At 59.9% G+C, this 57671-nt stretch carries 53 protein-coding genes, 1 other RNA gene and 1 riboswitch (1 of these 55 running past the window's edge); of the genes, 34 read left to right on the top strand and 20 right to left on the bottom strand.

The features are described 5' to 3' along the window. Positions 1–111: 111 nt before the first annotated feature. From AB6803_RS04155 to phnF, 3 genes are all read left to right on the top strand, one after another. Positions 112–507 (top strand): VOC family protein, encoded by a 396-nt coding sequence (locus tag AB6803_RS04155; protein WP_371107707.1) that lies wholly within the window; start codon positions 112–114, stop codon positions 505–507. A gap of 115 nt (positions 508–622) precedes the next feature. Further along, positions 623–1309, top strand: a complete 687-nt coding sequence (locus tag AB6803_RS04160) for a class I SAM-dependent methyltransferase (protein WP_371107708.1) — start codon at positions 623–625, stop codon at positions 1307–1309. A 1-nt stretch (position 1310) separates the two neighbouring features. Next, positions 1311–2039 carry a phosphonate metabolism transcriptional regulator PhnF gene (phnF, locus tag AB6803_RS04165; RefSeq protein ID WP_371107709.1) on the top strand — a complete coding sequence of 243 codons (729 nt, stop codon included), beginning with the start codon at positions 1311–1313 and terminating at the stop codon, positions 2037–2039. 5 nt (positions 2040–2044) lie between these two features. Here phnF and AB6803_RS04170 read toward each other — a convergent pair whose 3' ends face one another. The 7 genes from AB6803_RS04170 to AB6803_RS04200 form a co-directional block, all read right to left on the bottom strand. Then, positions 2045–2395 carry a VOC family protein gene (locus AB6803_RS04170; RefSeq protein ID WP_371107710.1) on the bottom strand — a complete coding sequence of 117 codons (351 nt, stop codon included), beginning with the start codon at positions 2393–2395 and terminating at the stop codon, positions 2045–2047. Between the two features lie 60 nt (positions 2396–2455). After that, on the bottom strand, positions 2456–2932 hold the full coding sequence (locus AB6803_RS04175; protein WP_153365189.1) for a 6,7-dimethyl-8-ribityllumazine synthase: 477 nt from the start codon (positions 2930–2932) through the stop codon (positions 2456–2458). 89 nt (positions 2933–3021) lie between these two features. After that, positions 3022–3168, bottom strand: a riboswitch (FMN riboswitch). 88 nt (positions 3169–3256) lie between these two features. Then, the gene (locus AB6803_RS04180; RefSeq protein WP_007694060.1) at positions 3257–4318 is read right to left on the bottom strand and encodes an ABC transporter ATP-binding protein; all 1062 of its coding nucleotides are present in this window, start codon (positions 4316–4318) and stop codon (positions 3257–3259) included. Positions 4319–4329: 11 nt separating this feature from the next. Beyond that, positions 4330–5118 carry an iron ABC transporter permease gene (locus tag AB6803_RS04185; protein WP_007694062.1) on the bottom strand — a complete coding sequence of 263 codons (789 nt, stop codon included), beginning with the start codon at positions 5116–5118 and terminating at the stop codon, positions 4330–4332. Then, positions 5115–6008: an ABC transporter permease subunit gene (locus AB6803_RS04190; protein ID WP_007694065.1), complete on the bottom strand. Its 894-nt coding sequence runs from the start codon at positions 6006–6008 to the stop codon at positions 5115–5117. The genes AB6803_RS04185 and AB6803_RS04190 overlap by 4 nt, the downstream gene beginning before the upstream one ends. A 72-nt stretch (positions 6009–6080) precedes the next feature. Continuing rightward, positions 6081–7184 (bottom strand): ABC transporter substrate-binding protein, encoded by a 1104-nt coding sequence (locus tag AB6803_RS04195; RefSeq protein WP_371107711.1) that lies wholly within the window; start codon positions 7182–7184, stop codon positions 6081–6083. A 187-nt stretch (positions 7185–7371) separates the two neighbouring features. Next, positions 7372–8244 carry a MurR/RpiR family transcriptional regulator gene (locus AB6803_RS04200; RefSeq protein WP_371107712.1) on the bottom strand — a complete coding sequence of 291 codons (873 nt, stop codon included), beginning with the start codon at positions 8242–8244 and terminating at the stop codon, positions 7372–7374. Positions 8245–8424: 180 nt separating this feature from the next. Here AB6803_RS04200 and AB6803_RS04205 point away from each other — a divergent pair, with 180 nt between their 5' ends. The 6 genes from AB6803_RS04205 (at position 8425) to AB6803_RS04230 (ending at position 15583) form a co-directional block, all read left to right on the top strand. Then, entirely contained in the window at positions 8425–9192 is a 768-nt protein-coding gene (locus tag AB6803_RS04205) for an N-formylglutamate amidohydrolase (RefSeq protein ID WP_371107713.1), read from the top strand. A 124-nt stretch (positions 9193–9316) separates the two neighbouring features. After that, positions 9317–10888, top strand: a complete 1572-nt coding sequence (locus tag AB6803_RS04210; protein ID WP_371107714.1) for an amino acid permease — start codon at positions 9317–9319, stop codon at positions 10886–10888. 147 nt (positions 10889–11035) lie between these two features. Next, a complete protein-coding gene (locus AB6803_RS04215; protein WP_371107715.1) occupies positions 11036–12406 on the top strand; it encodes a glutamine synthetase family protein in 1371 nt (456 codons plus the stop codon). Positions 12407–12566: 160 nt separating this feature from the next. After that, a complete protein-coding gene (locus AB6803_RS04220; protein WP_371107716.1) occupies positions 12567–13952 on the top strand; it encodes an aldehyde dehydrogenase family protein in 1386 nt (461 codons plus the stop codon). Further along, positions 13949–15097, top strand: a complete 1149-nt coding sequence (locus tag AB6803_RS04225; RefSeq protein WP_371107717.1) for an iron-containing alcohol dehydrogenase — start codon at positions 13949–13951, stop codon at positions 15095–15097. Before AB6803_RS04220 ends, AB6803_RS04225 begins: the two co-directional genes overlap by 4 nt. A gap of 93 nt (positions 15098–15190) precedes the next feature. After that, positions 15191–15583 (top strand): hypothetical protein, encoded by a 393-nt coding sequence (locus tag AB6803_RS04230; protein WP_371107718.1) that lies wholly within the window; start codon positions 15191–15193, stop codon positions 15581–15583. Between the two features lie 142 nt (positions 15584–15725). Here AB6803_RS04230 and AB6803_RS04235 read toward each other — a convergent pair whose 3' ends face one another. Then, entirely contained in the window at positions 15726–17153 is a 1428-nt protein-coding gene (locus AB6803_RS04235) for a L,D-transpeptidase (protein ID WP_371107719.1), read from the bottom strand. A gap of 226 nt (positions 17154–17379) precedes the next feature. On the opposite strand from AB6803_RS04235, the gene AB6803_RS04240 reads away from it, so the two are divergent. The 3 genes from AB6803_RS04240 (at position 17380) to AB6803_RS04250 (ending at position 19069) form a co-directional block, all read left to right on the top strand. Beyond that, positions 17380–18219, top strand: coding sequence for a DUF4432 family protein (locus AB6803_RS04240; protein WP_371107720.1), 840 nt, complete (start codon positions 17380–17382; stop codon positions 18217–18219). A 72-nt stretch (positions 18220–18291) separates the two neighbouring features. Further along, positions 18292–18630 (top strand): TIGR01244 family sulfur transferase, encoded by a 339-nt coding sequence (locus tag AB6803_RS04245; RefSeq protein ID WP_007694084.1) that lies wholly within the window; start codon positions 18292–18294, stop codon positions 18628–18630. Positions 18631–18724: 94 nt separating this feature from the next. After that, positions 18725–19069, top strand: a complete 345-nt coding sequence (locus AB6803_RS04250; RefSeq protein ID WP_047455750.1) for a RidA family protein — start codon at positions 18725–18727, stop codon at positions 19067–19069. 52 nt (positions 19070–19121) lie between these two features. On the opposite strand, the gene AB6803_RS04255 is transcribed toward AB6803_RS04250, so the two are convergent. From AB6803_RS04255 to AB6803_RS04270, 4 genes are read right to left on the bottom strand one after another with little or no spacing between them, the layout of a single operon-like run. Then, entirely contained in the window at positions 19122–20780 is a 1659-nt protein-coding gene (locus tag AB6803_RS04255; RefSeq protein WP_371107721.1) for a thiamine pyrophosphate-binding protein, read from the bottom strand. Next, complete coding sequence (locus AB6803_RS04260; RefSeq protein WP_371107722.1) at positions 20777–21979, bottom strand: CaiB/BaiF CoA transferase family protein; 1203 nt, start codon at positions 21977–21979, stop codon at positions 20777–20779. The genes AB6803_RS04255 and AB6803_RS04260 overlap by 4 nt, the downstream gene beginning before the upstream one ends. A 17-nt stretch (positions 21980–21996) precedes the next feature. After that, positions 21997–22956: a DMT family transporter gene (locus AB6803_RS04265; protein ID WP_371107723.1), complete on the bottom strand. Its 960-nt coding sequence runs from the start codon at positions 22954–22956 to the stop codon at positions 21997–21999. 18 nt (positions 22957–22974) lie between these two features. Then, entirely contained in the window at positions 22975–23907 is a 933-nt protein-coding gene (locus tag AB6803_RS04270; RefSeq protein WP_371107724.1) for an alpha/beta fold hydrolase, read from the bottom strand. Between the two features lie 165 nt (positions 23908–24072). Here AB6803_RS04270 and AB6803_RS04275 point away from each other — a divergent pair, with 165 nt between their 5' ends. The 4 genes from AB6803_RS04275 (at position 24073) to metF (ending at position 28713) form a co-directional block, all read left to right on the top strand. Further along, positions 24073–24819 (top strand): ribonuclease, encoded by a 747-nt coding sequence (locus AB6803_RS04275; protein WP_371107725.1) that lies wholly within the window; start codon positions 24073–24075, stop codon positions 24817–24819. A 127-nt stretch (positions 24820–24946) separates the two neighbouring features. Continuing rightward, positions 24947–26596, top strand: a complete 1650-nt coding sequence (ettA, locus tag AB6803_RS04280; protein ID WP_012651839.1) for an energy-dependent translational throttle protein EttA — start codon at positions 24947–24949, stop codon at positions 26594–26596. Between the two features lie 193 nt (positions 26597–26789). Then, positions 26790–27815 (top strand): ArsR/SmtB family transcription factor, encoded by a 1026-nt coding sequence (locus AB6803_RS04285; protein ID WP_371107726.1) that lies wholly within the window; start codon positions 26790–26792, stop codon positions 27813–27815. Between the two features lies 1 nt (position 27816). After that, the gene (gene metF / locus AB6803_RS04290) at positions 27817–28713 is read left to right on the top strand and encodes a methylenetetrahydrofolate reductase [NAD(P)H] (RefSeq protein ID WP_371107727.1); all 897 of its coding nucleotides are present in this window, start codon (positions 27817–27819) and stop codon (positions 28711–28713) included. A gap of 439 nt (positions 28714–29152) precedes the next feature. Here the strand turns inward: metF and AB6803_RS04295 are convergent, their stop codons facing one another. From AB6803_RS04295 to AB6803_RS04315, 5 genes are all read right to left on the bottom strand, one after another. Continuing rightward, positions 29153–30070: a DMT family transporter gene (locus AB6803_RS04295; protein WP_371107728.1), complete on the bottom strand. Its 918-nt coding sequence runs from the start codon at positions 30068–30070 to the stop codon at positions 29153–29155. A 167-nt stretch (positions 30071–30237) separates the two neighbouring features. Next, positions 30238–31482 carry a lytic murein transglycosylase gene (locus AB6803_RS04300; protein ID WP_371107729.1) on the bottom strand — a complete coding sequence of 415 codons (1245 nt, stop codon included), beginning with the start codon at positions 31480–31482 and terminating at the stop codon, positions 30238–30240. A gap of 79 nt (positions 31483–31561) precedes the next feature. Continuing rightward, positions 31562–32353, bottom strand: coding sequence for a GH25 family lysozyme (locus AB6803_RS04305; protein WP_371107730.1), 792 nt, complete (start codon positions 32351–32353; stop codon positions 31562–31564). A 218-nt stretch (positions 32354–32571) separates the two neighbouring features. Next, complete coding sequence (locus AB6803_RS04310; protein WP_371107731.1) at positions 32572–33246, bottom strand: class I SAM-dependent methyltransferase; 675 nt, start codon at positions 33244–33246, stop codon at positions 32572–32574. Further along, entirely contained in the window at positions 33243–34490 is a 1248-nt protein-coding gene (locus tag AB6803_RS04315) for a DUF3419 family protein (protein WP_371107732.1), read from the bottom strand. Before AB6803_RS04315 ends, AB6803_RS04310 begins: the two co-directional genes overlap by 4 nt. A 188-nt stretch (positions 34491–34678) precedes the next feature. Here AB6803_RS04315 and AB6803_RS04320 point away from each other — a divergent pair, with 188 nt between their 5' ends. Continuing rightward, a complete protein-coding gene (locus AB6803_RS04320; protein ID WP_371107733.1) occupies positions 34679–36067 on the top strand; it encodes a serine hydrolase domain-containing protein in 1389 nt (462 codons plus the stop codon). Positions 36068–36101: 34 nt separating this feature from the next. Here the strand turns inward: AB6803_RS04320 and AB6803_RS04325 are convergent, their stop codons facing one another. The 3 genes from AB6803_RS04325 to AB6803_RS04335 all read right to left on the bottom strand — a co-directional run bounded on the left by AB6803_RS04325 (position 36102) and on the right by AB6803_RS04335 (position 39281). Further along, a complete protein-coding gene (locus AB6803_RS04325; RefSeq protein ID WP_371107734.1) occupies positions 36102–37259 on the bottom strand; it encodes a transglycosylase SLT domain-containing protein in 1158 nt (385 codons plus the stop codon). A gap of 115 nt (positions 37260–37374) precedes the next feature. Continuing rightward, complete coding sequence (locus tag AB6803_RS04330) at positions 37375–38010, bottom strand: LysE family translocator (RefSeq protein WP_371107735.1); 636 nt, start codon at positions 38008–38010, stop codon at positions 37375–37377. 59 nt (positions 38011–38069) lie between these two features. Further along, positions 38070–39281 (bottom strand): pyrophosphate--fructose-6-phosphate 1-phosphotransferase, encoded by a 1212-nt coding sequence (locus tag AB6803_RS04335; protein WP_371107736.1) that lies wholly within the window; start codon positions 39279–39281, stop codon positions 38070–38072. A gap of 287 nt (positions 39282–39568) precedes the next feature. On the opposite strand from AB6803_RS04335, the gene AB6803_RS04340 reads away from it, so the two are divergent. The 17 genes from AB6803_RS04340 to murB all read left to right on the top strand — a co-directional run. Next, positions 39569–40279 carry a TerB family tellurite resistance protein gene (locus tag AB6803_RS04340; protein WP_371107737.1) on the top strand — a complete coding sequence of 237 codons (711 nt, stop codon included), beginning with the start codon at positions 39569–39571 and terminating at the stop codon, positions 40277–40279. Then, positions 40276–41037 carry an N-acetylmuramoyl-L-alanine amidase gene (locus AB6803_RS04345; protein ID WP_371107738.1) on the top strand — a complete coding sequence of 254 codons (762 nt, stop codon included), beginning with the start codon at positions 40276–40278 and terminating at the stop codon, positions 41035–41037. The genes AB6803_RS04340 and AB6803_RS04345 overlap by 4 nt, the downstream gene beginning before the upstream one ends. A gap of 265 nt (positions 41038–41302) precedes the next feature. Next, the gene (locus tag AB6803_RS04350; protein ID WP_371107739.1) at positions 41303–41860 is read left to right on the top strand and encodes a lytic transglycosylase domain-containing protein; all 558 of its coding nucleotides are present in this window, start codon (positions 41303–41305) and stop codon (positions 41858–41860) included. Positions 41861–41942: 82 nt separating this feature from the next. Next, the gene (locus tag AB6803_RS04355; protein WP_371107740.1) at positions 41943–43136 is read left to right on the top strand and encodes an NAD(P)/FAD-dependent oxidoreductase; all 1194 of its coding nucleotides are present in this window, start codon (positions 41943–41945) and stop codon (positions 43134–43136) included. Between the two features lie 67 nt (positions 43137–43203). Next, an RNA gene (rnpB, locus tag AB6803_RS04360) (RNase P RNA component class A) lies at positions 43204–43603 on the top strand. A 429-nt stretch (positions 43604–44032) separates the two neighbouring features. Continuing rightward, complete coding sequence (mraZ, locus tag AB6803_RS04365; RefSeq protein WP_371107741.1) at positions 44033–44473, top strand: division/cell wall cluster transcriptional repressor MraZ; 441 nt, start codon at positions 44033–44035, stop codon at positions 44471–44473. Between the two features lie 14 nt (positions 44474–44487). After that, positions 44488–45513 carry a 16S rRNA (cytosine(1402)-N(4))-methyltransferase RsmH gene (gene rsmH, locus AB6803_RS04370; protein ID WP_371107742.1) on the top strand — a complete coding sequence of 342 codons (1026 nt, stop codon included), beginning with the start codon at positions 44488–44490 and terminating at the stop codon, positions 45511–45513. 1 nt (position 45514) lies between these two features. Next, a complete protein-coding gene (locus AB6803_RS04375; protein ID WP_371107743.1) occupies positions 45515–46066 on the top strand; it encodes a hypothetical protein in 552 nt (183 codons plus the stop codon). Next, positions 46066–47814 carry a peptidoglycan D,D-transpeptidase FtsI family protein gene (locus tag AB6803_RS04380; protein WP_371107744.1) on the top strand — a complete coding sequence of 583 codons (1749 nt, stop codon included), beginning with the start codon at positions 46066–46068 and terminating at the stop codon, positions 47812–47814. The genes AB6803_RS04375 and AB6803_RS04380 overlap by 1 nt, the downstream gene beginning before the upstream one ends. A gap of 65 nt (positions 47815–47879) precedes the next feature. Further along, on the top strand, positions 47880–49343 hold the full coding sequence (locus AB6803_RS04385) for a UDP-N-acetylmuramoyl-L-alanyl-D-glutamate--2,6-diaminopimelate ligase (RefSeq protein WP_371107745.1): 1464 nt from the start codon (positions 47880–47882) through the stop codon (positions 49341–49343). Continuing rightward, the gene (locus tag AB6803_RS04390; RefSeq protein ID WP_371107746.1) at positions 49340–50800 is read left to right on the top strand and encodes a UDP-N-acetylmuramoylalanyl-D-glutamyl-2,6-diaminopimelate--D-alanyl-D-alanine ligase; all 1461 of its coding nucleotides are present in this window, start codon (positions 49340–49342) and stop codon (positions 50798–50800) included. Before AB6803_RS04385 ends, AB6803_RS04390 begins: the two co-directional genes overlap by 4 nt. An 11-nt stretch (positions 50801–50811) precedes the next feature. Next, positions 50812–51933 (top strand): phospho-N-acetylmuramoyl-pentapeptide-transferase, encoded by a 1122-nt coding sequence (mraY, locus tag AB6803_RS04395; RefSeq protein ID WP_371107747.1) that lies wholly within the window; start codon positions 50812–50814, stop codon positions 51931–51933. A 7-nt stretch (positions 51934–51940) separates the two neighbouring features. Further along, on the top strand, positions 51941–53353 hold the full coding sequence (murD, locus tag AB6803_RS04400) for a UDP-N-acetylmuramoyl-L-alanine--D-glutamate ligase (protein WP_371107748.1): 1413 nt from the start codon (positions 51941–51943) through the stop codon (positions 53351–53353). Position 53354: 1 nt separating this feature from the next. Next, positions 53355–54509, top strand: coding sequence for a putative lipid II flippase FtsW (ftsW, locus tag AB6803_RS04405; protein WP_371107749.1), 1155 nt, complete (start codon positions 53355–53357; stop codon positions 54507–54509). 178 nt (positions 54510–54687) lie between these two features. After that, a complete protein-coding gene (gene murG / locus AB6803_RS04410) occupies positions 54688–55812 on the top strand; it encodes an undecaprenyldiphospho-muramoylpentapeptide beta-N-acetylglucosaminyltransferase (RefSeq protein ID WP_371107750.1) in 1125 nt (374 codons plus the stop codon). Beyond that, the gene (murC, locus tag AB6803_RS04415; RefSeq protein WP_371107751.1) at positions 55809–57224 is read left to right on the top strand and encodes a UDP-N-acetylmuramate--L-alanine ligase; all 1416 of its coding nucleotides are present in this window, start codon (positions 55809–55811) and stop codon (positions 57222–57224) included. Before murG ends, murC begins: the two co-directional genes overlap by 4 nt. After that, positions 57221–57671, top strand: the beginning of a protein-coding gene (murB, locus tag AB6803_RS04420; protein ID WP_371107752.1) for a UDP-N-acetylmuramate dehydrogenase. 524 nt of this gene lie beyond the right edge of the window; only the first 451 of its 975 coding nucleotides appear in the window; it begins with the start codon at positions 57221–57223; the stop codon falls past the right edge of the window. The genes murC and murB overlap by 4 nt, the downstream gene beginning before the upstream one ends.

Consider the following 57671-nt stretch of genomic DNA (forward strand, 5'->3'; position numbering starts at 1 on the left):
CATAGCAATCTCCTTTTCTGGAGATTGAATCACATACCAGCACCAACATGAACCCCGTTATGGGGACACGGCCTAAGTTACCGTGGTCCGACGGCAAGAGGGAGGCAGGACATGCAACTCGCCAATTATCTGTTCTTCACGACACATTGCGAGGAGGCGCTTGCCTTCTACTCCGCCTGTGGGCTTGGCCGAGTCACGCTTTTGATCCGCCATGGCGCGGATGGAATACCGCTTGCTGAGGATTCTATGCGGGGCAGGGTGATGCATGCTCGTTTTGAAGGACCAGGCTTGCTGTTTTTTGCATCCGACAATCACGATGCCGAGCCGATGCGCGGCTCCGCCCATATGCTGGTTACAGATGACCGCGATAGCATCGCCAGGGTTTTCTCTCTGTTGGCCGAGGGTGGTAGGGTAACGACACCGCTCGCCGTTCAACCGTGGGGGAGCTATTACGGCAAGCTCACGGATCGGTTTGGCGTTCAGTGGATGGTGGATTGCGTGAAGTAGCGACGTCGAACAGGAAGGAATCTATTGCATATAGTCCGGTCGTCCGGACGAATTCATCCTGCTGTCATGAAGCCGAGCTATCAACAGCTCAGTCCACTCCAACAGAGAGCGCATTATGACAAACGCAGCTTCCACGTACGCGACATGGCACACCGAACCGAATGGCGACATCGCGATGGCGGAATCCCATAGTCCGCTCTGGCGGCATTTTATCGAGACCGTGCCGGAGCGGGATTTTTCGTCGAAGACGGTACTGGATTTCGGCTGCAATCGCGGCGGTTTCCTGCGGCTGCTTTATGCTATGCGGCCGTTCCGCCGTGGTGTCGGAATCGATATTGCCTCGGAATCCGTTGCCGCTGCTGATGCCGCCAAGAGCAATATGCCACTGCAGTTTCACGTCACAACCGATCTCTCTCCCTTTGCCGACAGCTTCGATGTCGCCTTCAGCTATGAGGTTGTCTATCTGCTGCCGGAGCTGAAGCGGCATGCTGAGCAGATGTTTCAGGTCATGCGCAACGGTGGTGTCTATTATGCCGTCACCGGCTGCCACAATGAAATGCCGCTCTGGCCGAAATGGCGGGAGCTGATCGGCGGCAACAGCAATGCGCCGGTGCAGGACCGGTCTCCCCAAGATTATATCGACGCCTTCGTGGCGGCCGGCTTCGACGTCTCGGTCAGGCGTTTCGGTTATGATGGCTTCGTGAGCGGTTCGAAGGACCGCAAATATTATCCGAGCATTCTCGATGCGCTCTCCTATCCTGCCGAATACAAGCTGTTGTTCCGGCTCGAAAAGCGCGTGTGACATGGAGACGATCGATCGCAAGAGCGGTAGCGCTCTCTGGCATCAGATCGGCGAGGTCCTGGCGGCGGATATTGCCGCCGGGACATTTGCCGCAGGCGCCAAATTGCCGACGGAACCGGAGCTGATGGAGCGCTTCGGCGTCAGCCGCTTTACCGTCCGTCAGGCGCTCGGGCATCTGGAGCAGCGGGGATTGGTGCGCGCCGAGCAAGGGCGTGGCACGTTCGTGCACAAGGGTGCCATCGATTATACGCTCTCGAAGAAGACCCGGTTTTCCAAGAACCTTATCGAGCAGGGCTTCGAGCCCGGTGGGGAATTGCTGATCCACGAGATCGTTTCGGCGTCCGAGCGTGTGGCGGCGCGGCTGAAGCTTGTTCCCGGCGCGCCGGTCATCCATCGCCGCGGAGTGATGACAGCCGATGGCGTTCCTATCGAGCTCGGCGACACCTATTATCCGGCGGAACGTTTTCCCGATTTCGACAAGGCGCGGCTGCAATATCCGACGATCACGGCGGCACTGGCAAGCTACGGTGTGCGCGACTACGAGCGCCTGTCGACCGAGATCGAGGCGCGCATGCCGACTGGCGAAGAGGCGCGGCTGTTGCGGCAGCCGAAATCGGCGCCGGTGCTGGTAGTTTTCAAGGTGGATGTCGATATCGACGGTGTACCCGTTACCTATTCGGAAACAGTGTGGTCAGCGGAGCGGGTAACCTTCAAGGTCGACTTGGGTTAGGCGTCTTATCGGTGGGACAGAATGTTCACGATCCTGCCGAGGGGATCGCGGACATAGAAGCGCCGGACACCCCAGGGTTCGTCAGTCAGATCGTAGACGATATCGAACTGCATCGATTGGGCGCGCGCATAAAGCTCATCGACATCATCGACCTCGATGGAGAGATCGGGGACGATAGTTCCGGAGCCGCCTTCGCTGGCAATGCTGATCTGCGGCACGGTTGGTGCGCCGGAGGCGAAGGTGAGAATCCAGCCGTGATCCATGACGATATCGAGACCCAGCAGGTCGCCGTAAAAAAGACGAGCGCTTGCCGGATCGGCGGCGTGGAGATTGGGAATGATGCGCAGAACGGCCATGCGGTGCTCCCCAACGGAAAAATGGAGGCGGGGCTTGGCCCACGCCTCCATCATCTTAGCTCAGACCGTGACCGATGGCAGCAGCTTGGCGCGCTCGGCAAGGATCTGCCGGCAGGAGTTTGCGACCTCGCGGCCCTTAAGGACGAAATGCTCCTTGAAAAACTGGATATGCGCTTCCGATTCCTGGAAATGATGCGGTGTCAGCACGGCCGAGAGGATCGGTACGCCGGTGTCGAGCTGGACGCGCATCATCGCGTCAAGAACGGTATTGGCAACGAACTCGTGGCGATAGATGCCGCCGTCGACAACGAAAGCCGTGGCGACAATGGCCGAATAGCGGCCGTTGCGGGCGAGCGTCTGGGCATGCAGCGGGATTTCCAGAGCGCCCGGCACATCGAAAATGTCGATGGGGGAAGCACCCTCGGTCTTCTGCCACTCGGCAACGAAGGAATCGACGCTTTGATCGACGATGTCGGCGTGCCAACGAGCCCGGATCAGTGCAATGCGGCCCGGTTGTGTGGAAATGGAGATAGTCATGAACTCTGCCTTTCAAGGGTTTAACTCAATATCCCTTGGGCGAACACGCAAGGCCGCCGAACTCCTCGCGCGGAGGAGCCATCGACTCTGCTTGCTCTCTTCCATCCGGACTATACCGTCGGCTCCGGCCTCTCACCGGATCTGCTGACCCTTCCATTGTGTGGAAGGCGCTCGCGGGCTCGGAGACAAGTCTCCATACCGCCGGTGGGGAATCTCACCCCGCCCTGAGAACGGTCGGAATATAAGTGCAGCGCAGCAGAAATCAAAGAAAAACGCCGGGCGATTAACCCGGCGCTTGTAAAAAATTTATCCAACAGACGTCGATCAGTCCTGGATGACCAGCAGATCGGAGGAGGCGAAGCGCAGGGTCACCTTTTCACCGACACTGGGCGGCAACAGGCCGGGGCTGTTGAACATGTCGAAGGAGATGGTGTTGCCGCCGACATTCATGCGCGTGCGGATGACGGAGCCGAGGAAATGCGCCGAGGAGACTTCGCCGGTGAGCGCGGTGTCGCCCTTGGCCGATTCAGCCAGCGATCCTGCTTCGGGACGCAGCGCCAGCGATACGGTGTCGCCCGGCTTGTAGGCGGTGACCGACTGCTTCAGGGTCACGCCCTGATCGCCGATCATGATGCGGTTGCTGTCCGGATCGACGACCTTGCCTTCGATCAGGTTCAGCGTGCCGACGAAGGAGGCGACAAAGCGGGTGGCCGGGGTGTTGTAGATTTCGTAGGGCGTACCGATCTGATCGGCGCGGCCACCGTTCATGACGACGATGCGATCGGAGATCGACAGGGCTTCTTCCTGATCGTGTGTTACGAAGACGGTGGTGATGCCAAGCTGCCGCTGGATGGCGCGGATTTCCTCGCGCAGCGATACGCGGATCTTGGCGTCGAGCGCCGAGAGCGGTTCGTCGAGCAGCAAGACCTGCGGCTTGACGGCGATGGCGCGGGCGAGCGCCACGCGCTGCTGCTGGCCACCAGACATCTGATAAGGGTAGCGGTCGGCCAGATGATCGAGCTTGATCAGGCCGAGCATTTCCTTGACGCGCTTATCGATGTCGGGCTTGGCCATGCCGGCGACCTTGAGGCCGAAGGCGACGTTGTCGTGCACGGTCATATTCGGAAACAGCGCATAGGCCTGGAACACCATGCCGATATTGCGCTGGTTCGGCTTCAGCGGGCGCTGGTCCTTGCCGTTGATCGTCAGGGTCCCGGCGGTCGGGCTTTCGAAGCCGGCGATCATGCGCAGCACGGTCGTCTTGCCGCAGCCCGACGGTCCGAGGAAGGAAATGAATTCTCCCTTCTCGATGTGCATAGTGAAGTCGTGAACGACCTGAACTTCGCCGAAGGATTTCTTGAGATGGGTGAGTTCGAGAAAAGCCATGGTGGGGAGCCTTACGCCTTAATCGGAGCGGATTTTGAGAAACGGGAGACCAGCTGGAGCAAGCCCATGCTGAGCCAGGTTATGGCGAGTGCGATGATCGCCAGCGCGGAGGACTGATAGGCCTGGTTGGCGCCGACGAGCTGCATGTAGGGGCCGAATGCCGGACGATTGAGGAGCGAGGCCATGGTGAACTCGCCCATGACGATCGCGAGCGTGATGAAGGCGCCGGAAAGCACGCCGCTCATGACATTCGGGAAGATGCATTTGAACATGATGGTCGTCCAGCTGGCACCCAGGCTTTCGGCAGCTTCGGTCAACGTGCCGATGTCGATCGTGCGCATCGCCGTATCGACCGAACGATACATGTAGGGCAAGGACAGCACAATGTACGAGCAGACGAGTAGGATATTCGTCGTTTGATTATAGCCCGTCAGCGGCAGGATCGACGACGAGTTATAGAGACGCAAATAGCCGAAGACGATGACGATCGCTGGGATGACCAGCGGCATCAAGGTGATGAATTCCACCAGCGGGCGTATTTGCGGCAAGCGCAGGCGAACCCAATAGGCCGTCGGCACCACAAGCAGCATGCCGAAAATGATGGTCAGTACGGCCATCAGCATGGAATAGCCAAAGGCGTAAAGGAAGTTCGGATCGGAAAAGACCGAGGTATAGGCATCAAAACTGTAGGCGTTGCGACGCATGCGCAACGAGAACTCCAGCGTGCCGATAAGCGGTACAATGAAATAGAAGGCGCCGATGGCAACCGCGATCCAGGCAAAGAATTTTTGCAGTTTCATTTTTGCCACCGTTCAGCGCGCATACGCATGAGAATGTAGATGACGTTCGAGATGCCGGTGATGACGATCATGCCGAGCGCCATGGCATAGCCGAGATTGGCATTATGCAGCACATCGCCGCGGATTTGCGCGTAGAGCTGGATCGGCACGATATTGAGCGAGCTGCCGGTCAGGGCGATGGCTGTCGCGATCGCGCCAAAAGCGTTGGCAAACAACAGCAGCGTCGTGCCGAGCAGGCTCGGCCAGAGGATGGGCAGTGCCACCATCAACCAATATTGTCCGTTCGTCGCACCGAGAATGGAGGCAGCTTCGCGCCATTCCTTCTTCATGCCATCAAGGGCCGGCGTGATGATCAGCACCATCAGCGGGATCTGGAAATACATGTAAGTGATGGTGAGGCCGATGAAGCTGTAGAGATTGAAGCCTGTCGAATACAAATTGAAGCCGAACAACTCTACCATCAGCACGGTAACGAGCCCGAGACGGCCGATCGTTGCGATGAACGCGAAGGCCAGCGGCACACCGGCAAAATTGGAGGCTACGCCCGAAAAGGTAAGAAATGTATGGCGGACCCAGGCCGGAAGGCCGCCCATGACCAGTGCCCAGGCGAGATAGAAACCGATCAGCGCGCCGCCGAGTGCGGAAACGACCGACACTTTGATACTGATCCAGTAGGAATTCATGATGGACGGCGTGAACAGATCGGCGATGTTCTTGAGCGTGAGGCTGCCGTCCGGTGTCAGAAATGCGCCGGCTACCAGGTAGATCGTCGGGAAAATCAGAAACAGCAGCGCGAAGAGCAGGAAGGGTGCAATACCCAGCCAGTCGATGACGGCGCGCTTGCTGATCAGGGGAGCAGAACTGATCGTTGATGTTGTGACGGTGCTCATGAAGTGCCCAATCTACGGCATCGAAAAACGGAAAACCTCCCCGTCGAAACGGGGAGGTCATTTCAAGTCGGATTACTGTACGTTCGAACCGACGACGCTATCCCAATTGGTGGTGATGGCGGTTTTGCCAGCAGCCTGTTCGTCGAGCGTCGGGAAGACAGCCTTTTCATAGGCGGCAGCCGGCGGCAGCTTGTCGAGGAGTTCCTTCGGAACCTTGCCGTTCTTGGCAAGATCGTTGAAGCGGATCGGGTGGCAATAGCCCTTCAGCCAGCCAATCTGGCCTTCGTCGGAATAGAGGAATTCCATCCAGAGCTTGGCGGCGTTCGGGTGCGGAGCGAAAGCCGAGATCGCCTGCACGTAGACGCCGGCGACAACGCCCGAAGCCGGAACGGTGACTTCAACCGGCGGGTTGCCGTTCAGGCTGTCGCGCCATGCGAGGCCGTTATAGTCCCAGGCAACGACGATCGGGGTAGCACCCTGGGCGAGCGAAGCGGACTTGCCGATGACCGGAACGAAGTTGCCAGCCTTGTTGAGCTGAGCGAAATACTTCAGGCCGGCTTCGCCGATCTTGGTCGCATCCTTTTCGCCAGCGGCGAGGCCGGCAGCGTAAGCGGCCTGGACGGCCTGGTTGGACGTACGCGGGTCGCCAGCGAGCGATACTGTGTTGGCATATTCCGGCTTCAGCAGGTCAGCCCAGTCCTTCGGCGGGTTCTTGACGATGTCTTTGTTCACAACGAAGGAGAGAACGCCGTAATAGTCGCCATACCAGTAGCCGTCGGCATCCTTGGCGCTATCGGGAATCGAATCCCAGGTCGACACCTTGTAAGGCTGGATCAGGCCGTCTTTCTTGGCGGAAGGACCGAAGGAGAGACCGACGTCGATGACGTCGGGAGCCTGCGGGCCGGTGTTGCCCTTGTTGGCGCGGATCGCTTCGACTTCGTCGCCCGAACCGGCGTCCGGATTGAGTTCGTTGACCTCGATACCGTACTTTGCTTTGAAAGCGGCAATCAGGTCGCCATAACCGCACCAGTTGTGGGGCAGGGCGATAGTGGTCAGCCTGCCTTCCTTCTTGGCGGCAGCGATGAGATCTGCGCTCGGCTCAGCAGCAGCGATGGCGGTCGAAGCCACGAGCATCGCGGTGGAGATCGTCAGAAGACGATGAACTTTCGAGATCACTGTTATTCCTCCTTCTAGGTTTTGAGTGTCAAGCGTTGCTGTTAATGACGTTACGTGAATGTTGTGTGACGGCTGCAACGGGTTGTATTTCCTGTAAACGTCGGGAATTTACTTTTATTCGCGAACTATGACAGGGGCTATCTTGCTGGTCGATTCGCCGGTCACAATTTAATACTTCCCCTTCCTTCTAACTTAGCTTGCGAAACAGACGCGTCTGCTCGAACAGGCCTTCGAGGGTTTTCATGCGTTCGCTGGTCTCGTCCCAGGTTGAACTCTGCACGGCTTCGATCAGCGCTTCGACGATGAAGAGGGTCACAACAGAGGAATCCCAGGCTGACGGCGCTTCAATCTGCACGCGAAACGTGTGCCGGGCATGTTTGGCGGCGGGCGTTGCCCATTGGTCGGTGAAAACGATGATCTCAGCCCCGTGGCGGCGCGCGGCCGCGGCAAGATTGACCATCTCCTGCTCATAGCGCCTGATATCGAAGATCACGAGCAGGTCGCCCGGATTCATGTTCAAAACATATTGCGGCCATGCGCTGGAGTTGGAGGAGAGCAGGGTCGTATTTGGGCGGATGACCTGCATATGGGTGAAGAAATATTCGGCAAGCGCGCCGGTGATGCGCCCACCGACGAAATAAAGCCCGCGTTTGCGCTCCGACATCAGCGCGGCGACGCTTTCGAAGGTTGCCACATCGATGTCCGTCAGCGTTTGGCGGAGATTGCCCATGATGGCATCGGCAAAGCGGTTGAGGATGTGCGTGCCGGGGGCATTGGATGCCCAGCGGTCATGCTTGGTCAGCGGATTGGAGATGGTCGCCTCGACCTCATGATGGAGGTGCGACTGAAAATCGGGATAACCCTTGTAGCCGAGTTTCTGCACCATGCGCGCCACGGTCGGCGTGGACACGCGGGCGTTCTCGGCAACCGTCGTAATGCTGCCCAACCCCGAAACGGGGTAGTTGTCGAGCAGGCTCTTGGCGAGCTGCTTTTCGGCGCGCGTCAACGCGTCGAATTGGGCATGGATTACGTCCGAAACTGTCTTCGACGCATTGCTCACTCGATTTTAGCTCCCCGGGACGGTCTTATGCCAGTCTCCTGAGACGATATAACAACGCTGTCACATTTCGAGTCAATGTCACAAATGAAGAAATAATTTCAGTTTGCGGTTGACAGCTGCCGAAACCTGAAGAATTCTTTTCTTATAAAACTTTTATTAAGAAGCGATGGGGCGCCTTTGATGCTTGCCCAACAAGGCATTCTGACGGAAGCGGATGGGGAGTGCGTCGCGGTTGAACGGCCGGACGGAAAGAGTCCGTTTTTCATCATTTGCGAACACGCATCTCGCAGGTTGCCGGAGCGATTCGGTAATCTCGGCCTGTCGCCTGAAGCGCTTTCCAGTCACATTGCCTGGGACCCTGGCGCACTGGCTGTTGCCCGGAAAATTTCCGATAGCCTCGATGCAGCCTTGGTTCATCAGCGTTTCTCGCGTCTGATCTATGATTGCAACCGGCCGCCGGAAAGCTCTGGCGCCATGCCGGAAATCAGCGAGATCTACACGATCCCCGGCAATCGGCATCTGCAGGCGGCTGACCGGGAGGCGCGGACGGAGGCGCTTTACATACCGTTCCACAATCGCATTCGCACGCTCCTGAAGGAGCGGGCGGCGAGAGGACAAAAAAACGTGATCGTCACCGTCCACAGTTTTACCCCTGTCTATAACGGCAAGGCCCGGGCGGTGGAGCTCGGCATTCTGCACGATGACGATCGCTGGCTGGCGGATCGCATGCTCGATGCGGCGGCCAAGGCGCCGCTTTATCGCACCGAACGCAACGAGCCTTACGGGCCGGAAGACGGTGTCACCCATACATTGAAATTGCATGGGATCGCCAATGGCTTGCATAATGTAATGATCGAGGTCCGCAACGACCTTGTCGTGGATGACGTTGGCCAAGAGGTCGTGGCCGACTATCTGACGAGGCTTCTCCAGAGCAGTCTGGAAGCCTGACTAAAGAAGAAAAGACCTCGGGGAGCAGTTCAACTGCGATCGGGCCGCACGGCAAAAGCCGGCGGCTCACATGAGATATGGTCCTCCGCAATTCCGCGGAAGGCTTGGTTTTAGGGGGAATGACATGTCTGATTACACAGACTTAGACAAGAAAGAGGATGTGCATATCCTGCACTCCATGGGCTATGCCCAGGAGCTGGAACGGCGCATGAGCTCGTTCTCGAATTTCGCGGTATCCTTTTCAATCATTTGTATTCTTTCCGGTGGGATCAACTCGCTCGCACAGGCAACGTCAGGTGCCGGTGGTGCGGCGATCGGCATCGGCTGGCCCGTCGGATGCTTTATTTCCCTGGTCTTTGCCGTGGCGATGGCGCAGATCAGCTCGGCCTATCCGACCGCGGGCGGGCTCTATCACTGGGGCTCCATCCTCGGCAATCGCTTCACCGGCTGGCTGACAGCCTGGTTCAACCTTCTCGGCCTCGTCACGGTTCTCGGCGCGATCAACGTCGGCACCTACTACTTCTTCATCGGCGCGTTCGGCGGCTATTTCGGCATGACCGATACGACGTTGGTCCGTATGGTGTTCCTGGTCGTCATCACTGGCCTTCAGGCGTTGGTGAACCATATGGGTATCGGACTGACGGCGAAGCTGACCGACTTCTCCGGCTATCTGATTTTTGCAACGTCGATCGCGCTGGCGATCGTGTGCCTTGTCGCCGCACCGTCCTATGACTTTGCTCGGCTGTTCACCTTCACCAACTACTCCGGCATCGCGACAATCGCAGCTGACGGTACGGCGACCGGCGCTCCGGTCTGGCCGCAGGTTTCCACCTTCTGGGTCTTTGCGCTCGGCCTGCTGCTGCCGATCTATACGATCACCGGTTACGACGCTTCGGCGCATACGTCGGAAGAGACCGTCAAGGCCGCCCATTCCGTTCCGCGCGGCATGGTAGCCTCCGTGCTCTGGTCGGCATTGTTCGGCTACATCATGTTGTGCTCTTTCGTCCTGATGCTCCCGAACATGGACGATGCTGCAAAGCAGGGCTGGAACGTGTTCTTCTGGGCGATGGACGCGCAGGTGAACCCGATCATCAAGGATATCCTGTACTTCCTGATCTTCATCAGCCAATGGCTGTGCGGCCTGGCGACGGTGACGTCGGTGTCGCGCATGATCTTCGCGTTCTCGCGTGATGGCGGCCTCCCGGCTTCGAAGGCGCTTTCCAAGGTCAGCCCGAAATACCGCACGCCGGTTTCGGCGATCTGGACTGGCTCGATCCTCTCGGTGCTGTTCGTCTGGGGTTCGTCGTTGGTGTCGATCGGCGATACGCCGGTGTACAGCATTGTTGTCTCGTGCACCGTCATCTTCCTCTTCTTCTCCTTCGCGATCCCAATCACGCTCGGACTGTTCGCATGGGGCACGTCGAAGTGGGACAAGATGGGTCCGTGGAACCTCGGCGAGGGGCTGTTCAAACTCTTTGCCGTGCTGACGGTTATCTCGATGATCATCATCTTCGTTATTGGCATTCAGCCGCCGAATGACTGGGCGGGTATCATTACTGTCAGCTTCCTCGTGCTGACGGCAATCGTCTGGTTCGGTTTCGAGCGCCGCCGCTTCAAAGGCCCGCCGATCGGTGATGCGATCGCCAAGCGCAAGGCCGATATCGCAGCGGCCGAAGCGGCTGTCGGCGAAAGCTGAGCGTCGAACCATACGTCCCAAAATCATGAGGCCGCATCCGTGCGGCCTCTTTCACCGGCACAAACGCGGCGCGAAATGCGGGTTGCTCCCGTCCGGGAATGTCGTTTTGTTGTCCGATGTCACCATTAATGTTCAGGCGGATCAAACATGAGCACCAGCTATACGTTCGATGACCTCAGACAGGATGTGGCCGAAGGGCGCATCGATACGGTTCTGGCATGCCAGGTGGACATGCAGGGCCGCTTGATGGGCAAACGATTCCAGGCGGAATTCTTCGTCGAAAGTGCCTGGAAGGAAACGCATAGCTGCAACTATCTGCAGGCGACCGATATCGAGATGGAGACCGTTTCGGGCTACAAGTCGACAAGCTGGGAAAAGGGCTATGGCGACTACACCATGAAGCCGGATCTCTCCACGCTTCGCCGTATTCCCTGGCTCGAAGGCACGGCGCTCGTGCTCTGCGATGTGCTTGATCATCACACGCACGAAGAAGTGGCTCACTCACCACGCGCCATCCTCAAAAGGCAGGTCAAGCGTCTCGAAGCGCTCGGCATGAAAGCCTACATGGCCTCGGAACTCGAATTCTTCCTGTTCGACCAGACCTATGATAGCGCCCGCGAGTCCAGCTATCGCAACCTTAATCTCGTCAGCGGCTACAACGAAGACTACCACATCTTCCAGACCACCAAGGAAGAGGATGTCATGCGGGCGATCCGCAAGGGCTTGCAGGGCGCCGATATTCCGGTGGAAAACTCCAAGGGCGAGGCTTCGGCCGGCCAGGAGGAAATCAACGTCCGCTACGCCGACGCGCTAACCATGGCCGACCGGCATGCGATCATCAAGAACGGCTGCAAGGAGATCGCCTGGGCTAAAGGCAAGGCCATCACCTTCCTGGCGAAGTGGAACTACAGCGCTGCCGGCAGCTCGTCGCATATCCACCAGTCGCTGTGGAGCGCCGATGGCAAGACGCCACTGTTCTTCGACAAGGAAGCAGAGCACGGCATGACGCCGCTGATGAAGCACTATGTCGCCGGGCTTTTGAACCATGCCAGCGAAATCACCTATTTCCTCGCGCCCTATATCAATTCCTACAAGCGTTTCGTTGCGGGCACCTTTGCGCCCACCAAGGCGATCTGGAGTACGGACAACCGCACGGCGGGCTATCGTCTCTGCGGGGCCGAGACCAAGAGCATCCGCATCGAATGCCGCGTCGGAGGCTCCGATCTCAACCCCTATCTCGCCTTTGCCGCGCTGATCGCCGCCGGTCTCGACGGCATTGAGAACAAGCTTGAACTCGAGGCGCCGTTCGTCGGTGACGCCTATGGCGCTCGCGAGGTTCGCGAAATTCCGCGCACGCTCCGCGATGCGGCGGTTGCACTGTCGGGCTCGAAGATGCTGCGCGCAGCCTTCGGCGACGAGGTGATCGATCACTATACCCGCGCTGCCGAATGGGAGCAGGAGGAGTATGATCGCCGCATCACCGATTGGGAGGTGGCGCGCGGATTTGAAAGGGCGTAAGCCTGCCGTTGATTATGAGCCCTGCCCAATTTTCGTCGCCGGATGAGGGCAGGGAAGGTGGCTGCGGCGAAGCGCTTCTTTCGGCGGCGCAGGGCTTGCGGGAACCTTTTTCGCGGCCAGTCGAAAATATGTTCGTGACTATAAAAACAGGATTTCGATCATGACTATGATCACATGCGTATCACCCGTGAACGGCGAGGTTTATGCGGAGCGTCCGGCGCTGTCGCTTGAGGCTGCCAAGGATGTGGTGGCCCACGCCCGCAAAGCGCAGAAGGATTGGGCGCGCCGTCCGCTGGAGGACCGCGTTCAGCTGGTGCTGAAGGGCGTTGCGCGCCTCAACGAGATGGCCGATGTCGTCGTGCCGGAACTCTCCTGGCAGATGGGCCGCCCGATCAAGTATGGCGGCGAATATCGCGGCTTCAACGAGCGGTCCAACTATGTCGCCTCGATCGCCGCCGATGCGCTGGCGCCGCTGGTGGTCGAAGACAGCGCGAATTTCGCGCGTCGCATCGAACGCGAGCCGCATGGCGTCGTCTTCGTCATCGCGCCGTGGAACTATCCTTACATGACGGCGATCAACACGATCGCTCCGGCATTGATGGCCGGCAATACCGTCATTCTGAAGCATGCCAGCCAGACGCTTCTGGTCGGCGAGCGGCTGGTGCAGGCCTTTGTGGAGGCCGGCGTTCCCGCCGACGTTTTCCAGAACGTTTTTCTCGATCACGCGACCACCTCGGCGCTGATTGCCGCCGGCAGCTTCAATTTCGTCAATTTCACCGGTTCGGTCGAGGGCGGCCGCTCCATCGAGCGTGCTGCCGCGGGCACTTTCACCAGCCTCGGCCTCGAACTGGGCGGCAAGGATCCGGGCTATGTCATGGAAGACGCCGACCTGGAGGTCGCCGTCGACACGCTGATGGACGGCGCTACCTTCAATTCCGGACAGTGCTGCTGCGGCATCGAGCGCATCTATGTGCATGAATCGCTCTATGATTCCTTCGTCGAGAAGTCGGTTGCCTGGGTGTCGAACTACAAGCTCGGCAACCCCCTCGATCCGGAAATCACGCTTGGGCCAATGGCACATAAGCGCTTCGCCAAGGTGGTGCGCGAGCAGATCGCCGATGCCGTCGCCAAGGGCGCCAAGGCGCTTGTCGATCCCAAGCTTTTCCCGGCCGATGATGGCGGTGCCTATCTCGCGCCTCAGATCCTCGTCAATGTCGATCACTCCATGACCTTCATGCGCGAGGAAACCTTCGGCCCGGCCGTGGGGATCATGAAGGTGAAGAGCGATGCTGAAGCGCTTGAGCTGATGAACGACAGCCCCTATGGCCTGACGGCGTCGCTCTGGACCAAGGATGTCGAGCGTGCTTCGCGTATCGGCCGCGACATCGAAACCGGCACCGTGTTCATGAACCGCGCCGACTATCTCGATCCGGCACTCTGCTGGACCGGCGTCAAGGAAACTGGCCGAGGCGGTTCGCTCTCCATCATCGGTTTCCACAATCTGACGCGCCCGAAATCCTACCATCTGAAGAAAGTAACAGCATGAGCACTATCTCAGCCAATTGGAGCTATCCCACCGCCTTCAAGCTTGGTCGCGGCCGGATCACGGAACTGGCGGAAGCCTGCAAGAGCCTGGGGATCAAGAAGCCGCTGCTGATCACTGACCGGGGACTTGCCTCGATGGCGATCACCAAGACGGCGCTGGATATTCTCGAGGATGCCGGTCTCGGCCGCGCCATCTTCGCCGATGTGGACCCCAATCCGAACGAGAAGAACCTCGAGGCCGGCGTCAAGGCCTTCAAGGATGGCGGTCATGATGGCGTTGTCGCTTTCGGCGGCGGCTCCGGTCTCGATCTCGGCAAGTGCGTCGCCTTCATGGCGGGACAGACGCGTCCGGTCTGGGATTTCGAGGATATCGGCGACTGGTGGACTCGCGCCAATGTCGAGGGCATTGCCCCGATCGTTGCCGTTCCGACAACTGCCGGCACCGGCTCCGAAGTCGGCCGCGCCAGCGTCATCACCAATTCCCAGACGCATGTGAAGAAGATCATCTTCCACCCGAAGTTCCTGCCGGGCGTCGTCATCGCCGATCCGGAGCTGACGGTCGGCATGCCGAAGGTTATCACTGCCGGCACCGGCATGGACGCGTTTGCGCATTGTCTGGAAGCCTATTCCTCGCCCTTCTATCATCCGATGTCGGCCGGTATCGCGCTGGAGGGCATGCGGCTCGTCAAGGAATTTCTGCCGCGCGCCTACAAGGAAGGCACCGACCTTGAAGCCCGTGCCAACATGATGAGCGCCGCTGCCATGGGCGCCGTTGCCTTCCAGAAAGGCCTCGGTGCCATTCACGCCCTGTCGCATCCGATCGGCGCTGTCTACAACACGCATCACGGGATGACCAATGCCGTCGTCATGCCGGCTGTCCTGCGCTTCAACCGCAAGACCATAGAAGATAAGATCGCCCGCGCGGCCGCCTATCTCGGTATTTCCGGCGGCTTCGACGGTTTCTACGATTATGTGTTGCAATTGCGCGCCGAGCTTGGTGTACCGGAAAGCCTTTCGGCCATGGGCATCGCGCCGGATCGGATCGACGAACTCTCGGCCATGGCGATCGAAGATCCGAGCGCCGGCGGCAATCCCGTGCCGATGACGCTGGAAAACACCAAGGCGCTGTTCCGCGATTGCTTTTAAGTTGTTGCGCCTGACTATCGATCGTGCCACGCGATTTCGCGTGGCACTTTTTGTTTGCTTGATGAGCTAAGTGCCGTAGCCTCCAGAATCGTATTGAGTCCGTTCATTCGGGGAGGGGTATCGATGGAAACTGCTGGGGTGGCGGATGGATTGCCAATCGCGATCATCGCCGCAGGTGCAATCGGCGCGGCCTGTGGCGGTGCTCTGGGCGCGCGATTGGCGCATGTCAGCATTTGGAAAGGCCCCGTAATTCTGGCATTGGCATGGCTCCTCAGCAGCATCATCGTCTCGCTGCTTGAGGTTCTTTTTGCCATATCGGATACGGTCGCCAGCATTGTCGGCACGGTATCTTTTATCATCGTTGCCGGCTTGTGCGGCCGCTTCTTGAAGATAAGCGGAAGGGCGATCGCCAACGTCATTTTAGGTGGATTTCTTGGCGCGGTGTTGTTCGGATTTATCCTGATCTATGTGATCTATCGGCAGTGAATTCAATCATCTGCGACTGTATCAAGATATCATTGATGACTTAGACCGATGATGTCCGCTGCGTGTTAATTTGTAGCGCTGCTTCCATAAAAATGCCGCCGGATCAGTTCACCCGGCGGCATTTTTGTTTTCCAGTGATCTGTCAGTCGACGAATTCGACCACTACGCCCGGCTTGACCATCTTGGCGAGCGCGGTGGCGTCCCAGTTGGTCAGGCGCACGCAGCCGTGGCTCTGCGACTTGCCGATCTTCGAGGGCTCGGGCGTACCGTGGATGCCATAGGTCGGCTTCGACAAAGCCATCCAGACTACACCGACCGGGCCGTTCGGGCCGGGCGGAATGTCGAGGATCTTGTCGTTGGCGCCCTGCTTGAAGTTGATCTTCGGATTATAGGTGTAGCCCGGATTGAAGGCGACGCGCTCGACGGTGACCGTGCCGGATGGCGAAGGAGTGTCGGCAGACCCGATGCTGGCGGGATAGGCGGCGATAAGCGTGCCGTTGGCGTCATAGGCGAAAACCCGCTTACGACCCTTGTCGGCAAGAATTTTTGCGACGGTGCCGGTCTTGGTCGCCCCGATATTGACCACCTTGATCGTGCTGCCCGGGACGGTGAAATCGACGCCGGGATTGAGTTCCTTCAGATAGCCTTCATCCATGTGGAAGCGTTCGGCCAACATTTCCGTGGTCGAGGTATAGCCAAGCGACGGCATCTGGGCCTTTTCGGCATAGTCCTCGGGGATCGATGCGACATAGGGGCCAGCCGCGTCGGCGGGCGTGATCGTGTAATTGATGATCGGCATGCCGCCCGAAAGGCGCAGTTGTTCGAGGATCGAATCCGTATCCTTCGGATCAAGCGCCTGGCCGGTCATCTGCTGATAGGCGTAGATGGCCTTGGTGACATTGGCGCCCATACGGCCGTCGATGGCACCTGGCGAAATGCCCTGGCGGGCGAGGAAGACCTCGATCGCCGTGATCTCCATCTTCGACTTGCCCTTCAGTGTGATGACGGGTTCGGCCGGCGGCTTGGTCTGAACGTCGGGTGTCTGCTGCGGATCGATCGAGGCATAGTCATTGCCGCTCGGAGCCGTCTGACCTTGCTGGGGTTGCGTATTCGTATTCGGCTGGGCCTGGTCGTCGAGCGGCACCCGTTGGATAGAGCTGTCGCGAGGAATCCCGCCGGTGATGACGCTGCTGTCACTCCCGTCGCCGCGATACTGCCGATAGTCGCGGTAACCACCATTGCTCGAAAGCTGCGTATCGCCATAGCGGTCGCCGTCACCATTGTCGCTATAGCCGTCGTGAGCCGGCGCCTGAGGATAATAGGTGCTGGCCCGCATCTCCGTAGCGACGACATTGCCGTAGCGGTCGACCAAGACGCGCCGGCCACGCCCGTCGCGCGTTCTCACATAATCTTGGTCTGGATACTGATCGAGGATTCGCCCGTCCGGAGTGACCAGAACGACATCGTTGCTCCCGCCGCGATAATACTGCGCCTGCGCATCGGTCAATGCGAGAGCGGATGCCGTGGCCGTCAGGGCCAAAGAAAGGCTTATTTTCAGGAACCGGTTCACGTCAGTCGAATCCTCGGATGGTGGCTGGCCGACACACACATGGCAATTTTGACACTAGTGTGGAATTTAAGATTATCATGCTGAATAAAGTATAAAAATTTGTGTGATGAAGGCGTCAAGTTAACGTTCGGTAAGAGAAATCGCCATTTATTCTTGCCGCGCACCATTTCGGGACCACTTTCGGATGGGTGGCCCATCAGACGCCGACCAGGGAGAATTGCCAGATATGATCGACTTTGCTGCGGCCAAAGGGCCGAAATTGACGCTGGATGAGGGTTCCGTGCTGGATATCGGCGCCTGCGTCGTCGACGGTAACAATCTTGCGCCGGGACGCGCCATTCCCGATGACGGCGACCCGCGCATCGATCATTCCCTGGAGGGCTTTCTCTTCACCTGCGGCCCGGACCACATCCGTCATCCGCAGCCGATGTCAGGTGCCTTCGAGGGCAGGCGCTATCCGTTGCACGGCTCCTTCTCCTCGCATCCGGCCAAGATTCTCTGGACCCGGTTCGAGGACGGCAATGCCGAGTGCCGTGCCGATGTCGATGTTCTCACCGCCGAAGGTCGCACGGCGCGGCTGGAGCGCCATTGGCGGATCGATGGCGCCACCGGCGAGGTTTCGCTGACGGATCGCGTCGTCAACACCAGCAGCGAAGCGATGCCGGTCTTTCTGATGTATCACATGAATGTCGGCGGTAAATGGTTCGATGACGGCGTTCGCCTATCCGGCCAGATGCTGGAGAATGGCGGCTTTCCCTGGACTTTTGGCGAAGAGCATGGCGGGATTTTCTGCGTGCCGGCAGCGGGGAAGGGTGAGGATTGGTCGGAGCTGAGCCTCGGGCCGATCGCCGCCATCGGCGACAAGTCGCTGAGGGTACGATTCGGCACGGAGACCTTGCCGTTCCTACAAGTCTGGCGCAATCAGCGTGCGCCGGCGCATGTCCTCGGCATCGAGCCTGTTTCGCACCGCTGGGTGTCGCGCGACGAGCTGGAAGAGGCATGCGAATTCAATATTCTTCAGCCCGGCGAAGCCAGGAGTTTCTCGCTCAACTTTGCCTTCGTCTGAGGGCTTCAGCGGTTGACGCTCGCTTTGTGGCGGCGTAGATCAAAGCCCTCGGTTTTATAGAGGAAGCGAACGATGGATATCCGCCCGATCGACGACGAATACTCGGTCTCCGGCCAGATCAGCCTGGAGGATCTCGACCAGATCAAGGCATTGGGTTTCAAGTCGCTCGTCTGCCATCGCCCGGACAATGAAAGCCCGGATCAGACGCCGTTTGCCGTCATCGAAGCGCGTGCCAAGGAGCTTGGCCTCGAAATCACCCATGTGCCTGTCGGGCCGATGGGCGTGACCGAAGAGGCCGTGCAGGGCATGGTCGACGCACTCGACGAATTCCCGCGCCCGATGCTCGGCTATTGCCGTTCCGGCGCCCGCTCGACCGCGATCTACCAGAAGACGCATCATATTCGCGGCTGAACGGCCGCTTCCCGAACATAGAAGAGCTTTTGGGTGTTGCTGATGAGCAGCGCCCGGTTTGTGACCCGTTACCGGATAACATCAGGAGAGAACCATGAGCATCAAGCGTATCGACGTCGGAGCCCGCATGAGCGGCGCCGTCATCCACGGCAACACTGTTTACCTCGCCGGCCAGGTTGGCGAAGGTGCAAGCGTTACGGATCAGTGCAAGTCGGCTCTGGCCGAAGTCGATCGCCTGCTGGCCGCTTCCGGCTCCAGCAAGTCGAAGATCCTGCAGACGCTGATCTATCTCTCCGATATCTCCGACTTCGCCGAAATGAACGCCGCTTGGGAAGCCTGGGTCGATCCGGCCAACACCCCGGCTCGCGCCACCAGCGAAGCCAAGCTCGCTGCACCGAAGTATAAGGTCGAGTTCATCGTCATTGCCGCGATCGACTAATTCGATCTAACGCATTTTATAAGGCCGGTGAGTAGGAGCAATATGCTCCTACTCACCGGCCTTTTGCTTGCGAAATTTCCGTCAGCGTCCGTGACGGCGTAATGGCTTCTGGATCGAGCACGATCTCGATGATCGCCGGCTTACCGCTGGCACGCGCCCGTTCAAAGGCCGGACCGAATTCCTCGGTCGCCTTCACTGTTTCGCCATGGCCGCCATAGGCGCGGGCCAAGGCCGCGAAGTCGGGATTGTTCAGCGCCGTGGCGCTGACGCGGCCGGGGTATTCCCGTTCTTGATGCATGCGGATGGTGCCGTACATGCCGTTGTTGATGACGAGTGCGATCAGCGGCAGACCATATTGAACGGCGGTCGCGAATTCCTGACCGTGCATCATGAAGCAGCCGTCGCCGGCAAAGCAGATCACTTCGCGCTCCGGAAAGAGCTGCTTGGCGGCAACCGCTGCCGGCAGGCCGTAGCCCATCGAGCCGGAGGCGGGAGCCGCCTGGGTGTTGAAGCGGCGAAAACGATGGAAGCGGTGCAGCCAGGTGGCATAGTTGCCGGCACCGTTGGTGAAGATCGTATCGGCTGCCGTGTTGGCTTCGATCCAGTCCATGATCCGGCCCATATGCACAGCGCCAGGGCTCGTTTCCGGCGTCTTCGACCAGGCGAGGTAGGCGGCGTGCATGCGCTCCGTCCGCTCCGCCCAGCGCGGCTCGGCTGGTGCTTCGAGATCGGCCAGGGTCGCCACGAAATCGGCTGGGCTGGCACAGATCGCCAGATTCGGGCGATAGACGCGGCCAAGCTCGGAGGGATCGGGATGAATATGGACGAGCTGCTGTTGCGGGTAGGGGATGTCCATCAGCGTATAGCCCGAGGAGGGCATTTCCGAGAAGCGGCCGCCGAGCAGGATCAGCAGGTCGGCTTGCCTGACCTCCTTTGCCAGCGCCGGATTGATGCCGATGCCGACATCGCCGACGTAGCTCGGATGCAGGTGATCGAACAGCATCTGTCGGCGGAAGGAGCAGCCGACCGGCAGCTTGAAGCGCTCTGCGAAATTCTTGATAGCGGCAACAGCATCCTCGTCCCAGCGCGTGCCGCCGAGGATGACCAGTGGCCGCTCGGCCGCGAGCAAACGTTGGTGCAGATCATCGATTTGGGCGCTGCCTGGATGGGCTGATACTGGCGTATAGGGCTTGGCATATGGAGCTTCGACCTCGTCGCGCAGCATGTCCTCAGGCAGGGTCAGGACGACTGGCCCGGGCCGGCCCGATGTTGCGATGGCGAAGGCGCGGGTGACGAATTCGGGGATGCGGGCGGCGTCATCTATCTCGCCGACCCATTTGGCGAACTCCGTGAAAGCGCGGCGGAATTCCACTTCCTGAAAGGCTTCGCGCTCGCGGGCGTCCCGCTGCACCTGGCCGATGAAAAGGATCATCGGGATCGAATCCTGCCGGGCGATATGCAGGCCGGCCGAAGCATTGGTCGCGCCGGGGCCGCGGGTGACCATGCAAATGCCGGGTTCGCCGGTGAGGCGCCCCCATGCGTCCGCCATCATCGCCGCGCCGCCCTCCTGACGGCAGACGAGCACCTTGATGTCGCTGTCATGTAAAGCGTCGAGCACGGCAAGAAAGCTCTCGCCGGGAACACAGGAAATGCGCTGCACGCCGTTTGCCTTCAGGGCTTCGACGATGAGCTGGCCGCCTGTCCGTTTCATGCTTTTGCCTTTCCCTCCAGTTCCGCCAATTCGGCCAGAACCTCCTCCTGATGTTCGCCAAGGCGCGGGCTCGGCCGCGTATAGGTCAGCGGCGTCTCCGACAGCACCACCGGCGTCCGCACGCTCGGGATGACGGTACCCACAGCATCCTCGAGATCGATCCGCAAGCCGCGCGCCTTAATCTGCGGATCCGCGAACATATCCTCGATCGTATTTATGGCGCCGGCAGGCACGGCATTGGCCTCGCAGGCCTTCAGCAGATCCGCCTTGTTCCATGTCAGGGTTTTTGCCGAGACGAAGGCGCGGACCTCGTGGCGATGGGCGACGCGGGCCTTGTTGGTGGCATAGCGCTCGTCGTCCGCATGCGCGTCGATACCGAGGATCGCGCAGAGGCGGCGGAATTGCCCGTCATTGCCGATAGCAAGGATCAGATAGCCGTCAGCGGTCGGCACGACCTCGTAGGGCGAGATATTGGGATGGGCATTGCCGAGGCGCACCGGCGCCTTGCCGGAGATCAGGTAGTTCATGTTCTGATTGGCGAGTACGGAGGATTGCACATCGAGCAGCGCCATGTCGACAAGCTGGCCTTCGCCGGTCTTCAACGCATGGATCAGTGCTGCTTCAATCGCCGAGACGGCATAGATGCCGGTGAAGATATCGGCGATCGCTACGCCCGCCTTCATCGGCTGGCCATCGGGCTCGCCGGTGATCGACATGAAGCCGGACATGCCCTGGACGATATAGTCGTAACCCGCAAGGCCGGCATAGGGACCGGTCTGGCCGAAACCGGTGATCGAGCAATAGACCAGCTTGGGGTTGATCTTTCTCAGGCTCTCATAGTCCAGGCCATATTTTACCAGTCCGCCGAGCTTGAAATTCTCGATCACCACATCGGCGGTCAGAACCAGCCTGCGAACCAGATCCTGACCCTCTTCGGTCTTGAGATCGGCGATAACAGAACGCTTGCCGCGATTGGTGGAATGGTAGTAGGCGGCGGATAGGTTTTCTCCATCCTTGCCTTCGACGAAGGGCGGTCCCCACTGGCGCGTGTCATCGCCGCCATCGGGATTTTCCACCTTGATGACATCAGCGCCGAGATCGGCCAGCATCTGCCCTGCCCAGGGTCCGGCGAGAACGCGGGCTAATTCGATGACGCGGATGCCCGTGAGTGGCGGTTTCTTGATGCTGTTGGCTGTCATGTCGATCCGGATGGCGGCTAGGGTGTGAAAGTGACCTCAGATGTATCGGATACAGGCTTGGAAGCAAAGCGCCGCTCGCGCCAGAGAATATAGAGGCCGGAGGCGATGATGATGAAAATGCCGACCCATTTGATCAGGTCGGGGAAGTTGCCGAAGACCAACCAGCCGAAGATCGTCGCCGAGACGATCTCGAAATATTGCAGCGGCGCCAGCGTCGAGGCCGGTGCGGCGCGATATGCATAGATGGTGAGGACGCCGGCGACAGCGGCAGACACGCCGACGCCCAGCAGATGGAGCATGGCGGTGCCGTCCGGTACGACGGGATCGATGATTGACGAACCCGTGCCCTGGCCGATCGCCAGCGAGATGAGGCAGATGACCGTACCCCAGATGCCGGTCTGGAACTGCATCGGCCATGCATCCTCGCTATGTGAGACGACGCGCGTGATCATTACGTAGACGGCGATGCAAAGCGCGGTAACGACCGGCAACAGTGCGACAAAACCGACCTCCGCGAAGCTCGGCTGAATGATCAGCATTGCGCCGAAGAAACCGACAGCGCAGGCTGTATAGCGCCGCCAGCCGATGGTCTCCTTCAGGAAGATGCTGCTGAGGATGGTCAGTATTATCGGCTCGACGAAGAAAATGGCGATAGCGTCGGCCACTTCCATGACTTGCAGCGTCGTGACGAACGAGACCATTGACAGGGTCAGCACCGCTGCACGAATGGCATGCACGCCGCTTCGGCGCAGCGACCACAGTCCCCATTGTCCTCGTAACGCCATCATCGGCAAGGCGAACAGCGACTGGAAAATGAAGCGCGCGGCGGTGACTTCCGCTGGCGGAATGGTGGTGGCGGCAAGCTTTGCGAAAATGTCGATAATCGGGGATAGGATCACCGACAGGAACATCATCATCAGGCCAAACGTCAGCTCCGATTGGCGAAAACGGGGCAGGGAACTGCCGGTGGCATTCATTTGAAAAATCCTTAGGGGTCAGGCCTTTGTCGTCACTTGCCGACACCAGTCGGCAAAATCGGAAATGGCCGTGGCCGCGCCGATCTCGTTCAGCGTCTCATGACGCATATCCTGATAGATGGTCAGGCTAATATGCGAGAAGCCGGCCTTTTTCAAATGGTTTGACAGCCAGGACATGGCCTTTCCGTTATCCGTTGCCGGGTCTCGGCCGCCGCCCACCAGATGGATCGGCATGTTGCACCGGAGTTGGTCGAGGTAGGTCTTTTGCGGCGCGCGGAAGGTCAGTTCGAAGAGATCCAGCCACAGGGATACCGAGGCATCGAAGCCGCAGAGCGGATCGGCGATATATTTATCTACCTCCTCGGGGATGCGCGATAGCCAGTCGAATTCGGAGCGTCGGTCGGCGATCGATTTACCCCAGACGCCGAAGGTCAGCTTCGGCAATAGCCCGCTCGGCACGTCCGATCCTTTGAGCATGCGTTCCGTCTTCAGGATGACCTGCGCCACGCGCCCGGCGAGACCGGGGTCGAAATTCGAGTTCCAGACCGTAACGGCATCGAACTTGTCGGGATGCGTCACCGCGACGTTCAGGCTGATCAGTCCACCCATGGAATGACCGAACAGGATGATCGGCAGGTCGGGATGGGCGGCCGCGGCAAGCTCGCGCATCGCCAGGACGTCGGCAATGACCGCGTCAACGCCATCTTGCCGGGCAAAGCGGCCGAGCGGCGCGTCTGCGGCCGTCGTTTCGCCATGGCCGCGATGATCATGGGCGTAGACATGAAAGCCGCGCGCCGCCATGGCCTCGGCGAAGCCTTCGTAGCGTCGGGAATGTTCGGCAAGACCGTGGCTTATGAGAAGGACGCCATGCGCTTCATCCCGCGCCGGCAGGTGGTGATAAGCCAGTGTCGCACCCGTCGGGCTGTCCAGATATCTCGTTTCGGCAAACATGCGTATTTCCTCCGAGAGAGACGAAAGGTCATCACCTCCGGGATTGCAATGGAGTGTCGGCGAAGCACACAGAAATAAATCTCCGCGACGCCTATGAATCAGGGTTGCGCCGGGTCGATCAAACTGCTTATTTGTTCTCATATTGTTCTTTTTTGGAGGCGTAGAATGAGGCATTGGGTTCGCGGGTGTGTCGTCGCGGTTCTGTCGGCGGTGATGGCAACAAGTGCGATGGCGCAGGAGAACAGCCGGGGCCGGACCCGGTTTATTTTAGCGGCAAGCTGGGAGCCGGCATTCTGCCAGACGAACCAGAAGAAGGCGGAATGCCAGAACCAGTCATCCGCTAATCATGATGCAAAGAATTTCTCGCTGCATGGCCTCTGGCCGATGCGGCAGGAATATTGCGACGTTTCCGACGATCTGAAGCAGGCCGATCGCAGCAGCGACTGGAAGGATCTGCCAGCTGTCGAACTGTCCGCAGACACCAAGGCTGCTCTGGATAAGGTCATGCCGGGCACGCAATCTGGTCTGGAACGGCATGAATGGATCAAGCACGGTACCTGCACCAAACTCAGCGCCGATGATTATTTCGGTGGAGCCGCCGGTTTGATCGATGAACTCAATGCGTCCGCCGTGCGCGATCTCTTTGTGCAGAATATCGGTAAGACGCTCGACGCCGATACGATCAAAGCCGCTTTCGACAAGAGTTTTGGCGAAGGTGCCAGCGACCGGGTGAAGATGAGCTGCCGTCGTGTCGGCAAGGTGCGGGTGATCTCGGAACTGACGATAGGCCTCTCCGAAGACGCCATCCAACCTTCGCAAGGGAGTGAGCCGAGGCTCGCGGACCTGATCCAGGGTGCCGGCCGCACGTCGTTCGGCTGCGATCAAGGCGTGGTGGATGCAGCCGGTTTTTAAGGCCTAGTGCCCCCTCTGGCGCGGATAAATAGCTCTCGGACAAGGTTTCGCCGTTGCCCGAGAGCGGGGTTTCGCCTACATAGCGGCACAATTCACAATGTTATCCGCCCGTGGAGTAACCCAAGCTATGGCACGTCAGTTCATTTATCATATGGCCGGTCTGAATAAGGCCTATGGCGCCAAGAAAATTCTCGAGAATATCCATCTCTCCTTCTACCCTGACGCCAAGATCGGTATTCTCGGCCCGAACGGCGCCGGTAAATCGACCGTGCTGCGCATCATGGCCGGCCTCGACAAGGAATATACCGGCGAAGCCTGGCTGGCCGACGGCGCCACCATCGGCTACCTGCCGCAGGAGCCGCAGCTTGATCCGGCGAAGACCGCGCTTGAAAACGTCATGGAAGGCGTCGCGGCGAAGACGGACGTTCTCAATCGCTACAACGAACTGATGATGAACTACTCCGACGAGACGGCGGAAGAGGGCGCAAAGCTTCAGGACATCATCGATGCGCAGAATCTCTGGGACCTAGAAAGCCAGGTCGAGATGGCAATGGACGCGCTCCGCTGCCCTCCGGGCGATGCCGACGTCACCAATCTCTCCGGCGGTGAACGCCGTCGTCTGGCACTGTGCAAGCTGCTGCTGTCGCAGCCGGACGTGCTACTGCTCGACGAACCGACCAACCATCTCGACGCCGAAACCATCGCCTGGCTGGAAAAGCATCTGCGTGCCTATCCGGGCGCCGTGCTGATGATCACCCACGATCGCTACTTCCTGGATAACGTCACCGGCTGGATCCTTGAACTCGACCGCGGCCGCGGCATCCCCTACGAAGGCAACTACTCCTCCTACCTGCTGGCGAAGGCCAAGCGCATGCAGCAGGAAGGTCGCGAAGAGGCCGGCCGCCAGAAGGCGATCGCCCGCGAACAGGAATGGATCGCTTCCAGCCCGAAGGCGCGTCAGTCGAAGTCCAAGGCCCGTATCCGCGCCTATGACGAGCTGGTCGATGCTGCCGAGAACCAGCGTCCCGGCGATGCGCAGATCATCATTCCGGTTGGCGAGCGTCTCGGCCAGGTGGTCATCGAAATGGAAGGCATCAATAAGGGTTATGGCGACCGGATGCTGATCGAAGGTCTGTCGCTGAAGTTGCCGCCGGGCGGCATCGTCGGCGTCATCGGTCCTAACGGCGCCGGCAAGACGACGCTTTTCCGCATGATTACCGGCCAGGAAAAGCCGGATAGCGGTTCTATCCGCATCGGCGACAGCGTTCATCTCGGCTATGTCGACCAGAGCCGTGACGCGCTCGATGGCAGCAAGACCGTCTGGGAGGAAATCTCCGGCGGTGCCGAAGTCATCAAGCTCGGCAAGTATGAAATGAACTCGAGAGCTTATTGCGCGACGTTCAACTTCAAGGGCGGTGATCAGCAGCAGAAGGTCGGCAACCTCTCCGGTGGTCAGCGCAACCGCGTACATCTTGCCAAGATGCTGAAGGCTGGCGGCAACGTGCTGCTGCTCGACGAACCGACCAACGACCTTGACACCGAAACGCTTGGTGCGCTCGAGATCGCGCTCGAAAACTTCGCCGGCTGCGCCGTGATCATCAGCCACGATCGCATGTTCCTCGACCGCCTGGCCACGCACATCCTCGCCTTCGAAGGCGATAGCCATGTCGAATGGTTCGAAGGCAACTTCGAAGACTACGAACAGGACAAGATGCGCCGTCTCGGCGTTGACAGCATCAACCCGAGCCGCGTGACCTACAAGCGCCTGACACGATAAGCTCGCTGCTTTCCCGACATCGAGAACCCCGGCTTGTCCGGGGTTTTCTTTGTCCAGGCGAGGAAAATGCGTATTCCTCCGCCGACAGATACTAACAGATTTCCGACGTCCGAATGTGTCCGGCTGTGAATTGGCTCTTGCAGATTGCGGCGAAATTACATAAAGATATCTTTATATCTTGATTGGGTGACGAATGGCAGATCTGGTTAAACTTGGCTTGGACAATCTGGTGGATGTGCTGAAGGCGGCAGGTGAGCCGACGCGGCTGCGCCTGCTGGCGCTGCTTGCCGCTGGCGATCTGACCGTCACCGATCTTACCGAAATTCTCGGCCAATCGCAGCCCCGCATCTCGCGGCATCTGAAATTGCTCGGCGAGGCCAATCTGATCGACCGTTATCAGGAAGGCGCCTGGGCTTACTTCCGCCTGAAACAGGATGGCAAGGCGGTCATCCTGGCGCGTGAGCTTCTCCGGCATACGGCCGAGAGCGATCCCGTATTGCTGCGTGACGGCGAGCGGTTGACCGCCGTCAAGCGTATTCGCGCCGAGCGGGCGCAAGCCTATTTCAGCCGCAATGCCGCCGAATGGGACGAGCTGCGCCGCCTGCATGTCGCCGACGAGGATGTCGACAAGGTGATGATCGAGTTGATCGGACCGCAACAGATCGACGCCTTTCTCGATCTCGGCACCGGCACCGGCCGGATGCTGCAATTGCTGGCGGGGCATTATCGCCGTGCAATCGGTATCGACGCCAGCCGCGACATGCTTGCCGTGGCGCGCGCCAATCTCGACCGGTCGAACATAACAGCCGCTTCGGTGCGGCATGGCGACATTTTCAATCTGCCGCTCGAGGCGCAGGATTTCGATCTGATCACCATCCATCAGGTGCTGCATTTCCTGGATCAGCCGGAAATCGCCATCAACGAGGCGGCGCGAATGCTGCGGCCCGGCGGCCGGCTGGTGATCATCGATCTGGCGCCGCACGGGCTGGAATATCTGCGCGACGAACATGCACATCTAAGGCTCGGTTTCTCCCATCAGATGATGTCGGATTGGCTGAAGACGGCGGGGCTTGATGTCGAGCAGGTGCAGGACCTTCATTCGGGGAGGGAAGGCGGTTCAGGGTTGACGGTTACGATCTGGTTGGCGCGCGACCCGCGGCTGCTGATCGCTGCCGAACAGAGCCGTCAGTCATCCCCCATTCTTGCCGGGAGAGTTTGATATGTCTTCGAAGATCGAGAATGGCCAAGGTGGTATCCGTATTTCCTTTGAGTTCTTCCCGCCGAAATCGGAGGAAGCCGAAGTGCAACTGTGGAATACGGTCGAAGAGCTCAGCGAATGGGAACCGGAATTCGTTTCGGTGACTTATGGCGCCGGCGGTACGACCAAAGCGCCGACATTGTCTGCCGTGCGCCGAATGATCCACGAGACGCCGTTCACCACTGCTTCGCATCTGACTTGCGTGGGCGCAACGCGTGAAGACACGCATCGGGTTATCGATGACTTTCTCGCGACCGGTGTTCGCCGCTTCGTGGCCTTGCGTGGCGATCCGCCAACCGGCGTCGGTTCCGCCTATCAGCCGCATCCGGACGGCTATGCCAATGCCGCCGAATTGGTGGCGGCCCTACGCGAGCGTGGTGACTTCGATATTTCCGTGTCTGCCTATCCAGAAAAGCACCCGGAGAGCCGCGATACCGCGGCCGACATCGACATGCTGAAGCGCAAGGCCGATAACGGCGCCGACCGGGCACTGACCCAGTTCTTCTTCGACAATGACGCTTTCGAGCGTTATCACGACCGTGTTCGCGCCGCCGGCATCACGATCCCGGTCGTGCCGGGCATCATGCCGATCCAGAACCTGACGCAGTTGAAGCGTTTTGCCGGTGCTTGCGGCACTAGCATTCCCTCCTGGCTGGACGATCGGTTTGACGGCCTCGATGATAATGCCGATGAACGCGCCAAGGTCGCCGCCGATGTCGCCGCCGAGCAGATCAGGGATCTGGTACGGCGCGGTATCCACGAGTTCCATCTTTATACGATGAACCGTTCGCCGCTCGTCTCAGCCGTTCTCGAGCGATTGGGTCTGCAGCGCAAGGCGGATGCGCGCGCTGTCGCCTGATAAGATCCCGGAAACGCAGGCATGAAAAAGCGCATGTCGATCTTCGGCATGCGCTTTTTAAATGGAATAAGCTGTTTTGTTTGCTTTCAGGAGTTTGGTTGTCTGTGACGGTCGTTCTTCGTCAGATGAAAAGCATCGTTACGACGAATACGAAGGCTGCACCGACCACTAGGACGTTGATGGATCGCGTCAATCCCATGTCTTCCTCCTTAGTCAACCATTAGAGTCTATGTCGGAAATGTGTCTCTTGGAAAGCGAATTCGATGCTGCAACGCGGCACGAAGCGCAGAATTTGAATCGGGATCGTCTTGTAAGTGTTTGGTTCTATAGGATAAGCCGTTCGTTCACGAAATTTAATACATCGTTAATTTGGCTGTGAACAAGGTTAAGGTGCGCGCCCTTTGCTGAAGTGTCACCGGATAATCCTTGGCACTCGGTATCAGTGGCTCGTGCCCGGTCCCAGCCGCGCGTAAACCCGTCCGTCCGGAATGAGCAGGCCCGCACCGATCAGCAGCATGCCGGCAATTTCCGGCAATCCCAGCCGTTCGCCGAGGAAGAGGAAGCCGAGCAGGATGGCGCTTGGCGGGACGAGCAGGGTGACCAGCGAGGCATTGGTGGCGCCTGCGAGCGCCATGATGCGGAAATAGAGGATATAGGCGAGGGCGGTGGACAGCAGTGCCATGCCGAGAATGGCGGCGATGACGCTTGCTGGCGGCGTTGCCAGGGTCCAGGGATGATCCACCAGAAGGGCTGCCGGCAGCATGATGATCGAAGAGCCGGTCAATTGGCCCGCCGCAACAACAGGCGGAGCCATACCCTTGAAACGCTTGGCATAGATTGCCGCGAAGCCATAGGAGATCGCGGCGAGAATCGGCAGGAGCAATGCCCAGAGCGGGATTGCGGCAGCGCCTGTCACGCTCGGTCCGAGCAGTACGATGGTACCGGTGAGCCCCGTCAGGCAACCGGCGAGCTTGGCGGGCGTTAGTCTCTCATCCGTGGTGAAATGATTGCCGATCAACACGGTCCAGATCGGTGTCGTCGCGTTGAGGATGGAGGCGAGTCCAGCACCCATTTGCGTTTGGCCAATGAAGATCAACACATGCGGTATGGCGTTGTTAATCAGGCCGAGCAGAAGGAATTGCCGCCAATGCGTTCGCAGCAGATCATAGATCTGGAGGCGGCCGGCGATATAGAGATGCAGCGCCAGAGCCGCCAGCGACAGGCGGAGGAAGACCAGCGTAAACGGTGGGACGGAGTGCACGGCGATGCGGGCGAAGAAGAATGAGCCGCCCCAGATCAGCCCGAGCGCCAGCAGCAGGCTCCACGTAAGTGCGTTTATGCCGTTGTTGGTGTTCATCGAGTGTCTCTCCTGGTTTTCCGCCTATTCTGGCGATGAGAGAGATGTTCTCCACCCGTTTCCTGCGGCGGCTGTGCCGGCCTGCGGGAATCATCGGATTCCGACGCCGCCGTAAAAGCAAAAAAGGCGGCCCGAGGGCCGCCTTTCACAGGACGAGAAGCAAATTCTCAGAGGGCGTTCAGCAGGGCCTGCGTCGCCCAGCCATCGGCCGGAAGGCCAAGGCGGAACTGTTCCTTCTGGATGGCAACGCGCGTGCCGGAGCCGAGGATGCCGTCGATCTTGCCGACGTCATAGCCACGTGCCGTGAGCTTGGTCTGAAGCGCCTTCATGTCGGTATCGTTCAGGCCAGGTTCCGGTGTTCCCTTGTTATAGGGCGGCGCGCCGCCAAATCTGGTCGCGAAATAGGCAGCCGACGTCGTGTAGATGAACGACTGGTTCCATTCAAGAAAGGCATTGTAATTCGGATAGGTCAGGAAAGCTGGGCCCTTGCGACCCTGCGGCAGGATAAGAGCGGCGGGCAGCGAGCCGAAGTTGGTATTGCCGTCGCGCGGCTTGACGCCGAGCTGAAACCAGTCGGCAGCCGTGAGCGTCCCGCCAAGGCCGGACTTTTCCCAGGGCAGATTGTCGGGCACACTTACCTCCTGCAGCCACGGCTGGCCACGCTGGAAGCCCAGACTTTGGAAGAACCGCGCCGTTGTGAGAATGACGTCGGGCGCACTTGTTTTCATATTGACATGGCCATCGCCATCGCCATCGGTGCCGTAAGAGATGATCGAGGGGGGTAGCATCTGGGTCTGGCCGATTTCTCCGGCCCAGGCACCCGTCATGGTATCGGGGTCGGCATCGCCATGTTGCACCATTTCGATGAAGCCGATCAAACGCGGACGGAAAAACTCAGGTCTGCGGCAGTCGTGCGAGAGGGTGACCAGCGCATTGCGGGTATTGAAATTACCCTGAACGGCACCGAAATCGGTTTCCATGGCCCAATAAGTGGTGATGATACCGGGGGGCACGCCATAGTCTTTTTCAGCCTTGGCGAAGACATCGGCATATTGCTTTAGTTTCTGGCGTCCGATATCCAGCCGACCCTGGCTGACGGTGCGCTGCGAGAATTCGAGGAAGGTCTGGCGGAATACGCCCTGGCTGCGGTCCATGGCCAGAACCTTGGGATCGATTTGCGCCCCGGCAAACGTCTTGTCGGCGGACGCCGCATCGGCTCCCGCTGCTATGGCTTCGGCCTTGACGCCGGCCAGGAAAGTGGGAAGGTCACCGCCGCAGGCGACCTTGGGAGCGCCGCTACCCTCCGCATTCGACGGGGCGGCTGGCGTCGCGCTCTGCGCCATTGCCACGCTCGTCATGGCTGAAGCGAAGATTAACGCGAGTGCGCTGCGTCGGATGGTATAGCGGTCCATGGGCGATCCTCTTTTCGGACAGAATAGGGTCGCTTTCACAGAAGATTGTGACAGAAGCAAGAGAGAAGTTAGAGCAGTCTCAAGAATTTCCCTGCTTCTCTACTGCCGCCACCCAATTGTGCCAATTCTGTTCGGAACCAGCGAAAACATTGATGTCCGTCGGCCCCTTGATGCCGGGGATGACGCCAGTCGAGGTGTATTGCCAGAAGGCCCAGGAACGGTCGGCGTAGGTCGCCGTCGGATGCTTGGCGACTGAGCGGACCCAGAAATGATAGTCTGTGAAGTAGCCTGCAAGATTCTCGCGATGGAAATCGACCGAGGTGTAGATGATCGGACGCTTGCCGTAATAGGCTTGCAGGCGATCCATGAAGCGCTTCATTTCCGACCGCACCGTTTCCGGATCAGGTCTGGTACGGCAGGTCGGGGAGCCGGGATTCCATTCGACGTCGACAACAGGCGGAAGCGCCATGGCATCCTTGGGCACGTTGCGGATGAACCAGTCGGCCTGCTCGTCTGCCGTCGAGCAGAAATAATAGAAATGATAGGGCGCGTGCAGGATGCCGGCCGTATTGGCTTCCTGCCAATATTCGCTGAAGCGGGGATCGATCCTGTCCTTGCCCTCGGTCGCCTTGATGAAGACGAAGGCGACGCCGGAACTCTTGACCGTCTGCCAGTCGATATCGCCCTGCCATTTGGAAACGTCGATGCCGTGGATCGGATGGCGCTCGGGGTGATCGCGGCCGAAGTCCTGCGGCTTGGTATCCTTGAAACGGGTCTTCGGAAGGGATGCCGTCTCGAGAGCGTCATAGCCCGTCGTGCAGCTATTCAAAAGGAAGGCGAGCGGCAGTAAGCACAACAGAAGCCTGCGCATGGATGTCCCGTTATGGCGCGAGTGATCTTGCTGCCCCAAGGTCTGGCTTCCGTGATCTCTGGTCCCCGAAAATCCAAAAGAGGCAAGGGCCAAGCTGTTCTCAGCCGGCCTTACCACTTTATTCACCATATCAACGTAAAAAATCCGTTATCTTCAAGTAAATTCTTATACTTGAAGGGTGAAGCAAGCGGATTTCGCGTCGAATTTGTCGCTTCGGCCTACGCTGCCGGCTTGGTGACGACGGCTCTCCAGGCGTAGCCCCGCCCGATCTCTTCGAAGTTCAGCTTCGCGCCGCGAGCCTCAGCACGCTCTTCCAGCAACGTGCGCAGGTCGGCGCGTGGGGTGACGTGGAACTTCTTCAGCCAGCCCTTCAACATGGTGCGGAACCAGCCGGGCAGGCGCTCCTGCTGGCCAAAATCGACAATATGCAACTCGCCGCCGGGGGCGACCGCATCGAGCGACGCATCGATCGCGCTCTTCCAGTCGGGGATCATCGACAGCGCATAGGAGACCATGACGCGATCGAAGCCGCCGACACCGAAATCGGCGGGCGAGAAGGCGGTCGCGTCGGCAACGCGGAAGTCCGGTGTCTGCTTCATGCCACGGAAATTGTTGTGGGCCGAGAGCAGCATTTCCTGGGAGATGTCGAGGCCGTACAGCTTGGCCGATGGGAAGCGGCGATGCGCCAGTAGCATGTTGCGGCCAGTGCCGCAGCCGACTTCGAGCAGGGAGCCGCCGAAAGGCACATTCAGATGGGCGATCGTGCGATCACGGCCGAAGAGGTAGTATTTGCGAGTTAGGTCGTAGATATGCCGCTGGTAGCGGTACATGCCGTCCATCAGTCCGGCATGGTTCTTCGAATTCGTCTCGAGACCCGTATCTGCCTGGCTCACGCTTTTTTTCCGTAGATGTGGAAGCCACCGTAGATTGCCGAGCGGTCGCGAATGTTGAGCTCCTGCGAGCGCTCCTCGTCGTAGACCCATTGATCGCGGATCGCGGTCGAAAGGCGGCCTTCGATGATGCTCTTTTCGGCGGCGGTGCGGAAAATGACGCGGGCGCCTTCGCGGGCGGTGCGGGTGATTTCCGCCCAGAGTTCGTTGAGCTGTTCGTCGGTCATCCAATCCTGCGCATCGAGCAGGATGTAGCGGTCGCGCGAGGCGGCGGGCTTGGAGGCGAGTAACTCAGTGAAGTTGGCGTGATGCACGCTGACGCGGTCGGCATTGGCGCGGATAGCAGTATAGTGCTCGGGCTTCAGATAGGTCGGCAGCGGTCCCTGGTGCTGGGCGGCATAGCGGCGCGCGAAGGCCTGCCAGGCAAAATAATTGTCCTGCATCGGGAAATGGCACGCAAGCTTTTCCAGGCGATGCTTCAGAACGCCGGAAATGGAATCGTCGCCGGCGAGGCTTGCAAGCTCGTCATATTGCTGCGGCGGAATGCCAAGGCCAAAAAGCGAGCTCTTGCGGCCGAGCAGCCAGCGCACCATCGGCCTGTCGAAGATCGGCGCGATCTCGTTGTCGAAGAACTGCCGCTGCTCGCGCAATGTACGGGCTTCGGTCAAGGGGGTGAGACGGACGCCGTGCAGGCGGGCCAGTATATGGGCGGCGCCGATGAAACGACCGAGCAGACCGGTCTTGTAGATGTTGCGATTGAATACCGTAACGCGGCGGCGACCGTACATGTCGCGGCCATCCCAATAGGCGGCGGTTGCCGGATCGAGCCGTGGTGCGATGAATTCTTCATAGGCCTGGCTGTTCGTATCGACGCCCGGCGTGGCGAAGAAACGCACCAGGTCAGCATGGCCGGGTAGGAGCCGGAAAGCGGCAAGCTTGAGCTTGTTCAGCGCGATGTGGTGCCGATTAAGGTCGACCACGTCGATCGAGGCCGGGCTCTGCGAGAGATAGGCGAGCATGTTGCAGCCGCCGGAGCCGATGGTGACGATGCGATGATGCGGCTGAAGCTCCATCGCTTCCATGTCGATATCCGGATCCTCCCAGATCTGCGGATAGACAAGGCCGGAAAACAGCATGCCGAACAAACGCTCGGAAAAGCCGGCCTTGGACAGGGCCTTGTGTTGCAGCAGAGCGTCCTTGAGTTTCCGATTCTTGTGGAGACCGGCTTCCGGGGCGAATTCCGTCATCTGAGTCTTGTCACCAATTTGTCAGGTTCAGGGCGTGTAACCCGGCAATGCTACAGTCTGATGACGTGGCCTGTTGGTAGATTCGGCAACGCTGTAGCCGCGCGGATATTTGCAGAACTGTGATGATGATAGGTCTTTCATATTGCAGCGTTTCCTGATTGTCTCCGCGTACCTTTGGAGGGTGTGGCATGCGCTTTATATCGAGAGCGATTACGGCTCTTGTTCTTCTATTGCTGATCGTGGTTGCCGGTGGCGCCGTCTGGCTTTCCGTTTCGCCGCCGGAATTGCTGAGAGTCGGTGACGGCTATGCCGCCAAGATCGTCTGCTCGAACACCTTTATCGCCAAGCGCGATCCCGAGCAGGTCTTGGCGGACGACGTGCAGGCGCCGGGCAATCCGGCACTGAAGCTCATCCGGGTTTCGGTCGATCGGGAGGAGGGGGTGGTGACAGCCCGCATCCTTGGCATGTTCGCGCCGAATTATGCGCTCTATCGCGGCGCGCTCGGTTGCGCGACAGTGCCGGACGGCGACTTGCAGACGGCGCGCAGCGCGGTCTTCCTGAGCAAGGTGAAGATGCCGAAGCGCGATTCTCTTTGGCCGGATGGCGACAAGGTCGCAAGCGAGCAGGACGAGGCAGGTGCGGCGCTTTCGAAGCTCGTGACCAATCCGGATCTTGCCGGTCCTTCCATGCGCGCCATTGTCGTCGTCAAGGACGGCCATATCGTCACCGAAGCCTATGGCGAAGGGTTTGACAAGGGCACGCCGCTGGTCGGCTGGTCGATGACGAAGACGGTGAATGCAGCGATCATCGGCCGGCTGATGCTGACCGGCCGCATGTCCTTCGACGATCAGAACCTTCTGCCGCAATGGAACGGCGACGCGCGCAAGAATATTAAGCTTAGCGATCTCCTCGGCATGGAGAGCGGCCTTGCCTTCAACGAGAGCTATGGTGCGGTGTCGGATGTGACGCGCATGCTTTATCTCGACCCGGACTCCACAAGCATCGCGGCCAATGCGCCTCAGGAGGCTCCAGTCGGCGAGCGCTTCAGCTATTCCAGCGGCACGGCGACACTGCTTTCAAGAATTTGGATGAACAAGCTCCCGAACCAGAACGCTGCGATCACCTATCCGCGCGAAGCGCTGTTTGCGCCGCTCGGCATGTCGAGTGCCGTGCTGGAAGCGGACGAGCGTGGTACCTATGTCGGCAGTTCCTATCTTTATGCAACTGCCCGCGACTGGGCGCGCTTCGGACAATTCCTGCTGCAGGATGGGGTCTGGAAAGGTCAGCGTCTTCTACCGGAGGGTTTTGTCGGCGCGATGCGCACGCCGACCAAGGCATCGGAAGGCGTCTATTCACAGGTTCAAGCGTGGATTGCCGGGCCAGGCGGCTCGAACGCGCAGTTCGGCCTGCCGTCGGACACATTCTGGATACTCGGACATGACGGCCAGAGCGTCGCCATCGTGCCATCTGCCAATCTTGTGCTGGTGCGCATGGGGTTGACGCCGAGCTGGCTGAACTACAAGCCGCAAATCCTGCTGAAGAAGATTCTGGATACGACAACGCCGGCGAAGACTTGAGGTCCGGCCGGCGTTTGCAAATCGAAAGTTGAGATCAGTAATTGCCGTTGGCGACGTCCGTCAGGCCCTTGCGCTTGGCGTCATAATAATAGCCACGCGCGTAGAGTTGAACGGCGCTGGCTTCTTTATTCGCAGCCTTGTTATCAGCGACCATCCACGCGCCGCGCAAATATTTCGCGGCATATTTGATGTTGGTTTCGGCATCGAGCAGACCCGACGCCGGGCCTTCATAACCCATCGACTTGGCGGTGTTGTACTTGATCTGCATCAGGCCGAAATAGCCGGCCTTATTATAGGCTTTCGGATCGTAACGGCTCTCGCGATGAACGACGCGATGAATCAGTGATTCAGGGATTTCGTAAATCTTGGCGTATTTCTGGATGAGCTTCGTAACGTAGCTCTTTTCCGCCGGCGGCACGTTGGATTCGTAATTCGGAGTGGTCAATACGGCTGAAACCACAGTAGGGCCGCTGGTGTCGAAGTTGAAGTCGTAGCGCATGCGGTTGTCGGCATAACGCAAGGCGCCGATCTGCTGGGGTGCAGCATAGGCGACTTCGGCAGGCGCCATGATCGGTGCATCTTCATCCGGGCGTGGTGTCGGAACGACGGACTGGATGGCCGCGATGTCGGAGGTCATCGGAATGGTCGTTTGAGCGGCCGATGCCGCGCTTGAGACCGGAAGGAGGGCGCTATCGCCGGGGCGTGCCGGGTTTGGCATCGGGATGGCGACGACGGCGGGAATCGGCGGTTCGTCGGAAGCGGCATAGGCAGCCGCTGGTGACGTGTTCGCCACCGGTGCGCCGGTCGCGGCAGCGATGGCAACCGTGCCCTGGTTCGCGGCGTTCGGCATATTTGCCGCCGGTGTGCCCATGCGATCCTGAGCTGCCTGGATCTGGCCCTGGCCAACCGAACCGGCTTGAACGCGGTCCGACTTCATCAGGACTGCCTGCTGCTGGGGTTGGCCCTGCAATCCTGTCGCAGAAGCGGCTGACGTCACGGCAACGCCGCCAACGGGCGAGGCGACAGCGCCAGTGGTCGAGGCTGTACTCGGATGCGGCACGTTGGTTTGTGCCGACGGGAGTCCGGCCTGGGACGTCTGTTGCTGGGTGCTCGCGCACCCCGCAAGAGCGCCGCACATCATTGCCGAAAAGGCAACGCTGCGCTTCAGGCTGGGAAATCCAATCGCTACCATTCTGTCACTTTCGAAAAAACCACCCCGTGTCCTGCGATGCAAATTCGTCACAGGATCAGCAAATTTATGAATTCCCATTAACCTATGAATGGTCCCATCGCAACCCTGGACGACCTCAAGCGGCCATCCGACGGTATCCGGCGGTCACCGCGCCTGCTGCTATCAACAGGGTTCCGCCCGTTCGGTTGACGGTGCGTTGCACGCTTGCCTTGCGGATAAAGCCGCGCGCCATGTCTGCGACGAAGACGTAGACCAACGAATTCAAAGCCGCCAAGGTCAGGAAAGTAGCTTCCAGAATAAGGGTTTGCTCAAGGAATGGCTTCGACATGTCGAGAAACTGCGGCACGAAGGCGATGAAGAAGACGATGCTCTTCGGGTTCAAGGCTGTTACAACATAGGCGTGCATCAGGATTTTCAGCGGCTTTTCCTCAGGAAGATTGTCGTTATCGCCCATCGGACCGGTCACGATCGGAGCGCGCCAGAGCTTGATTCCCAGGAACATAAGGTACGCAGCGCCGACTAGTTTCAGGACCGTAAACAGCGCCGCCGAGGTGGCGAGCAGCGCGCCAAGGCCGGCAAGCGAAGCGGTCATCGCAGTGAAGTCGCCAAGCGTTACGCCGGTAACGGTTGCAAGCGCCGTCTTGCGGCCATGACCCAGCGCATAAGAGATCACGAGGAGGATGGTCGGGCCGGGAATTGCCAGCATGATGCAGGATGCGGCGGCGAAAGCGAGCCAGGTTTCAATCGACATGGAATCCTCCTCTATTCCTTTTCGCCGCCAGCAAAGACATTGGATTTGCGATCCGTCAATTAGGATTGCGTGTATTTCTGCCCGATATGATCCATGACCTCGGCAAACCACGGCAATGACAGATCGAATGGCTTGCCGCCCTTGATGCGCGGGAATTCGATGGTGCGCAGCTTGCCGCCCTGGCCCTCATCGTGGCCGGTGACACCAGATACCTTGTTCAATGCGCTTTCGACAGCGAGGTCGACCATGCCCTGAATCAGGCGCAAATCCTCGCCATTGGCGGGCGCGGAGCGGGCAAAATAACCCGATTTCTGCACCATGGAGCGCTCGGCGCCGAGGAGGGAAGCGAATTGCTTCTGGAACCAGCTGCCGACGTTGATGGTGTCGATCTTCACATGGCCGAAAGCGTCGCGCTTGATGCTTTCACCGGCGGCTTCGCGTTCGGCGACAATGGCGTCGAGGCCAGCACCTTCGGAAACGAACAGCGTCACATGCCCGGTCTTTTCCATGATGATCTTCAGGCGTTCCGCTTCTGCTTCGATATCGAACGCCAATTCCGGCAGATAAAGGCCGTCGATGCTCTTCATCTCGGCATTGGTCATGAAGCCTTCGACATATTCGTAGGCGCTGGTCTTTTGAATATAGGCGCGGGCCGTCGCCGCCGTCAGCCAGCCGCAGCTGCGGCCCATGACTTCATGGATGACGAGGGTGCGCGGAGCCGCCGTCTGTTCGTTGCTGACATTGTCGAAGAAATGAGCCCCGACTTCGGCTGCCGTCCAGGCGCCGAGAGACTGGCGGATCGGCACGACATCATTGTCGACCGTCTTCGGCAGGCCGACCACGGTCAGGTCGTAGCCATTGGCGCCGAGATAGGCAGCGAGATCGGCGGCCGTCGTATTGGTATCGTCGCCACCGATCGTATGGAGAATGGTGACGCCATCGGAGGCGAGGCGCTCGGCGGCGACCCGCAACGGATTTTCACCTTCCTTGACCAGGCCGCGCTTGACGCAGTCGGCTGCGTTGGTGAGCTTGACGCGGCTGTTGCCGATCGGCGAGCCGCCGTAGCGGTGCAGCAGGTACGCATCCTTACGCATGCCGGGGGTGATTTCGATGCGGTCGCCCAACAGAACGCCCTGATAACCGGAGCGGTAGGCGATGAGATCGAGATCGGGCGCGACGTCGGTATAACGTTGGATCAGGCCGCCGACAGCGGAAGACAGGCAGGGCGCCAATCCGCCTGCGGTGAGCATTGCGACTTTCTGTTTGGCCATGGGGATCCTCCTTGCAGCCGTACTGCATCATTTCGGTGATTGCCGTCCGCATGGATGCGACAGGAGGGCATGGCTGTAAAGTAAAGAATTTAAGAAATACGCGCTTTGTTTTCTCGTTCGGGGGGTGAGCGGTCCCGATCGCGCCGCGTCGCAAATCGCATCATCAAACACGCTATCATTACCGAAATGTGAAAAGTGTTTTCGCCCTTGCGACCAATGGACAGCTTGCAATCGCAACCATTATTTGATCAACGTGTTTCCTATCAGGAAGGATGGTTGAGACCGTGATGTCGTTTTGGGAAAAATTGCTGAATGCTGTTGGCAGCACCGCTGGCAATGCCCTGTCGGCCGTGGTCGAAGCTATCCGCACGCTGTTCGAAGGTGACCCGGAAACTCGCCGCAAGGTGGCCTTTTCCGTTGCCATCATCGCGCTTTCCGCCAAGATGGCGAAGGCTGACGGCGTCGTGACCGAAAACGAGGTCAATGCCTTCCGCGAGATCTTCGAATTCCCTGAGGATCAGGCGAAGAACGTCGCGCGTCTTTATAATCTGGCCCGCCAGGACGTTGCCGGTTACGAGGCCTATGCCGAGCGGCTGTCGTCGCTCTGCGTTACCTGCGCCGCCAATTGCCCGGTCCTGGAAGATGTGCTCGACGGCCTTTTCCATATCGCCAAGGCCGATGGTCTAATCCATGAGAAGGAAATCGCCTTCCTTCAGCACGTCGCGCAGATTTTCCATATGAGCGAAGGGCGCTTCGAGCAGATCATGGCGCGCCATGTCAGCGCTGACGGCCGTGACCCTTACAAGGTACTGGGCGTTTCGCCCCAGGATGATTTCACGACCATTCGCCGCCGCTACCACGGCCTGGTCTATGAGAACCATCCCGACCGTCTCGTTTCGCGCGGCGTGCCGGAAGAGTTTCACGTCATCGCCAATGAGCGAATGGCGGCTCTTAACGCCGCCTACGAGGAAATCGAGAAAGAACGCCGCGCCGCATGACGTCTTTTCCGGCAGATTTTGCGGGCGCCAGCGTGCAGCCGTCGCCGAACCATGGCGAGCGCGAGGGCGGGCGGAAGCCGGACATGATCCTTCTGCATTATACGGGTATGGGTACCGCCGAAGGTGCGCTTGACTGGCTCTGTCGCGCCGAGAGCCAGGTGTCGAGCCATTACTTCGTCTTCGAGGATGGGCGGGTGATCCAGCTCGTGCCGGAAGAGCGTCGCGCCTGGCATGCCGGCAAGAGCCTGTGGCGGGGCGAAGCCGACATCAATTCGGCATCGATCGGCATCGAAATCGCCAATGCCGGCCATCCCGGCGGGTTGCCGGATTTCCCCGACGCGCAGGTCGAAGCGGTCATCGAACTATGTCGTGATTGCGGCCAACGCTGGGCAATCGCGCCTGAGCGGGTACTCGGACACTCCGATGTTGCCCCCGTCCGCAAGGTCGATCCAGGCGAAAAATTCCCTTGGGCGCGACTGGCTGCGGCGGGTGTCGGCCATTGGGTCGAGCCGGCGCCGATTACCGGCGGGCGATTCTTCCAGAAGGGCGATGTCGGTCAGCCGATCGAGGCCTTGCAGTCCATGCTCTCGCTCTATGGTTATGGAACTGAAATCACAGGCGAATTTTCCGCGAAGCTGGAGGGTGAAGTCCAGGCTTTCCAGCGTCATTTCCGTCCGGAACGGGTGGACGGGATCGCCGATTTTTCGACCATCGATACGCTGCACCGCCTGCTCTCCGGCCTGCCGCGCTTTTCCTGATATAAGCCGTCGCTTGTTGACGGTTGCAGGCCAGCTCTCGGGCTGAAAAAGCCTAAGGTGCTGCGCTGCCACATGATTTCCCTATTATTTCCGCATTGCACTGGTCTAACGGCGCTTGCTGAACGGCGGCCGCGCAAGTTTAGTTTGTGTGTCGCGCGGCCGTAAACAAACAACGGGGACCGTGCCCTCCGGCGGCTCTTTTTGCCTCCCGCCGGACTGATGGCGAATGCCATCCGCGATCCCACGCCTGGAGACAAAAGACTACATGAAAAATTTGATTGTTGCGGCGGCGGCATGCGTGAGCGTGTTGCTGACAGGGTACGATTATGCCTTTGCCGGCCCGCGTGGCGAAAAAACCGAGACGGTTTCCCTACGGATCACCAAACGCACCGCCAACTATCCGATATCGGGTGTCCCCGCTGAATTGCGCGACGTGGAAAACTCCTTCACCGGAAGAAAAGCCTATTCGGCCCTGATTACCAAATATGCAAAGCAAAACGGCGTGCCGGTCGAATTGGCGACCGCCGTTGTCCAGATCGAAAGCAACTTCAATCCGAAACTGCGCGGCAGCGCCGGCGAAATCGGCCTGATGCAGATCAAGCCGGCGACGGCGAGGCTGATGGGTTATTCCGGCAGCACCAAGGGGCTTTACGATCCCGAGACGAACATCAAGTTCGGCATGAAATACCTCGCCATGGCGCAAGATCTTGGCGGCGGTCCGACCTGCAACACCATCCTCAAATACAATGCCGGCCACGGGGCCACCCGCATGAACCCGATCTCGAAAAGATATTGCGGTAAGGTGCTGGCGCTGCTCGACTAAAGTCGCTTTCCGGTGGGATTGCAGGTAGGGCGGAATCGCTTTCCATGTTATCGAAATCGCGATCATTTGCGAGGGACGTAACATGGCAGCGGATTTCAGGTTCATCGTCGTCGGCCGGGGAATGATGGGGGCGGCCGCCGCCCGCCATCTGGCCAGGCAAACGGACGGCATCGCCGTCATCGGCCCCGACGAACCGGAAGACCGCGCCAATCATCAGGGTGTGTTCGGCAGTCACTATGATGAAGGCCGCATCACCCGCACCATCGATCCCGATGCCGACTGGGCGCGGCTCGCCAACCGCTCGATCGCCCGCTATGCCGAGATCGAGCATGACAGCGGCATCCAGTTCTATTCGCCGGTCGGCTGCCTCGTGGTCGGGCCGAAACGAGGTGGCGCCGATGCTTATGTCGGCGACGTCATCGATGCGGCATCTCGGCTGGGCGTCCGGACAGAGCTTTTGGACGATGCAGGGCTGAAAGCGAAATTTCCCTTTTTCTCCTTCACGGCGGAAAGCGAAGGCGTCCACGAGCCGCAGGGTGCTGGTCATATCAGCCCACGGCGGCTGGTGAAGGCGCAGTCGCTGCTGGCGGAAAAAGCGGGAGCGAAGGTCATCAAGCAGACCGCCGTCTCGATCCGCGATGAGGGCGGTCTGGCGGTCGTCACCACGGCGGAGGACGAGACGTTCCGTGCCGAGAAAGTCCTGCTTGCCGCTGGCGGTTTCTCCATTGCCGAGAATCTGTTGCCGCGATCGGTTGAGATGAAGGTTTATGGTCGCACGGTGACTTTCTTCGAAGTCAGCAAGGATGAAGCCGAAGCGATGTCGGGGATGCCGTCGCTGATCTCCAAGACGCTCGACGATGCCGATAGCATCTATATGCTGCCGCCAATCCGCTATCCCGATGGCAAATATTACATGAAGATCGGCGGCGATCCGGACGATCTCCAGTTCGATAGCGAGCCGGAGCTGCGCGCATGGTTTCGCACAGCCGGTCGCGACAAGGCGCACGATCACTTGGCTCGGATTTTCCACGAACTGGTCCCCGGCGTGACCCGGCCGTCCTCGCTTACCAATTCCTGCGCCGTTTCCTATTCGCCGACCGGCTACCCGATGATCGGCTACACCTCTTCACCGCGCGTGGCGGTTCTGACCGGCGGCTGCGGCATGGCGGCCAAGAGTTCGGATGAGATCGGCAGGCTCGGCGCCGAGCTGCTGCTCGAAGGTCGAATCAAGGACGACGGCTACCACACGGATTTCTCTGCACATTTCCGCGCTTAGGCTGGAGCTGGGATAAAGCCGCATATTTCGGTGGCAATTGCCGGCGGTCTCGGCTAATGAGCCCCTGCCAGTTGGCCGGGCAGCCGCGCTTTACCAATGCCGAAAGGCGGTAGGGGGAGGAAAGTCCGGGCTCCACGGAAACACGGTGCCGGATAACGTCCGGCGAGGGCGACCTCAGGGAAAGTGCCACAGAAAGCAAACCGCCCGATCCTCGGATCGGGTAAGGGTGAAAGGGTGGGGTAAGAGCCCACCGCGTCTCTGGAAACAGCGACGGCACGGTAAACCCCACCGGGAGCAAAACCGAATAGGGATGACGCGGAGCGCGAAAGCGCTCCAGCCCGTTTCCGGGCCGGTCATCCGGGTGGGTTGCATGAGGCGGCGCGCAAGCGTCGTCCCAGATGAATGGCTGCCACGTTCCGGCCTCGGTCGGAGCCATACAGAACCCGGCTTACAGGCCAACTGGCAAATCATCCTTCGCGTCGCCGATGCCTCGTCATCCGGGCTCGCGAAACATTTTTCAGGCGATCGAAAGCCTTGGTTCTCAGCCTCTCCGCCATGCCCGGAGGAAGCGTTTTCACCTGTGAAAACAAACCGTTTTGGAGCATCTGTTCAGGGCTATCATAACCATTCGTTAAACTTAACGGCTTATGAATATTTAGGCTGTGGCCACGTCTGTGTGGCTTCATCCCATTGACGCCCATATGGTCCCATGGTATCCCAAAAGCACATTGCACAAGGGCAAATCAGTGCCCATTCATCGCAAAGCCATGATCCCTCCCTTCAAGGAGGAGTCGGAAGAGTGTTTGTTCTTTCGGCTTGCGAAGCTGTGTCCGATTTTGGCTGTGTCTGTGGGCGAGTAGTTGCCCGTAGGTCATGGGGAACGGGTGTTTCGCGTCATGAACCGCTTCCTGTCGAATGCGACAAACAGGATCGATGCCAAGGGTCGGGTTTCCGTGCCGGCGGCGTTTCGGTCCGTGCTGGCGGAGCGCAATATCCAGGAGCTGTACTGTTTCCAGGATTTTGTGTTTCCGGCGATCAGCGTCGGCGGCCTCGATCTGCTCGACCGGTTCGAGCGGCAGATCGCGGCGGACGATCCGTTTTCGCCGGCGGCGAACCAGATGTCGCTCCTCATTCACGGGGGCGGGGTCTTTATGAAGCTCGATGCGGAAGGGCGGTTGATGGTCACGGATTTTATCCGCGACTTCACCGGCATCACCAACGAGGTGACCTTTGTGGGTCGGGCGGATCATTTTCAACTGTGGCAGCCGGAGGCTTTTCAGGCCTTGCAGGCGCAGGCACGAGTGGAGCGCAAGCTGGCGGGGCGGCGCTCGGAATAGAACGGGGAAACGGAATGGCGGCGAATTCTGGCGGAGGTTTGACTGATGCCGATGGCGGACCGGTTCGCCACATTCCGGTTCTTCTCAAGGAAGTGCTCGAGGCGCTGGCGCCTGCTCCCGGCAAGCTCATTCTGGACGGCACATTTGGTGCTGGCGGTTATACATCGGCCATCCTGGCGGCTGGCGCCGATGTGATTGCGCTCGATCGCGATCCGACAGCGATCGCTGCGGGGCAGGCGATGGTCGCCGCGCATGCAGGCCATCTCACGCTCATTCAATCGCAGTTTTCGCAGCTCGCCGATTATGCGCCGCAGGGCGGGCTTGATGGCGTCGTGCTCGATATCGGCGTCTCCTCCATGCAGCTCGATGAGGCCGAGCGCGGTTTCTCGTTCAACAAGAATGGCCCGCTCGACATGCGCATGTCGGCAAGCGGTGTATCGGCGGCCGATGTCGTCAATCACGCCAAGCTTGCCGATCTCATCCGCATCTTCGTCTTTCTCGGCGAGGAGAAGCAGGCTCCGCGGATCGCGCATGCGATCGAAAAGCGCCGGGCGGAAGCGCCCTTCGTCACCACTCGCGACCTTGCTGGTCTGATCGAAATCGTCACGCCGCGAAAGGCCAAGGACAAGATCCATCCGGCAACCCGCGTCTTCCAGGCGCTGCGCATCTTCGTCAATGACGAGCTGGGCGAGCTGGCGCAGGCGCTGTTTGCCGCTGAGCGGGCGTTGAAGCCGGGTGGACGGCTGGTCGTCGTCACATTCCATTCGCTGGAAGATCGCATCGTCAAGAAGTTCTTCGCCGATCGTTCCGGTCGGGCTGGCGGTTCGCGCCACATGCCCGTGGTGTATGAGCGGCTGGCGACGTTCGACCCGATCGGAAAGCCGATGATTTCGGCAAGCGATGCGGAGGCGGAGATCAATCCTCGGGCGCGTTCGGCCAAGCTGCGCGCCGGTCTCCGCACAGGTGTTCAGGCCGAGGCCGCCGATCTTTCGATCTTCGATCTCCCCAATCTCGCCAGTCTCGGAAAGCTCGGAGGTTGATATGCTGAGAACTTTTGACATCGTTCTGATCGGCGTCATGACGGCGATGGCCAGCGTCACCTATACGATCAAGCATCGTGCCGAGTTGAAGCTCGAGGAGGTTCATCGCCTCGAAGCCGAGATCAAGCTGGAGAAGGACACGATCGAGCTTCTGAAGGCGGACTGGGCGCTGGTCGTTCAGCCGAACCGACTGGAACGGCTGGTCAATACCTACAATAGCGAGCTCAAGCTGCAGCCGACGCTCTCAACCGCGATCGTGCAGCCGAGCGAATTGCCGATGCTGCGCACGCAGCTTCCGCCTGAAATTGTCGCCGATGCCAAGGATGACACAAAGGCTGGGAGCGCCAAGGCCGGTGGCGCCAAGACGGGCGGCACCAAGGTGACCGCCGCTGCCGCCTCAAAGAACGGCGATACCACGGATGCGGAAATCAGGAAGGCGATCGCCGATGTCGCCTCCGCTCCCGCGCCGCGCCCGGCCGCCAAGGCGCCGTCGCTGGCGAAGCGCAAGAAACAGGATGTCGACAACATGGCAACGGGATCGGTGGACGAGTGATGTCATTTCTTTCGCGCATCATGGTCTTGAAAAGCAAGGCGCATTTCTCCGCCGACGGCAACAATCGCCCAAGCGGTTCCGGTAGTTCGACATTCGAAGGTGCTCGCAAGCGCAAGTCCAATCAGGCCAAGAGCCGTGTCGTTCTGCTGGTTGCAAGCTTTGCCGTCGTCTACTGCATCATCGGCGGCCGTCTCGTCCAGTTCGCCACGACGGCGCCGGATACGACCTCGAGCATCCTGCCGCCGGACCGGCTGATGGCGTCGCGGCCTGACATCGTCGACCGCAACGGCGCGCTGCTCGCGACCGATATCCGCACCGTGTCGCTGTTTGCCGAGCCGAACAAGATTATCGATCCCGACGAAGCGGTCGAGGAGTTGCGCACTGTCCTGCCCGATCTCGACACCAAGGGCACCTACAAGAAGCTTGCCGTCAAGACCTCGCATTTCGCCTGGCTTCGCCGCCAGCTGACGCCGAAGCAGCAGAGCCAGATCCTGGCGCTCGGCATTCCCGGCATCGGTTTTCGTCCGGAGAAGCGCCGCTTCTATCCGGGCGGCTCCACCGCCTCCCATATTCTCGGCTACGTCAACATCGACAATCGCGGCGTCGCCGGGATGGAGAAATATATCGACGACCAGGGGCTCGCCGATCTCGCGGCAGCCGGCATGACCAACGACCAGCCGCTGCAGCCGGTCAAGCTTTCGATCGATCTGCGCGTGCAGGACATCGTCCATGACGCCGTCGTCAACGCCGTCAACAATTTCCAGGCGAAGGGTGCCGGTGCTGCGGTGCTCGACGTTCATACCGGCGAAGTGATCGCGATGGCGTCGGCTCCCGATTTCGATCCGAACTATCCAAATGAGAGCGCGTCAGAAGGCTGGCTCAACCGAATGACGAACGGCACGTTCGAAATGGGGTCGACCTTCAAGACCTTCACCATGGCCATGGCGCTCGATTCCGGCAAGGTCACCCTGCGCGACGCCTTCGACGCCACCAACCCGATCCGTATCGGCGGCTTCACCATTCAGGACTTCCATGGCCAGCATCGCGTCCTGACCGTTCCGGAAATCTTCCAGTATTCCTCCAATATTGGTACCGCAAAGATCGCCGACCTGATGGGTATCGACGTCCATAAGGAGTTCCTGACACGCTTAGGATTGCTCACGAAGATGGGTACCGAGCTGCCGGAGGTGAAGATGCCGAGCCAGCCGCGTGTGTGGAAGAAGATCAACTCGATCACCATCTCCTTCGGCCATGGCGTCTCCACCACGCCGCTCCAGACGGCCGTTGCCGGTGCCGCCCTTGTCAATGGCGGCAAGCTGATCGAGCCGACCTTCCTGCCGCGCAAGCGCTCGGAAGCCGACGCGGTCGCAAAGACGGTCATCAAGAAGAGCACCAGCGACGACGTTCGCTTCCTGCTCGATTTCAACGGCTCCAAGGGATCCGGCCGTGCCGCCCGCGTTCCGGGTTACGACGTCGGCAGCAAGACCGGCACGGCCGACAAGGTCGTCAATGGTCGCTACTCGCATACGCTGAACTTCAACACCTTCCTGGCGGCGTTCCCGATCGACAATCCGCAATACATCATCATGACCTTCTGCGATGAGCCGAAGACCGGTGAGCACGGCGGTACGATCTCGGCCTTCACGGCAGCGCCCATCGCTCGCGATATCATCGCCAGAGCCGCGCCAATCCTCGGAATTCAGCCCAGCTTTGGAAAAGATAACTCGGCCTTGCTGGTGTCTTATTAAGCGTGAAAGAATACACGGGTCGATTCGCGAGAGGGCGAACTGATCAAAAACGAAAAGTATATTCGATGAACTTGCGGGACATTGCCGGAAATACGTTTCCGGAACTCAACGGACAGGTCGGCGGGGCACTTGGCGATCTTGAGATAACTGGCCTTTCCGCCGACAGTCGCAAGGTTGCACCGGGCATGGCGTTCGTCGCTGTTGCCGGCACGAAGGCGGATGGCGCAAGTTTCATCGCCGATGCTGTTTCGCGGGGTGCATCCGTCATTATCGCCGGCCATGGTGCAGCTGCTGCTGGGGCGCCGCTTGTCACCGTTGCCGAGCCGCGCCGTTTTCTCGCCGTTGCCGCCGCACGCTTTTATGGCAAGCAGCCTGAAACGATGGTCGCCGTCACCGGCACCGCCGGGAAGACCTCGGTTGCGTCCTTCACTCGCCAGATCTGGGCCTATGCCGGTCATCCGGCCGCGATGATCGGCACGACAGGGGTCGTGTCGCCGACGCGCAACGATTACGGCTCGCTGACGACGCCCGATCCGGTGTCGCTGCACCAGTTGCTGGCAGCGCTTGCCGACGAAGGCGTCACCCATGCGGCGATGGAAGCCTCGAGCCACGGCCTCGATCAGTTTCGCCTGGATGGCGTCAGGCTGGCGGCTGCCGCCTTCACCAATCTTGGCCGCGACCATATGGATTATCATCCGACGGTCGAGGATTACATGGCCGCCAAGATGCGGCTGTTCCGGGATCTGTTGCCGAAGGGTTCGCCGGCGATCATCTTTGCCGATGATCCATGGTCGGAACAGGCGATTGCCGCTGCCCGCGATACCGGGCAGGATATACGTACCGTCGGCCGCAAGGGCGAATTTCTGGCGCTGAAGCGTGTCGAGCATTTTCGCCACAAGCAGATTGCCGAAGTGCATTTCGGCGACGATATTTTCGAGATTCATATACCGCTGGCCGGCGATTTCCAGGTTGCCAACGCGCTGGTCGCGGCGGGCCTTGCCATATCCACCGGCGTTGCCGCGCCGGTTGCGATGACGGCGCTCGAGAAGCTTGTCGGCGCGGCCGGCCGGTTGGAGCTTGTCGGTCACACGCATGACGGCGCGCTGGCCTATGTCGACTATGCCCATAAGCCGGATGCTCTGGAAAATGTGCTGACCTCGGTACGGCCGTTCACCACCGGCCGCATTATCGTCGTCTTCGGTTGCGGCGGCGACCGCGATCGCGGCAAGCGGCCGATCATGGGAGAAATCGCCTGCCGTCTGGCCGACGTGGTCATCGTCACCGACGACAATCCCCGCTCGGAAGAGCCGGCGGCGATCCGCGCCGAGATCATGGCGGCGGCATCCTGTGCCACCGAGATCGCCGATCGCGCCGAAGCGATTCGTGCGGCGGTTAGCATGTTGACATCCGGCGATACATTGATTGTCGCCGGCAAGGGGCACGAGGAAGGTCAGACCATCGGCAGCGTTACGCTGCCCTTCTCCGACCATGCCGAACTGCGCAAAGCATTGGAGGAGGTAAAGTCTTGAGCTGGCTATGGACAACTGAAGACATGATCGCCGCCATTGTGGGCCGCTCCTTTGGGGCGATGCCTGAAGGCATTACGGGGATTTCCATCGATAGCCGCTCGATCAAGCCCGGCGAAGCTTTTTTCGCCATCAAGGGCGACCGTGTCGATGGCCATGACTACGCCAATCTGGCGATGGCCAATGGCGCGGCGTTGATCGTCATCAGCGAGGCAAGGTTGCCAGCCATGGGGCGGCTGACCGTGCCGAAGATCGTTGTCGACGACGTCCTGGCGGCGCTCGGAAGACTGGGTGTTGCCGCCCGCCAGCGCACGCAGGCGAAAATCATCGCGGTCACGGGGTCGGTCGGTAAGACGACCACGAAGGAAATGCTGCGCCGGACGCTCTCGCCATCCGGCAAGGTGCATGCCTCCGTCGCCTCCTTCAACAATCACTGGGGCGTGCCGCTCACCTTGGCGCGCATGCCTGAAGATACGGATTTTGGCGTCTTCGAGATCGGTATGAATCATCCGGAGGAGATTCGGCCGCTTGCCAAGATGGTGCAGCCGCATGTGGCGATCATCACTACGATCGCGCCGGCCCATCTCGGCAATTTCAAGAGCATCACGGAAATCGCCGCCGCCAAGGCGGAGATTTTTGACGGCGTCGCGCCGGGTGGGCACGTCATTCTCAATCGTGACAACGACCAGTTCGAATTCCTGGAGCGCGCCGCATCGGCCGCCGGTGTCGAGCATGTGCATAGCTTCGGCCAGCACGCCAAGGCGGATGTGCGGTTGGCGGAATTCAATGCCTCGGAAGAAAATTCGACGCTGTGGCTGACGATCGGCGGCGAGACGATGGAAGTGGCGATCGGTGCACCCGGACGGCATATCGCGGAAAACGCGCTGGCCGTTCTCGGCGCGGTGATGCTGGTCGATGCCGATCTCGACAAGGCGATCGATGCGTTGGCGGGCCTGCAGGCGGAAAAGGGCAGGGGGCAGCGCCACAAGCGGATGGTCGGCAACGGCTATTTCACGCTGATCGACGAAAGCTATAACGCCAATCCGGCCTCCATGCGCGCAGCCGTCGCGCTGCTGGCGACCACTTCGCCGGATGCGAATGTCGGGAGCAGGGCGGGCAGGCGGATCGCCGTCCTCGGCGACATGCTGGAAATGGGGGATTACGCCCAGAGAGTACATGCCAACCTTGCCGGACCGCTGCTTGCAGCCGGCATCGAGCATGTCTGGCTGGCGGGTCCGGAGATGGCGGCGCTGAGGGATGCGCTGCCTGAAAGTGTTTATGTCGAATATCGCGAGAACACGGAAGAGCTCGCGGAATTCGTACTCAATTCCGTCGCCCCGGGCGACGTTCTGATGGTGAAATCGTCGCTGGGGACGGGTTTCGGTAAGATCGTGACGGCTTTGCTTGACAAGTTTCCGGCATTCCCCGACACGGAGCCGCGCTCCCATCAGGGGCTTTAGAAAGGGCTCTTATGCTGATCTGGCTTGCCGAGTTGTCGGACCATATTCATTTTTTCAGTACCCACTTCAGATTTCTCAATCTGTTCAGGTACATCACGTTCCGTACCGGCGGTGCCTTGTTCACTTCGGCGTTGATCGTATTCCTCTTCGGACCCCGAATCATCTCGTCTCTGCGTGTCCGCCAGGGCCGGGGACAGCCGATTCGCGCCGATGGTCCGCAGACTCACTTCAAGAAGGCTGGTACGCCGACCATGGGTGGGCTGATGATCCTGGCCGGCATTGTCGTGTCGGCGTTGCTGTGGGCCGATCTTGCCAATGTCTATGTGGTCGCGACCTTGCTCGTCACCCTGGGCTTCGGCGCCATCGGCTTCTATGACGATTATCTCAAGGTCACGAAGCAGAGCGACAAGGGCTTTTCCGGCCGCGCCCGCCTCGGCATCGAATTTGTCATTGCCGCGATCGCCGTCTACTTCATGATGAATACGGCGCTGTCTTCCGGTCCCGCCGGCTCGACCTTCGGTTCGTCCATCGCCTTCCCGTTCTTCAAGAGCTTCATGCTCAATCTTGGCATGTTCTTCGTGCTGTTCGGTGCTTTCGTCATCGTTTCTGCCGGTAACGCCGTGAACCTGACTGACGGCCTCGATGGGCTTGCCATCGTGCCGGTCATGATCGCCGCAGCGTCTTTCGGTGTCATCGCCTATCTCGCCGGCAACTTCGTTTTTGCCGATTATCTGGCAATCAACTTCGTGCCCGGCACGGGCGAGTTGGCCGTGGTGCTTGGCGCTGTTATCGGCGCCGGCTTGGGTTTCCTCTGGTTTAACGCGCCGCCGGCGGCCATTTTCATGGGCGATACCGGTTCGCTGGCGCTTGGCGGCCTGATCGGTTCGGTGGCCGTTGCCACCAAGCATGAGATCGTCATGGCGATCATCGGCGGCCTCTTCGTGCTGGAGGCGCTGTCGGTCATCATTCAGGTCGGCTTCTTCAAGATGACCAGGCGTCGTGTCTTCCTGATGGCGCCGATCCACCATCACTTCGAAAAGAAGGGATGGACGGAAAGTCAGGTGGTCGTGCGTTTCTGGATCGTCGCAGTCATTCTGGCGATGATCGGTCTCTCCACCCTGAAGCTTCGGTGAGGCGGCGATGATCCCAGTCACCACGCTCAAGGGAAAAAAGGTCGCTCTGTTCGGCCTCGGCGGCTCGGGCTTCGCCACTGCGCGGGCGCTTGTCGCCGGCGGCGCGGAGGTGACAGCCTGGGATGACAATCCTGACAGCGTGGCGAAGGCTGGGGCCGAGGGGATCCCTGTCGCTGATCTCAGAACAATCGACTGGAACGGGCTGTCGGTCTTCGTGCTGTCACCAGGCGTGCCGCTGACGCATCCGAAGCCACATTGGACCGTTGATCTTGCTCATGCCGCTGGCGTCGAGGTTATCGGCGATGTCGAGCTGTTCGTTCGCGAGCGGCGGGCGCATGCGCCGGATTGCCCCTTCATCGCTATTACCGGCACGAACGGCAAATCCACCACGACCGCGTTGATCGCCCATATACTGCAATCGAGCGGCCGCGACACGCAGCTCGGCGGCAATATCGGTACGGCCATTCTGACATTGGATCCGCCGCAGGCGGAGCGTTACCACGTTGTCGAATGCTCGTCCTACCAGATCGACCTTGCCCCGACGCTCGACCCTTCCGCCGGCATCCTGCTCAATCTGACGCCCGATCATCTCGATCGGCATGGCACGATGCAGCATTATGCCGATATCAAGGAGCGTCTCGTCGCCGGCAGTGGCGTGGCCATCGTCGGCGTTGACGACAGCTATTCCTCACTGATCGCCGACCGTATCGAGCGAGCGGGCGCGAAGGTTATTCGCATTTCGCGCCGGCATGCGTTGCTCGATGGGTTCTATGCCGAAGGCAGCCGCATCATCCAGGCGTCGATCTGTGCAATCGCGGAGATCGCCAATCTCGACGGTATCCAGACGTTGCGCGGCAGCCATAATGCCCAGAATGCGGCCGCCGCGATTGCCGCTTGCCTGGCGGTCGGCGTTTCCGCGGAGGATATTCGCGCCGGGCTGAAATCCTTTCCCGGCCTCAAGCATCGCATGCAGCCGGTTGGCCGGCGCGGTCGCGTCGTCTTCGTCAATGATTCCAAGGCGACCAATGCCGATGCGGCAGCGCCTGCGCTCTCCAGTTACGATCGCATCTACTGGATCGCTGGCGGCCTGCCGAAAGAGGGTGGCATCACGACGCTGGCGCCGCTCTTTCCGCGCATTGCCAAGGCCTACCTGATCGGCGAGGCCGCGCCCGCCTTTGCGGCGACGCTCGGCGAACAGGTGCCCTACGAAATCTCAGGCACGCTGGAGCGCGCGGTCGCCCATGCGGCAGATGATGCGGATAGGGACGAGCGTGACGCGGTGGCAGTGATGTTGTCACCGGCCTGCGCAAGCTTCGACCAGTACAAGAATTTCGAAGTCAGGGGTGACGCCTTCGTCAGCCATGTGGCCGCGATTGAGGGTGTCACCATGCTGGTTGGTTCAGCAACAGGAGGCAAATGATATGGTAAGCCGCGTTGAGCGTGGGGCCTTGGCCGAATGGTTCTGGACCATCGACCGTGTGTTCCTGGCATTATTCGTCCTGCTGATCGGTATCGGCTTCATGCTCTCCTTCGCGGCATCGCCCGCGGTTGCCGAGCGCATCGGGCTCGAACCGTTCCATTTCGTCAAGCGCCACGCCCTGTTCCTGGTTCCGGCGATCGCGGCGATGATCGGCATTTCCTTCATGACGCCCCGACAGGTCAGGCGAACAGCGGTCATCCTGCTGATCGTCTCGCTGGCGATGATGCTGTTCGCCTTGTTCTTCGGCATCGAGGTCAAGGGGTCGCGGCGCTGGGTCAATATCGCCTCGCTCTCCGTCCAGCCGTCTGAATTTATGAAGCCGGCCTTCGTCGTCGTCTGTGCCTGGTTGTTTGCCGAGCATGCGCGCCAGCCGGAAATTCCAGGCAATCTCTTCGCCATTATCCTTTTCGGTATCGTCGCTGCGCTGCTGGTTGCCCAGCCTGACCTTGGCCAGACGATCCTCACCACTGCCGTCTGGGGCGGTATGTTCTTTATGGCCGGCATGCCCTGGCTGTGGATTTCGGTACTGGGAGGCCTGGGGGCCGGCGGTTTCGTGACGGCCTATTACGTCTTTCCCCACGTGGCGCTCCGCGTCGACAAGTTCCTGACTGGCGAGGGCGATACGTTCCAGGTCGATACCGCCAAGGAAGCGATCATTCATGGCAATTGGTTTGGAGTCGGGCCGGGCGAGGGTATCGTCAAGCGCATCATTCCGGACGCCCATACCGACTTCATCTTCTCCGTGGCCGCCGAAGAATTCGGCGCCGTCTTCTGCATGGCTCTGGTCTGCATCTTCGCCTTCCTGGTGCTGCGCGGCCTGTCGCATGCCTACAAGGAAAAGAACGACTTCAACCGCTTTGCGGTCGCCGGGCTGGTGCTGCAGATCGGTATCCAGTCGATCATCAATGTCGGCGTGAACCTGCAGCTGCTGCCGGCCAAGGGCATGACGCTGCCGCTCATCTCCTATGGCGGTTCATCGATGACCGCCATCTGCGTGACGGCGGGCTTCATCCTGGCCCTGACGCGCCACCGGCCGGAAAAGCGGGCTCAGGACCGCAGCCAGTTCCGGGTGACGCATGGATTGCCGGCGGAGTGATCGTGTTGGACCTGTTTATTCCTCGCTCCCATCCCCTAGCTTTCGGCCATTCTCCGTTCGCATTTGCGAAGATCGCGGTCTATGAAGGAAGCATGACGCACGTCGATGACGCGGCCGCGGCGGTTTCCTATATTAGGGAGATGCCCCGCGTAGAGGGGTATTCGCGGGAGCGAAAATTATGAGTAAAGGCATTATCCTGCTTGCCGCCGGCGGAACCGGCGGCCACGTATTTCCGGCCGAGGCACTGGCCTACAAGCTGAAGGAGCGCGGTTATTCCGTGCACCTCGTCACCGACAGCCGCGCCGAACGCTATGCCGGTAAGTTTCCGGCCGATGAAATCCATGTCGTGCCATCTGCAACGATCGGCTCGAAGAACCCCGTGAAGGTCGCGAAGTCGCTTTGGACGCTGTGGACGGGCATGCGCGCCGCGCGCAAGCTGATCCGCGCCATCAAGCCGCTCTGCGTCGTCGGTTTCGGTGGTTATCCGACCGTACCACCGCTGTTGGCCGCCACTCGCATGGGCGTGCCGGCGATGATCCACGAACAGAACGCCGTGATGGGCCGCGCCAACAAGGCGCTCGCCGCGCGCGTGCAGGCGATCGCCGGCGGCTTCCTGCCGGAGAACGGCGGAGCGTTTCCCGAGAAGACGGTGACGACGGGCAATCCGGTGCGTCCGGCCGTCATCGAAGCCGCCAAGCAGCCCTATGTGCCGTCCGTCCCGGATGATCCCTTCAATCTGGTCGTCTTCGGCGGCAGCCAGGGCGCGCAGTATTTTTCCAAGGCGGTGCCGACGGCGATCAGCCTGCTGGAGGAGCCGCTGCGCAAGCGCCTGCGCATCACGCAGCAGGTGCGCCCCGAGGACATGGAAACGGTCAATAGCTGCACCAGGAAGCTTGAGATGGGTGCCGATATCGCGCCGTTCTTCAGCGATATGGCCGCGCGCATCGGTGCCGCCCACCTCGTTCTTTGCCGTTCCGGCGCTTCGACGGTATCGGAACTGGCTGTCATCGGCCGTCCGGCGATCCTCGTGCCCTATCCCTATGCTCTGGATCACGACCAGGCGGCCAATGCGGCCGCCCTTGCGGCGACCGGTGGCGTCAAGGTCATTCCGCAAGCCGAGCTCACGCCGGAGAAGCTTTCGACCATTCTTCGCGGTGCGATGACGATGCCGGAGAAGCTCGCGAAGATGGCGGCCGCGGCCAAGCAGGCGGGCAAGCCCGATGCGGCAAGCTTGCTTGCCGATATGGTTGAGGCTATTGCCGCAAAACGTTCAATTCAAGACTTCAAGGGGGCAGGCGTATGAAGCTGCCGAAGGCCATTGGCCTTGTGCATTTTATCGGTATCGGCGGGATCGGGATGAGCGGCATCGCCGAGGTGCTGCATAATCTTGGTCATCGCGTACAGGGGTCCGACCAGTCGGAGAGCGCCAACGTCCAGCGGCTGCGTGACAAGGGTATCCCGGTCCATATCGGTCACAAGGCGGAAAATCTTGGCGACGCCGAAGTCGTGGTCGTTTCCACCGCCATCAAGAAGAGCAATCCGGAACTCGCCGCCGCGCGCGAAAAGCTGCTGCCGGTGGTGCGCCGCGCCGAGATGCTGGCCGAACTGATGCGCTTCCGCAATGCCATCGCCATCGGTGGTACGCATGGCAAGACGACGACCACTTCGCTGGTGGCGACGCTGCTCGAAGCCGGCGGGCTTGATCCGACCGTCATCAATGGCGGCATCATCAATGCCTATGGCACCAATGCCCGCATGGGCGAGGGCGAGTGGATGGTGGTCGAGGCCGACGAGTCGGACGGCACCTTCCTGAAGCTGCCCGCAGACGTCGCCGTCGTCACCAATATCGACCCGGAGCATCTCGATCACTACGGCAATTTCGATGCCGTGCGCGCCGCCTTCCGGCAGTTCGTGGAGAACGTACCTTTCTATGGCTTCGGCGTCATGTGCATCGACCATCCGGAAGTACAATCGCTGGTCGGCCGCATCGAGGATCGCAAGATCGTTACCTATGGTGAGAATCCGCAGGCCGATGTGCGCTTCTCGAATGTCCGCATCGACGGCACGCGCTCGCTGTTCGATATCGAGATCCGCAGGCGCCGCACGGGCAAGGTGATCCATATCAAGGATCTCGTTATGCCGATGCCCGGTCGCCACAATATTTCCAACGCGACGGCGGCGGTCGCTGTCGCCAACCGGCTCGGCATCTCCAACGAGGCGATCGCCAAGGGGCTTGCCTCTTTCGGCGGCGTCAAGCGCCGTTTCACGCTGACCGGCGAATGGAATGCGGTCAAGGTCTTCGACGACTACGGCCACCATCCGGTCGAGATCAAGGCCGTATTGAAGGCCGCGCGAGAGGCCTGCAAGGGCCGTGTCATCGCCGTTCATCAGCCGCATCGCTATACGCGCCTGTCGAGCCTGTTTGAAGAATTCGCCGCCTGCTTCAACGATGCCGACAGCATTTTCCTCGCACCGGTCTACGCCGCCGGCGAAGATCCGATCGAGGGTGTGGATTCGCAGGAGCTGGTATCACGCATCAAGGCTGGCGGCCATCGCGATGCGCGCTATCTATCGTCTCAAGAGGATCTGGCGCCTCTGATCGCGGAGATTGCGCGACCGGGTGATTTTGTGGTTCTCTTGGGGGCTGGCAGCATCACATATTGGGCAGCATCATTGCCAAAGGAATTGGAAGGCCTCTCGGGTAAGTCCGCATGAAACAGGTAAATGGGGAAAAGCTTCTGGCGTCGCTCGGCGACAGTGTAAAGGATATCAGGGGTCGGCTGACGCCGGATGCGCCGATGGATCGCGTTACGTGGTTTCGCGCCGGCGGGTTGGCGGAGCTGATGTTCCAGCCGCATGATACGGATGACCTGATCGATTTCTTGAAGATCCTGCCGGCTGAAGTGCCGTTGACGGTGGTCGGCGTCGGTTCGAACATACTGGTGCGTGACGGCGGCATTCCCGGTGTTGTCCTGCGGCTTTCAGCCAAAGGCTTCGGTTCCGTGGAGCTTGCCGGAGAGAACCGCATCCTCGCCGGCGCCATCTGCCCGGACAAGCATGTGGCCGCCATGGCCATGGATAACGGCATCGGCGGTTTCCACTTCTATTACGGCATCCCCGGCGGAATCGGTGGCGCTGCACGCATGAATGCCGGCGCCAATG

The organism is Rhizobium sp. RCC_161_2 (assembly GCF_041355235.1).
Lineage (GTDB): Bacteria > Pseudomonadota > Alphaproteobacteria > Rhizobiales > Rhizobiaceae > Rhizobium.

Bases quoted from the DNA above. Each gene is read 5' to 3' on its own strand.
- AB6803_RS04320 (WP_371107733.1), top strand. From the start codon at position 34,679: ATGCGCTTTATATCGAGAGCGATTACGGCTCTTGTTCTTCTATTGCTG.
- AB6803_RS04270 (WP_371107724.1), bottom strand. From the start codon at position 23,907: ATGTTTGCCGAAACGAGATATCTGGACAGCCCGACGGGTGCGACACTG.
- AB6803_RS04250 (WP_047455750.1), top strand. From the start codon at position 18,725: ATGAGCATCAAGCGTATCGACGTCGGAGCCCGCATGAGCGGCGCCGTC.
- AB6803_RS04325 (WP_371107734.1), bottom strand. From the start codon at position 37,259: ATGGTAGCGATTGGATTTCCCAGCCTGAAGCGCAGCGTTGCCTTTTCG.
- AB6803_RS04175 (WP_153365189.1), bottom strand. From the start codon at position 2,932: ATGACTATCTCCATTTCCACACAACCGGGCCGCATTGCACTGATCCGG.
- AB6803_RS04225 (WP_371107717.1), top strand. From the start codon at position 13,949: ATGAGCACTATCTCAGCCAATTGGAGCTATCCCACCGCCTTCAAGCTT.
- murC (WP_371107751.1), top strand. From the start codon at position 55,809: ATGAAGCTGCCGAAGGCCATTGGCCTTGTGCATTTTATCGGTATCGGC.
- ftsW (WP_371107749.1), top strand. From the start codon at position 53,355: ATGGTAAGCCGCGTTGAGCGTGGGGCCTTGGCCGAATGGTTCTGGACC.
- AB6803_RS04245 (WP_007694084.1), top strand. From the start codon at position 18,292: ATGGATATCCGCCCGATCGACGACGAATACTCGGTCTCCGGCCAGATC.
- murG (WP_371107750.1), top strand. From the start codon at position 54,688: ATGAGTAAAGGCATTATCCTGCTTGCCGCCGGCGGAACCGGCGGCCAC.
- AB6803_RS04160 (WP_371107708.1), top strand. From the start codon at position 623: ATGACAAACGCAGCTTCCACGTACGCGACATGGCACACCGAACCGAAT.
- AB6803_RS04185 (WP_007694062.1), bottom strand. From the start codon at position 5,118: ATGAAACTGCAAAAATTCTTTGCCTGGATCGCGGTTGCCATCGGCGCC.
- AB6803_RS04265 (WP_371107723.1), bottom strand. From the start codon at position 22,956: ATGAATGCCACCGGCAGTTCCCTGCCCCGTTTTCGCCAATCGGAGCTG.
- AB6803_RS04355 (WP_371107740.1), top strand. From the start codon at position 41,943: ATGGCAGCGGATTTCAGGTTCATCGTCGTCGGCCGGGGAATGATGGGG.
- AB6803_RS04385 (WP_371107745.1), top strand. From the start codon at position 47,880: ATGAACTTGCGGGACATTGCCGGAAATACGTTTCCGGAACTCAACGGA.
- AB6803_RS04375 (WP_371107743.1), top strand. From the start codon at position 45,515: ATGCTGAGAACTTTTGACATCGTTCTGATCGGCGTCATGACGGCGATG.
- AB6803_RS04335 (WP_371107736.1), bottom strand. From the start codon at position 39,281: ATGGCCAAACAGAAAGTCGCAATGCTCACCGCAGGCGGATTGGCGCCC.
- AB6803_RS04315 (WP_371107732.1), bottom strand. From the start codon at position 34,490: ATGACGGAATTCGCCCCGGAAGCCGGTCTCCACAAGAATCGGAAACTC.
- AB6803_RS04275 (WP_371107725.1), top strand. From the start codon at position 24,073: ATGAGGCATTGGGTTCGCGGGTGTGTCGTCGCGGTTCTGTCGGCGGTG.
- murD (WP_371107748.1), top strand. From the start codon at position 51,941: ATGATCCCAGTCACCACGCTCAAGGGAAAAAAGGTCGCTCTGTTCGGC.
- AB6803_RS04180 (WP_007694060.1), bottom strand. From the start codon at position 4,318: ATGGCTTTTCTCGAACTCACCCATCTCAAGAAATCCTTCGGCGAAGTT.
- metF (WP_371107727.1), top strand. From the start codon at position 27,817: ATGTCTTCGAAGATCGAGAATGGCCAAGGTGGTATCCGTATTTCCTTT.
- AB6803_RS04260 (WP_371107722.1), bottom strand. From the start codon at position 21,979: ATGACAGCCAACAGCATCAAGAAACCGCCACTCACGGGCATCCGCGTC.
- AB6803_RS04240 (WP_371107720.1), top strand. From the start codon at position 17,380: ATGATCGACTTTGCTGCGGCCAAAGGGCCGAAATTGACGCTGGATGAG.
- AB6803_RS04345 (WP_371107738.1), top strand. From the start codon at position 40,276: ATGACGTCTTTTCCGGCAGATTTTGCGGGCGCCAGCGTGCAGCCGTCG.
- mraY (WP_371107747.1), top strand. From the start codon at position 50,812: ATGCTGATCTGGCTTGCCGAGTTGTCGGACCATATTCATTTTTTCAGT.
- AB6803_RS04255 (WP_371107721.1), bottom strand. From the start codon at position 20,780: ATGAAACGGACAGGCGGCCAGCTCATCGTCGAAGCCCTGAAGGCAAAC.
- AB6803_RS04305 (WP_371107730.1), bottom strand. From the start codon at position 32,353: ATGCGCAGGCTTCTGTTGTGCTTACTGCCGCTCGCCTTCCTTTTGAAT.
- AB6803_RS04295 (WP_371107728.1), bottom strand. From the start codon at position 30,070: ATGAACACCAACAACGGCATAAACGCACTTACGTGGAGCCTGCTGCTG.
- AB6803_RS04210 (WP_371107714.1), top strand. From the start codon at position 9,317: ATGTCTGATTACACAGACTTAGACAAGAAAGAGGATGTGCATATCCTG.
- AB6803_RS04190 (WP_007694065.1), bottom strand. From the start codon at position 6,008: ATGAGCACCGTCACAACATCAACGATCAGTTCTGCTCCCCTGATCAGC.
- AB6803_RS04330 (WP_371107735.1), bottom strand. From the start codon at position 38,010: ATGTCGATTGAAACCTGGCTCGCTTTCGCCGCCGCATCCTGCATCATG.
- AB6803_RS04220 (WP_371107716.1), top strand. From the start codon at position 12,567: ATGACTATGATCACATGCGTATCACCCGTGAACGGCGAGGTTTATGCG.
- AB6803_RS04350 (WP_371107739.1), top strand. From the start codon at position 41,303: ATGAAAAATTTGATTGTTGCGGCGGCGGCATGCGTGAGCGTGTTGCTG.
- AB6803_RS04285 (WP_371107726.1), top strand. From the start codon at position 26,790: ATGGCAGATCTGGTTAAACTTGGCTTGGACAATCTGGTGGATGTGCTG.
- AB6803_RS04205 (WP_371107713.1), top strand. From the start codon at position 8,425: ATGCTTGCCCAACAAGGCATTCTGACGGAAGCGGATGGGGAGTGCGTC.
- AB6803_RS04380 (WP_371107744.1), top strand. From the start codon at position 46,066: ATGTCATTTCTTTCGCGCATCATGGTCTTGAAAAGCAAGGCGCATTTC.
- AB6803_RS04215 (WP_371107715.1), top strand. From the start codon at position 11,036: ATGAGCACCAGCTATACGTTCGATGACCTCAGACAGGATGTGGCCGAA.
- AB6803_RS04155 (WP_371107707.1), top strand. From the start codon at position 112: ATGCAACTCGCCAATTATCTGTTCTTCACGACACATTGCGAGGAGGCG.
- mraZ (WP_371107741.1), top strand. From the start codon at position 44,033: ATGAACCGCTTCCTGTCGAATGCGACAAACAGGATCGATGCCAAGGGT.
- ettA (WP_012651839.1), top strand. From the start codon at position 24,947: ATGGCACGTCAGTTCATTTATCATATGGCCGGTCTGAATAAGGCCTAT.
- phnF (WP_371107709.1), top strand. From the start codon at position 1,311: ATGGAGACGATCGATCGCAAGAGCGGTAGCGCTCTCTGGCATCAGATC.
- AB6803_RS04300 (WP_371107729.1), bottom strand. From the start codon at position 31,482: ATGGACCGCTATACCATCCGACGCAGCGCACTCGCGTTAATCTTCGCT.
- rsmH (WP_371107742.1), top strand. From the start codon at position 44,488: ATGGCGGCGAATTCTGGCGGAGGTTTGACTGATGCCGATGGCGGACCG.
- AB6803_RS04340 (WP_371107737.1), top strand. From the start codon at position 39,569: ATGTCGTTTTGGGAAAAATTGCTGAATGCTGTTGGCAGCACCGCTGGC.
- AB6803_RS04170 (WP_371107710.1), bottom strand. From the start codon at position 2,395: ATGGCCGTTCTGCGCATCATTCCCAATCTCCACGCCGCCGATCCGGCA.